Annotated in this window: 56 protein-coding genes and 1 riboswitch (1 of these 57 running past the window's edge); of the genes, 21 read left to right on the top strand and 35 right to left on the bottom strand. The window is 65.5% G+C overall.

Features of this window, described 5'->3' with window-relative positions; all coding sequences use genetic code 11:
* Positions 1–61 precede the first annotated feature (61 nt).
* A riboswitch (TPP riboswitch) is annotated at positions 62–163 on the bottom strand.
* 229 nt (positions 164–392) lie between these two features.
* Together K6G35_RS00815 and K6G35_RS00810 are read left to right on the top strand one after the other, a co-directional pair.
* Complete coding sequence (locus K6G35_RS00815; protein WP_186425538.1) at positions 393–2,078, top strand: acyl-CoA dehydrogenase family protein; 1,686 nt, start codon at positions 393–395, stop codon at positions 2,076–2,078.
* A gap of 185 nt (positions 2,079–2,263) precedes the next feature.
* The gene (locus K6G35_RS00810; protein WP_008642626.1) at positions 2,264–3,805 is read left to right on the top strand and encodes a methyl-accepting chemotaxis protein; all 1,542 of its coding nucleotides are present in this window, start codon (positions 2,264–2,266) and stop codon (positions 3,803–3,805) included.
* Between the two features lie 51 nt (positions 3,806–3,856).
* On the opposite strand, the gene K6G35_RS00805 is transcribed toward K6G35_RS00810, so the two are convergent.
* The gene (locus K6G35_RS00805; protein ID WP_035881269.1) at positions 3,857–5,539 is read right to left on the bottom strand and encodes a GMC family oxidoreductase; all 1,683 of its coding nucleotides are present in this window, start codon (positions 5,537–5,539) and stop codon (positions 3,857–3,859) included.
* Positions 5,540–5,800: 261 nt separating this feature from the next.
* Here K6G35_RS00805 and K6G35_RS00800 point away from each other — a divergent pair, with 261 nt between their 5' ends.
* Positions 5,801–7,204, top strand: a complete 1,404-nt coding sequence (locus K6G35_RS00800; RefSeq protein WP_008648552.1) for a coniferyl aldehyde dehydrogenase — start codon at positions 5,801–5,803, stop codon at positions 7,202–7,204.
* 45 nt (positions 7,205–7,249) lie between these two features.
* On the opposite strand, the gene kdoO is transcribed toward K6G35_RS00800, so the two are convergent.
* Both kdoO and metK read right to left on the bottom strand, forming a co-directional pair.
* Entirely contained in the window at positions 7,250–8,143 is an 894-nt protein-coding gene (gene kdoO / locus K6G35_RS00795) for a Kdo hydroxylase KdoO (protein ID WP_035881267.1), read from the bottom strand.
* Between the two features lie 142 nt (positions 8,144–8,285).
* Positions 8,286–9,449: a methionine adenosyltransferase gene (gene metK, locus K6G35_RS00790; RefSeq protein ID WP_008648556.1), complete on the bottom strand. Its 1,164-nt coding sequence runs from the start codon at positions 9,447–9,449 to the stop codon at positions 8,286–8,288.
* Between the two features lie 259 nt (positions 9,450–9,708).
* Here metK and K6G35_RS00785 point away from each other — a divergent pair, with 259 nt between their 5' ends.
* From K6G35_RS00785 to K6G35_RS00770, 4 genes are read left to right on the top strand one after another with little or no spacing between them, the layout of a single operon-like run.
* Positions 9,709–10,629: a lysophospholipid acyltransferase family protein gene (locus K6G35_RS00785; RefSeq protein WP_495675995.1), complete on the top strand. Its 921-nt coding sequence runs from the start codon at positions 9,709–9,711 to the stop codon at positions 10,627–10,629.
* Positions 10,626–11,519, top strand: a complete 894-nt coding sequence (locus K6G35_RS00780) for a lipid A biosynthesis lauroyl acyltransferase (protein WP_008648559.1) — start codon at positions 10,626–10,628, stop codon at positions 11,517–11,519. The genes K6G35_RS00785 and K6G35_RS00780 overlap by 4 nt, the downstream gene beginning before the upstream one ends.
* A 14-nt stretch (positions 11,520–11,533) precedes the next feature.
* Positions 11,534–12,400, top strand: a complete 867-nt coding sequence (gene dapF, locus K6G35_RS00775; RefSeq protein WP_035881265.1) for a diaminopimelate epimerase — start codon at positions 11,534–11,536, stop codon at positions 12,398–12,400.
* 55 nt (positions 12,401–12,455) lie between these two features.
* The gene (locus tag K6G35_RS00770; RefSeq protein WP_008647196.1) at positions 12,456–13,265 is read left to right on the top strand and encodes a polyphosphate kinase 2 family protein; all 810 of its coding nucleotides are present in this window, start codon (positions 12,456–12,458) and stop codon (positions 13,263–13,265) included.
* A 9-nt stretch (positions 13,266–13,274) separates the two neighbouring features.
* Here K6G35_RS00770 and K6G35_RS00765 read toward each other — a convergent pair whose 3' ends face one another.
* Both K6G35_RS00765 and pyrE read right to left on the bottom strand, forming a co-directional pair.
* Entirely contained in the window at positions 13,275–14,603 is a 1,329-nt protein-coding gene (locus K6G35_RS00765) for a DUF3734 domain-containing protein (RefSeq protein ID WP_008647199.1), read from the bottom strand.
* 47 nt (positions 14,604–14,650) lie between these two features.
* The gene (pyrE, locus tag K6G35_RS00760; protein WP_008647201.1) at positions 14,651–15,328 is read right to left on the bottom strand and encodes an orotate phosphoribosyltransferase; all 678 of its coding nucleotides are present in this window, start codon (positions 15,326–15,328) and stop codon (positions 14,651–14,653) included.
* A 30-nt stretch (positions 15,329–15,358) separates the two neighbouring features.
* Here pyrE and K6G35_RS00755 point away from each other — a divergent pair, with 30 nt between their 5' ends.
* Positions 15,359–16,135, top strand: coding sequence for an exodeoxyribonuclease III (locus K6G35_RS00755; protein WP_495675994.1), 777 nt, complete (start codon positions 15,359–15,361; stop codon positions 16,133–16,135).
* Positions 16,136–16,360: 225 nt separating this feature from the next.
* Positions 16,361–17,308 (top strand): N-acetyl-gamma-glutamyl-phosphate reductase, encoded by a 948-nt coding sequence (gene argC, locus K6G35_RS00750; protein ID WP_035881262.1) that lies wholly within the window; start codon positions 16,361–16,363, stop codon positions 17,306–17,308.
* A 73-nt stretch (positions 17,309–17,381) separates the two neighbouring features.
* On the opposite strand, the gene K6G35_RS00745 is transcribed toward argC, so the two are convergent.
* The gene (locus tag K6G35_RS00745) at positions 17,382–18,347 is read right to left on the bottom strand and encodes a M48 family metallopeptidase (protein WP_495675993.1); all 966 of its coding nucleotides are present in this window, start codon (positions 18,345–18,347) and stop codon (positions 17,382–17,384) included.
* A gap of 107 nt (positions 18,348–18,454) precedes the next feature.
* Here K6G35_RS00745 and K6G35_RS00740 point away from each other — a divergent pair, with 107 nt between their 5' ends.
* Entirely contained in the window at positions 18,455–19,735 is a 1,281-nt protein-coding gene (locus tag K6G35_RS00740) for a muropeptide transporter (protein ID WP_035881260.1), read from the top strand.
* A 1-nt stretch (position 19,736) separates the two neighbouring features.
* Here K6G35_RS00740 and K6G35_RS00735 read toward each other — a convergent pair whose 3' ends face one another.
* The 6 genes from K6G35_RS00735 to argB all read right to left on the bottom strand — a co-directional run bounded on the left by K6G35_RS00735 (position 19,737) and on the right by argB (position 25,332).
* Positions 19,737–20,555: an acyl-CoA thioesterase gene (locus K6G35_RS00735; RefSeq protein WP_011515059.1), complete on the bottom strand. Its 819-nt coding sequence runs from the start codon at positions 20,553–20,555 to the stop codon at positions 19,737–19,739.
* Between the two features lie 92 nt (positions 20,556–20,647).
* Complete coding sequence (gene metW / locus K6G35_RS00730) at positions 20,648–21,259, bottom strand: methionine biosynthesis protein MetW (protein WP_008647215.1); 612 nt, start codon at positions 21,257–21,259, stop codon at positions 20,648–20,650.
* A complete protein-coding gene (metX, locus tag K6G35_RS00725) occupies positions 21,256–22,428 on the bottom strand; it encodes a homoserine O-succinyltransferase MetX (RefSeq protein ID WP_008647216.1) in 1,173 nt (390 codons plus the stop codon). Before metX ends, metW begins: the two co-directional genes overlap by 4 nt.
* 270 nt (positions 22,429–22,698) lie before the next feature.
* Positions 22,699–23,349, bottom strand: a complete 651-nt coding sequence (gene slmA, locus K6G35_RS00720; protein ID WP_008647217.1) for a nucleoid occlusion factor SlmA — start codon at positions 23,347–23,349, stop codon at positions 22,699–22,701.
* Positions 23,346–24,350, bottom strand: a complete 1,005-nt coding sequence (locus K6G35_RS00715) for a pyrimidine 5'-nucleotidase (RefSeq protein WP_008647219.1) — start codon at positions 24,348–24,350, stop codon at positions 23,346–23,348. Before K6G35_RS00715 ends, slmA begins: the two co-directional genes overlap by 4 nt.
* 64 nt (positions 24,351–24,414) lie before the next feature.
* Positions 24,415–25,332 (bottom strand): acetylglutamate kinase, encoded by a 918-nt coding sequence (argB, locus tag K6G35_RS00710; RefSeq protein WP_008647220.1) that lies wholly within the window; start codon positions 25,330–25,332, stop codon positions 24,415–24,417.
* Positions 25,333–25,541: 209 nt separating this feature from the next.
* Here argB and K6G35_RS00705 point away from each other — a divergent pair, with 209 nt between their 5' ends.
* Positions 25,542–25,772, top strand: coding sequence for a cysteine-rich CWC family protein (locus K6G35_RS00705; protein WP_495675992.1), 231 nt, complete (start codon positions 25,542–25,544; stop codon positions 25,770–25,772).
* Between the two features lie 54 nt (positions 25,773–25,826).
* A complete protein-coding gene (locus tag K6G35_RS00700) occupies positions 25,827–26,762 on the top strand; it encodes a LysR substrate-binding domain-containing protein (RefSeq protein ID WP_008647224.1) in 936 nt (311 codons plus the stop codon).
* Between the two features lie 83 nt (positions 26,763–26,845).
* Here K6G35_RS00700 and K6G35_RS00695 read toward each other — a convergent pair whose 3' ends face one another.
* A complete protein-coding gene (locus K6G35_RS00695) occupies positions 26,846–27,334 on the bottom strand; it encodes a copper chaperone PCu(A)C (RefSeq protein ID WP_008647229.1) in 489 nt (162 codons plus the stop codon).
* 181 nt (positions 27,335–27,515) lie between these two features.
* On the opposite strand from K6G35_RS00695, the gene K6G35_RS00690 reads away from it, so the two are divergent.
* Together K6G35_RS00690 and K6G35_RS00685 are read left to right on the top strand one after the other, a co-directional pair.
* A complete protein-coding gene (locus tag K6G35_RS00690; protein ID WP_495675991.1) occupies positions 27,516–28,895 on the top strand; it encodes an ATP-binding protein in 1,380 nt (459 codons plus the stop codon).
* Positions 28,895–29,488 (top strand): response regulator transcription factor, encoded by a 594-nt coding sequence (locus K6G35_RS00685; RefSeq protein ID WP_008642829.1) that lies wholly within the window; start codon positions 28,895–28,897, stop codon positions 29,486–29,488. Before K6G35_RS00690 ends, K6G35_RS00685 begins: the two co-directional genes overlap by 1 nt.
* A 41-nt stretch (positions 29,489–29,529) precedes the next feature.
* Here K6G35_RS00685 and K6G35_RS00680 read toward each other — a convergent pair whose 3' ends face one another.
* Positions 29,530–29,895 carry a hypothetical protein gene (locus K6G35_RS00680; protein ID WP_035881257.1) on the bottom strand — a complete coding sequence of 122 codons (366 nt, stop codon included), beginning with the start codon at positions 29,893–29,895 and terminating at the stop codon, positions 29,530–29,532.
* A 247-nt stretch (positions 29,896–30,142) separates the two neighbouring features.
* Here K6G35_RS00680 and K6G35_RS00675 point away from each other — a divergent pair, with 247 nt between their 5' ends.
* Positions 30,143–30,670 carry a YcnI family copper-binding membrane protein gene (locus K6G35_RS00675; protein WP_495675990.1) on the top strand — a complete coding sequence of 176 codons (528 nt, stop codon included), beginning with the start codon at positions 30,143–30,145 and terminating at the stop codon, positions 30,668–30,670.
* A gap of 77 nt (positions 30,671–30,747) precedes the next feature.
* Here the strand turns inward: K6G35_RS00675 and hslU are convergent, their stop codons facing one another.
* The 4 genes from hslU to K6G35_RS00655 all read right to left on the bottom strand — a co-directional run bounded on the left by hslU (position 30,748) and on the right by K6G35_RS00655 (position 34,967).
* Positions 30,748–32,079, bottom strand: a complete 1,332-nt coding sequence (gene hslU / locus K6G35_RS00670; protein ID WP_029306786.1) for an ATP-dependent protease ATPase subunit HslU — start codon at positions 32,077–32,079, stop codon at positions 30,748–30,750.
* Positions 32,080–32,097: 18 nt separating this feature from the next.
* Positions 32,098–32,634 (bottom strand): ATP-dependent protease subunit HslV, encoded by a 537-nt coding sequence (hslV, locus tag K6G35_RS00665; protein WP_008642837.1) that lies wholly within the window; start codon positions 32,632–32,634, stop codon positions 32,098–32,100.
* Positions 32,635–32,829: 195 nt separating this feature from the next.
* Entirely contained in the window at positions 32,830–33,816 is a 987-nt protein-coding gene (locus K6G35_RS00660; protein ID WP_008642839.1) for a tripartite tricarboxylate transporter substrate-binding protein, read from the bottom strand.
* Between the two features lie 251 nt (positions 33,817–34,067).
* Positions 34,068–34,967, bottom strand: a complete 900-nt coding sequence (locus tag K6G35_RS00655) for an alpha/beta fold hydrolase (RefSeq protein ID WP_495675989.1) — start codon at positions 34,965–34,967, stop codon at positions 34,068–34,070.
* A 132-nt stretch (positions 34,968–35,099) separates the two neighbouring features.
* On the opposite strand from K6G35_RS00655, the gene K6G35_RS00650 reads away from it, so the two are divergent.
* The 6 genes from K6G35_RS00650 (at position 35,100) to K6G35_RS00625 (ending at position 41,780) form a co-directional block, all read left to right on the top strand.
* A complete protein-coding gene (locus K6G35_RS00650) occupies positions 35,100–35,609 on the top strand; it encodes a Fur family transcriptional regulator (RefSeq protein ID WP_011515046.1) in 510 nt (169 codons plus the stop codon).
* Positions 35,610–35,659: 50 nt separating this feature from the next.
* Complete coding sequence (locus K6G35_RS00645) at positions 35,660–36,751, top strand: CobW family GTP-binding protein (protein ID WP_495675988.1); 1,092 nt, start codon at positions 35,660–35,662, stop codon at positions 36,749–36,751.
* 588 nt (positions 36,752–37,339) lie between these two features.
* Complete coding sequence (gene dksA, locus K6G35_RS00640) at positions 37,340–37,759, top strand: RNA polymerase-binding protein DksA (protein WP_008642844.1); 420 nt, start codon at positions 37,340–37,342, stop codon at positions 37,757–37,759.
* A gap of 192 nt (positions 37,760–37,951) precedes the next feature.
* Positions 37,952–39,127: a GTP-binding protein gene (locus tag K6G35_RS00635; RefSeq protein WP_008642845.1), complete on the top strand. Its 1,176-nt coding sequence runs from the start codon at positions 37,952–37,954 to the stop codon at positions 39,125–39,127.
* On the top strand, positions 39,066–39,515 hold the full coding sequence (locus K6G35_RS00630) for a hypothetical protein (protein ID WP_495675987.1): 450 nt from the start codon (positions 39,066–39,068) through the stop codon (positions 39,513–39,515). The genes K6G35_RS00635 and K6G35_RS00630 overlap by 62 nt, the downstream gene beginning before the upstream one ends.
* 114 nt (positions 39,516–39,629) lie before the next feature.
* The gene (locus K6G35_RS00625) at positions 39,630–41,780 is read left to right on the top strand and encodes a TonB-dependent receptor (RefSeq protein WP_008642848.1); all 2,151 of its coding nucleotides are present in this window, start codon (positions 39,630–39,632) and stop codon (positions 41,778–41,780) included.
* A gap of 54 nt (positions 41,781–41,834) precedes the next feature.
* Here the strand turns inward: K6G35_RS00625 and K6G35_RS00620 are convergent, their stop codons facing one another.
* From K6G35_RS00620 to K6G35_RS00540, 17 genes are all read right to left on the bottom strand, one after another.
* Complete coding sequence (locus tag K6G35_RS00620) at positions 41,835–42,386, bottom strand: GNAT family N-acetyltransferase (protein ID WP_286880057.1); 552 nt, start codon at positions 42,384–42,386, stop codon at positions 41,835–41,837.
* A 2-nt stretch (positions 42,387–42,388) separates the two neighbouring features.
* Positions 42,389–43,318 carry an MBL fold metallo-hydrolase gene (locus tag K6G35_RS00615; protein WP_495675986.1) on the bottom strand — a complete coding sequence of 310 codons (930 nt, stop codon included), beginning with the start codon at positions 43,316–43,318 and terminating at the stop codon, positions 42,389–42,391.
* Positions 43,315–43,569 carry a DUF1289 domain-containing protein gene (locus K6G35_RS00610; protein ID WP_008642854.1) on the bottom strand — a complete coding sequence of 85 codons (255 nt, stop codon included), beginning with the start codon at positions 43,567–43,569 and terminating at the stop codon, positions 43,315–43,317. The genes K6G35_RS00615 and K6G35_RS00610 overlap by 4 nt, the downstream gene beginning before the upstream one ends.
* Positions 43,566–44,063 (bottom strand): YbaK/EbsC family protein, encoded by a 498-nt coding sequence (locus tag K6G35_RS00605; RefSeq protein ID WP_008642855.1) that lies wholly within the window; start codon positions 44,061–44,063, stop codon positions 43,566–43,568. Before K6G35_RS00605 ends, K6G35_RS00610 begins: the two co-directional genes overlap by 4 nt.
* Positions 44,064–44,097: 34 nt before the next feature.
* Entirely contained in the window at positions 44,098–45,039 is a 942-nt protein-coding gene (locus K6G35_RS00600) for a 2-hydroxyacid dehydrogenase (protein ID WP_495675985.1), read from the bottom strand.
* 149 nt (positions 45,040–45,188) lie between these two features.
* Positions 45,189–46,226: a biotin synthase BioB gene (gene bioB / locus K6G35_RS00595; RefSeq protein ID WP_008642857.1), complete on the bottom strand. Its 1,038-nt coding sequence runs from the start codon at positions 46,224–46,226 to the stop codon at positions 45,189–45,191.
* A gap of 40 nt (positions 46,227–46,266) precedes the next feature.
* Positions 46,267–47,022, bottom strand: a complete 756-nt coding sequence (gene bioD, locus K6G35_RS00590; protein WP_008642859.1) for a dethiobiotin synthase — start codon at positions 47,020–47,022, stop codon at positions 46,267–46,269.
* Positions 47,019–48,239 carry an 8-amino-7-oxononanoate synthase gene (bioF, locus tag K6G35_RS00585; RefSeq protein WP_495675984.1) on the bottom strand — a complete coding sequence of 407 codons (1,221 nt, stop codon included), beginning with the start codon at positions 48,237–48,239 and terminating at the stop codon, positions 47,019–47,021. Before bioF ends, bioD begins: the two co-directional genes overlap by 4 nt.
* Complete coding sequence (bioA, locus tag K6G35_RS00580; protein WP_008642863.1) at positions 48,229–49,635, bottom strand: adenosylmethionine--8-amino-7-oxononanoate transaminase; 1,407 nt, start codon at positions 49,633–49,635, stop codon at positions 48,229–48,231. The genes bioF and bioA overlap by 11 nt, the downstream gene beginning before the upstream one ends.
* A 279-nt stretch (positions 49,636–49,914) precedes the next feature.
* A complete protein-coding gene (locus K6G35_RS00575; protein WP_186425523.1) occupies positions 49,915–50,703 on the bottom strand; it encodes an enoyl-CoA hydratase/isomerase family protein in 789 nt (262 codons plus the stop codon).
* A 60-nt stretch (positions 50,704–50,763) separates the two neighbouring features.
* Positions 50,764–51,693: a dienelactone hydrolase family protein gene (locus tag K6G35_RS00570; protein WP_495675983.1), complete on the bottom strand. Its 930-nt coding sequence runs from the start codon at positions 51,691–51,693 to the stop codon at positions 50,764–50,766.
* A gap of 60 nt (positions 51,694–51,753) precedes the next feature.
* Positions 51,754–52,179, bottom strand: coding sequence for a YchJ family protein (locus K6G35_RS00565; RefSeq protein WP_495675982.1), 426 nt, complete (start codon positions 52,177–52,179; stop codon positions 51,754–51,756).
* Complete coding sequence (locus K6G35_RS00560; protein ID WP_008642870.1) at positions 52,176–52,859, bottom strand: HAD family hydrolase; 684 nt, start codon at positions 52,857–52,859, stop codon at positions 52,176–52,178. Before K6G35_RS00560 ends, K6G35_RS00565 begins: the two co-directional genes overlap by 4 nt.
* The gene (locus K6G35_RS00555; RefSeq protein WP_008642872.1) at positions 52,856–53,515 is read right to left on the bottom strand and encodes a 2-hydroxychromene-2-carboxylate isomerase; all 660 of its coding nucleotides are present in this window, start codon (positions 53,513–53,515) and stop codon (positions 52,856–52,858) included. The genes K6G35_RS00560 and K6G35_RS00555 overlap by 4 nt, the downstream gene beginning before the upstream one ends.
* 77 nt (positions 53,516–53,592) lie before the next feature.
* Positions 53,593–54,723, bottom strand: a complete 1,131-nt coding sequence (locus K6G35_RS00550) for an acyl-CoA dehydrogenase family protein (RefSeq protein ID WP_011515028.1) — start codon at positions 54,721–54,723, stop codon at positions 53,593–53,595.
* 16 nt (positions 54,724–54,739) lie between these two features.
* Positions 54,740–55,420, bottom strand: coding sequence for an SDR family oxidoreductase (locus K6G35_RS00545; protein ID WP_186425521.1), 681 nt, complete (start codon positions 55,418–55,420; stop codon positions 54,740–54,742).
* Positions 55,421–55,469: 49 nt separating this feature from the next.
* Positions 55,470–55,939, bottom strand: the final stretch of a protein-coding gene (locus K6G35_RS00540; RefSeq protein ID WP_008642878.1) for an acetyl-CoA C-acetyltransferase. 715 nt of this gene lie beyond the right edge of the window; 470 of the gene's 1,185 nt are visible here — the last part of the coding sequence; the start codon falls outside the window, past its right edge; it ends in the stop codon at positions 55,470–55,472.

Raw genomic sequence — 55,939 nt, 5'->3', positions numbered from 1 at the left:
TGGCCAGCGGCGGTGTCCCGTTTGTGCGGATCAAAGTGGAAATCCGCGGGACTAGAGCAATTCGGTTCTATTTGAAACTTCCCACGCCGGTACTAGCCGGATCGGGTTCGAAGGGACTCTCTCAGCCGCCCGGCCCATCCGAACGGCACCCCTGTTTCATCCAACGGGGTGAATTTAAGCACAAGCCCCTGCCTGACGCCAGCCAAAGATCGGTTGCATCTGTCATGCGTCACAGTATCGGAATCGACATGTTGCGGTGCACGATAACGGCGGATGCAAGCAGGCTGACGGGTCTTGTGGCGGGATTCGGCAGTGTTGCGCGCGCCGTTGTTGCCGTACCATGAACCGCATCAGGCCGCCCCCTCGATCGAACTCCGCACGCAGGAGATGCCATGGACGCCACATCCTTTCCCGATGCCGGCAGTGCGCAAACCCATACGGTGTTCAACCAGGTGCCCGATCTGGCGCACTACAACCTGTTCGAGTCGGACCCCGGCCTGCGTGCCGCGCTGGATCGCCTGGGCGGCGCGTGGCACGCCGATACGCTCGCCGCATTCGGCGCGCGGCTGGGCGATCCGGAGGTGCAGGCATGGGCCGCGGACGCCAACCGATTCATCCCCGAGCTGCACACGCACAGCCGCACTGGCGAGCGGATCGACCAGGTGGAATTCCACCCATCGTGGCACAACCTGCTGACGCTGCTGCGCAGCCAGCAACTCCAGGCCCTGCCCTTCGCCCAGCCACGCCCCGGCGTCTGGGCCGCGCGCACGGTGGGCTACTTCCTGCAGGCCCAGGTTGAATCCGGCTCGCTGTGTCCCACCACGATGACGCTCGCAAGTATTCCGGTCCTGCGCAAGGAACCCGCGTTGTTCCGCGATCTCGAACCGCGCCTCTACGCTACCGAACACGATGCGCGCGACCTGCCGTGGCGCGACAAGACCGCCGTGATGATCGGCATGGGCATGACCGAGAAACAGGGTGGCTCTGACGTGCGCGCCAACACCACGGTGGCGCTGCCCGTGCGCGGCGACGGCCGGGGCGCCGAATACGCGCTGACGGGCCACAAGTGGTTTTTCTCGGCGCCGATGTGCGACGCGCATCTGGTGGTCGCCCGCATGGGCGCGGCCGACGGGCCACTATCGTGCTTCTTCGTGCCACGCTTCCGCGACGACGGCAGCAAGAATCCAGTCCAGATCCAGCGGCTCAAGGACAAGCTCGGCAACCGCTCCAACTCGAGCAGCGAAGTCGAGTTCCGCGGCACCACCGGCATCCTGATCGGCGAGGAAGGCCGGGGCATCCCCACGATCATCGAGATGGCCACCAACACGCGGCTCGACTGCGTGATCGGCAGCGCGGCGCTGCTGCGGGCCGGTCTGGTGCAGGCGCTCCACCATGCGCGGCACCGCATGGCGTTCGGCAGGCTGCTGGCGGACCAGCCGCTGATGCGCAACGTGCTGGCCGACCTGACGCTCGAATCCGAGGCCGCCACACTGATGATGATGGCGCTGGCTCATGCCTTCGAACATGCCGACGACGATCCGCTGGCCGCCGCCTGGAAGCGCGTGATGACCCCGGCGGCCAAATTCTGGATCTGCAAGCGCGCGCTGGAGGCCACCGGGGAGACGATGGAGGTCTGGGGCGGCAACGGCTACGTGGAGGACGGCCCGATGGCGCGGCTGTATCGCGAAGCGCCGGTCAACTCGATCTGGGAAGGCTCGGGCAACATCATGTGCCTGGATGTCCTGCGCGCGCTCCAGCGCGATCCTGGCGATGGCGCGCGCATCCTGCAGGATCTGGCGCGGCTGTCGAATGGTGACGCCGCCGTGCGCGCGGAGCTGGCGTCGCTGCAGGCGATGCTGCGAGAGCCCGCTGAACAGCTCGAAACCAGCGCGCGACGTTTTGCGCAAGGACTGGTGCTGACGGCACAGGCGGCGCTGATGATCGCGCACGGCAATGCCGAATCGGCGGCGCTATTCGTTGCAAGCCGGCTTGGCCGCCAGCACGGCCGCGTGTTCGGCACGCTCGACGCCGACTCCAGCACGCTGGCACGCATCGCGGCACGCGCCTGGCCCGCCTGAGGCCACCGAAAAGCAACGACAGTCCGTGCGGAGAGATCGCACGAAAGTTGATGTGCCGCAATTCACTCATCTTCATGGGGAAGCGTGCACTCCGTAAACGTTGAGGTGACGGGCAGTCGGCCCGCTGCGAAATCCAAGTCACCCAACGGACGACGCATGCCTTGCGGCGTGCGTCGAATAGCCCCATGACTATCAGCAAACGTCTGTTACTTACGCTCTCCATTGCACTGCTCGCGCTGCTCTTTGTCGGCATCGGCGGCATCTGGCAAATGAACGAATCGGAGAAACGCCTCGAGTACTTCAACGACAACACGCTAGGCAGCGTGCATGACCTGAATACCGTCGCCGAATCGGTCGCCGCAATGCGTATCGAGTTGTATCGCCACGGCCTCAGCGAGGATGCCAAGGGTCTGGCCGAGATCGAGCAACAATTCGACGAAGCCAGCAAGCGCTTTGACAGGATGATCGACAAGTACGCGCACGATAACGTCTCGGACGAGACGGACCGCACAATGCTTGCGGCCGATCGCGCCGCGGTCAAACACTATCGCGACCAGATCCCGGCTTTCTTCGAGCGCTCCCGTACCGGCGACTATGCCGGCGCGAAGCAGATGCTGACGGCCGGCGAACTGTTCAAGGCCTCCCTGGCGCTGCGTAAGGCGGTGGCCGAGCACCTTGAATACAACACCAAGCAGGGCGGGATCGCCGTGGACAACAACAAGGCCCAACATGCACGGTCTGTCAGCATTTCCCTGAGCGTGATCGTCATTACCCTCGCCCTCACGGCGATCATGGCGCTGATGCTGTTCCGGCGGATCCGAGGCAGCCTGGCGCAGATCCAGGGCTCGCTCGAGTACGTCAGCCGAACACTCGACCTCGATCATCGTGCCGTCGTGGACAGGCTCGACGAAATCGGCCTGACCGCGCAATCCTTCAACACGCTGATCGAGCGCGTGGCGAATATGTTGCGCGACGTACGTCGATCGACCGATTCGGTCGGTGTCGCGGCCGCGCAGATTGCCGCCGGGAACACCGACCTGTCCTCACGCACGGAACAACAGGCGGCCTCGCTCGAGGAGACCGCCTCGAGCATGGAGCAATTGAGCACGACTGTCCGCCAGAACGCCGACAACGCCCAGCAGGCATCGTCGCTGGCCAGCAACGCCGCGCAGGTGGCCGATGAAGGCAACCAGGCGGTCAACCAGATGGTGGAGACGATGGGCGCGATCAGCACCAGTTCCGGGCGCATCGCCGAGATCACGAACATGATCGAAGGCATTGCGTTCCAGACCAACATCCTCGCGCTCAATGCCGCCGTGGAGGCAGCGCGCGCCGGAGAACAGGGCCGCGGTTTCGCCGTGGTGGCGGGCGAAGTGCGCAGCCTGGCGCAACGGTCTTCCAGCGCTGCCAAGGAAATCAAGGATCTGATCGAAGCCTCGGCGGAAACCGTGCGTGCCGGCTCCGAGCAGGCGCATGACGTGGGCAGTACGATGACCGAAATCCAGCAAGCCGTGAAACGTGTATCGGACATCATCACGGAGATCTCGGCGGCCTCGCAGGAGCAAAGCACTGGCATCGAGCAGGTGGGACACGCAGTGGGCCAGATGGACCAGGTTACGCAGCAGAACGCGGCGCTGGTCGAAGAAGCCGCCGCCGCCGCGCAGTCGCTGGACGAGCAAGCCAGCAAGCTGCGCGAGATGGTAGGCCAGTTCAGGATGAGCGTCTGAGTACGCCGTCTGCAGTGGTCACCCGGCACGCCGCCAACGCGGCGGCGTGCGTCAATCGGCCACCACGGTTTCGAGAATCCGCAACGTCACATGCGGCGCGTAGCGAATCAGGTCGTGGGCGCGCTCGCCGATCATGATTGCCGGCGCGTTTGTGTCACCGCCGATCAGCGTCGGCATGATCGAAGCATCCACCACCCGCAGGCCCTCGATGCCGCGCACGCGCAGTTGAGGGTCCACTACCGCCAGCGGGTCCATGCCCATGCGACAGGTGCCTACCGGCTGACAGGCCGATTGCGCGTGCGCGCGAATCCAGGCCCGTGCAGCTTCGTCATTGCCGCCGTCGTCACGCAGTTGGCTCAGCCGCAGATCCTGCCCGCCGAATGCCGCAAGCGGCGCCTGCGCCAGGATACGTCGCGCGATACGCAACCCGTCGAGCAGGGCATCCATGTCCTGCGGATCCGACAGATAATGCGGATCGATCAGCGGCGCCTTGCGCGGGTCCGGCGACGCCAGCCGCACCGCGCCACGGCTGCGCGGGCGCAGCACGCTGGCATGGCACGCGTAGCCGTGCCCCAGGCGCAGGCGGCGCGTCTCGTCGTCGACGAGCCCCACCACGAAACTCAATTGCAGGTCGGGCTCGGCCAGCCCGGCGCGGCTGCGCACGAAGGCGCCTGCTTCGGCCAAGTTCGATGTCAGCATGCCCGATCGCTCGCGCCGATAGCGCAGGCTTTCGCCAATCAGCCGGAAGGCGCTGCCCAGCGAGATGCCGAACAGTTCGGACGCACGCACGCGTCGTTGCACCGAGACATCCACGTGATCCTGCAGATTGGCGCCAACGCCTGGCAGGTCGTGGACCACGGGAACGCCAAGCTCGCGCAGATGCATCATCGGCCCCACGCCGGAGGCCATCAGTAATTGCGGAGACCCGAACGCGCCTGCAGCAAGGATCACCTCCCGACGCGCGCGGATTTCCAGTTCCTTGCCGTCGCGCCACGCAACGACACCCACCGCGCGCCTGCGTTCGAACAGCACGCGCAGCACGTGCGCCCCCGTCAGCACGTGCAGGTGGCTGCGTCCGCCGTTGCTGGTCCGGTTGCGGGCATTGCCGCCGTGCAGATAGGCGCGCGCGGCATTCCATCGCTCGCCGTTGTGCTGGGTCACCTGATACCAGCCCACGCCTTCCTGCTCATCGCCGTTGAAGTCGCCGTTGCGCACGATGCCGGCACGCTGTGCTGCGTCGATGAAATGGTGCGCGAACGGGTTCGGCGAACGCAGGTCACTGACGTGCAGCGGCCCGGTGCCACCGTGAAGCGGATCGTCGTCCTCGCCGGCCAGACGCGCGTTGCACTCGGCGCGGCGGAAATACGGCAGCACGTCGACCCACGACCAGCCGTCGCAGCCGGCATCGGCCCAGGCGTCGTAGTCGGCCGGGCGGCCGCGCGTGTAGATCATGGTGGAGATCAAGGATGAGCCGCCGAGGCCGCGTCCACCCGGCAGGCTGACTCGCCTGCCGTCCAGCCCTTCCTGCGGGACGGTTCGGTATCCGACATTGCGCGAGCCGGCCCGTGGCAGGAACGCAGCGCCCGCGGCGGGTGTGCGTACCAGCACATGGTGATCGTGGCCGCCTGCCTCGAGCAGCGCGATACTGTCGTTGCCACTGTCGGCCAGCCGCCCGGCCAGCGCGCAGCCGGCCGAGCCGGCGCCCACGACGAGATAGTCAAAGGTCGCTTCCATCTGTCTCCTCGCGTGTCGGTGTCCGTACTGCCAGTCCCCAGCGGACGCGTGTCGCGAAAATCCAGTGTAGGCGCTGGCGCGGGGAGCCGTGAAGCGCGGCGATGCCACTTCGCCCAACCCGGCCGCCGCGCGGCGTTTGGTAGTCACCCTCCATTGCGATAACCGCGCGACTGGCTTATGGTGGCCGATGGTCAATCGTCAATGGCCTGCGGGCTGCCGCCCCGCCCCGGAACCAAACCGTGTCCCAGAAGGAGACCGCCAATGAGAGAAGTGCCCGCCATGTCGTCCTTGTTTGATGCAATGCGCGCAGCCTCGCGGCACGACCAGACACCGCCATGGGATGTGCGGGCCGACCGGCTGCGCCGCTTGCGCAGGCTCGTGCAGGCCAATCACGAAGCCATCTCCGCAGCCATCAGCGCGGACTTCACCAATCGTCCGCGGCAGGAGACCGCGCTGCTGGAAATCTTCCCGAGCGTGGCCGGGATCGATGACGCATTGCGGCACGGCAAGCGCTGGATGCGTGTGCGCCGCGCCAGCACCGGCCTCTGGTTCAAGCCTGGCCGCTCGCGCCTGATGCCGCAGCCGCTTGGCGTGGTCGGCATCGTGGTGCCGTGGAACTACCCGCTGTACCTGACCATCGGACCGCTGACAGGCGCGCTGGCGGCCGGCAATCGCGCGATGGTCAAGCTGTCGGAGTACACGCCACGCTTCTCCGCATTGTTCGCGCAACTGGTGCAGGCGGCCTTCGCACCCGACGAGGTGGCCGTGATCAACGGCGACGCCGACGTGGCTGCCGCCTTCAGCACCCTGCCATTCGACCACCTCCTGTTCACGGGCTCGACCAACGTCGGCCACCATGTGATGCGGGCCGCTGCGGCGAACCTCACGCCGGTCACGCTGGAACTGGGCGGCAAGTCACCCGCGATCATCGGGCCGCATGCCGATTTCGAGCGGGCCGTGGAGCGGATCCTGGTGGGCAAGCTGCTGAACGCGGGCCAGACCTGCATCGCGCCCGACTACGTGCTGGTGCAAGCCGACCAACGCGACCGCTTCGCCGAGACGGCTCGCCGCTGCGTCAGCCGGCTTTATCCCGATATCGCGCGCAACCCCGACTACACCAGCATCATCAGCCCGCGTCACTTCGACCGGCTGGAGTCGATGATCGCCGCCGCCACCGCGGCGGGGGCGCAGGCAGTGCCGCTGACCGATGCTACGCCGGACGCCGCCGCGCGCCGCCTGCCGCCGGTGCTGCTGACGGATGTGCCGGACAACGTGATGGCGATGCAGGAGGAAATCTTCGGGCCGGTACTGCCCGTGGTGACGTATCGCAGCATCGAGGACGCGATCGGCTTCGTGAACGCGCGCCCGCGCCCACTGGCGCTTTATGTGTTCGACAAGTCGGGGGATGTGGTGGACCGTGTGATGCGCCAGACCGTGGCCGGCGGCGTGACCGTCAACGACACGCTATTCCATATCGCCCAGGACGACCTGCCATTTGGCGGCGTCGGCCCGAGCGGCATGGGCGTCTATCACGGCAAGGCCGGCTTCGAGACGTTCTCGAAGCTCAAGCCGATCTTCCATCAGGCCGGCCTCAATGGCGCCGGACTGCTCAAGCCGCCCTACGGCAAGCGGTTCGAGTCGATGTTGAAGCTGCTGCTGCGCTGACAACGCCCGGCTCCCGCGCTACGGGAACGGGCGTATTTCCCACCTTCAAGCCGCCAGCATCGGCTTGCCCAGCATCTTCGACAACACAGCCTCGGGCGAGTGCGTGCGGTCACCAATGGCGGCGGGGTCCAGGTAGATGGTCTGTTCCATCATGGCCTTGCCGCGCATGGCCGCATGGAGAAGCTGGTCGCTGAACACGATCCAGGTCGAACCCGGCGGGAACTGGAATTCCTGTTGCGGCACCGACTTCTGGTAGTCGAGATCGGCCTTGGCCAGATCATGCAGCTGCAGCATGCGATGGTCGTACTCGCTGCGCGCGCGCTTGGTGATGTGCAGGGTCTTCATCAGCCAGGATTGGCCGGGCCACATCCCGTGGGTCTTCGGCACGAAGTGGCCCGCGAAATCTGCGAATGGCTCGCCCACGCGCCAGACGCGCGGTGCCTCCGGATCGATGTTGTGGAACACGCGCAGCAGGCGCTTGCCAAGCAGCGGATTCGAAGGGAACGCATCGACGTGCAGGCGCGTATCGTCCTTGCGCCAGCTCACCGGGCGTCCGGCGATCTCGCTCGGCCGCAGCGAGGTACCCGCGCGCGTCATGTGCGGCCCGTACTCGGGGAACAGCGCGTGGATCAGCGACTCGGTCGATTCGGCGTACCGGCGGATCAGGTTGTAGAGATCGGTCAGGTCCTGCTGGGTACCCGCCGCGCCGCGCACGGCGCCTTCGTTGGCACGCAGGTTGATGTTCTTCGACTTGCCATCCGAGTAGCGGCTATCGAGAAAACGCTCTTCTCCCGGCGCAAAGCGGAAATGCAGGTTCGGGAAATACAGCACGGCGCCTTGTTCCAGTTCACGGCGCAGCGTCGCCTGCGTCTCCGGCGAGACTTCGGGCGACCAGTCGGTGTAGGGCTGAGTACGGATCAGATCCAGAGACATAGCCATTCCATTAAGTTCGGTTTGGACCGGATTTTACCCCTACTGTGCCCGAGGTCTTGTGCAACAAGATCAACAAAAAACCCCGCGCGCTCCCGAAGGACCGGCGGGGTCTTGATCCGGCAGAACGCCCGGACGCAGCAGCAGGCGCTTACAGGCCGGCGGCAGCGCGCAGAATCGCGGCCTTGTCCGTGGCTTCCCACGAGAACTCCGGCTCCTCGCGGCCGAAGTGGCCGTAGGCGGCAGTCTTCTCGTAGATCGGACGCAGCAGGTCCAGCATCTGGACGATGCCCTTCGGACGCAGGTCGAAATGCTCCTGAACCAGCGCGGCGATCTTCTCGTCGGAGATCTTGCCGGTGCCTTCGGTGTACACGGTCACGTTGATCGGGCGGGCCACGCCGATCGCGTAGCTGACCTGCACCTGGCACTGGCGCGCCAGGCCGGCGGCCACGACGTTCTTGGCCACGTAGCGGGCGGCGTAGGCGGCCGAACGGTCCACCTTCGACGGATCCTTGCCCGAGAACGCACCGCCACCGTGCGGCGAAGCGCCACCGTAGGTATCGACGATGATCTTGCGGCCGGTGAGGCCGCAATCGCCTTGCGGGCCACCGATCACGAAACGGCCGGTCGGGTTCACCAGGTACTTGGTTTCCTTGAGCATCTCGGCCGGCAGCACCGGCTTGATGATCTCTTCGATCACGGCTTCACGGATCTGGGCCTGCGAGATGTCCGGCGCATGCTGGGTCGACAGCACCACGGTATCCACGCTGTGCGGACGGCCATCCACGTAGCGCACGGTCACCTGCGACTTGGCGTCGGGACGCAGCCAGGGCAGGCGGCCGTCACGGCGCAGCAGCGACTGGCGCTCCACCAGGCGGTGCGAGTAGTAAATCGGGAACGGCATCAGTTCCGGCGTTTCGTCGCAGGCATAGCCGAACATCAGGCCCTGGTCGCCAGCGCCCTGGTTCAGGTAGTCGTCCGACGCGCGGTCGACGCCCTGGGCGATATCGGGCGATTGCTTGTCGTAGGCCACCAGCACGGCGCAGCCCTTGTAGTCGATGCCGTACTCGGTGTTGTCGTAACCGATGCGCTTGATGGTTTCGCGCGCGACCTGGATGTAGTCGACGTTGGCAGTCGTGGTGATTTCACCCGCCAGCACGACAAGTCCCGTATTGCAAAGCGTCTCGGCCGCCACGCGGGCGTACTTGTCCTGGGCAAGGATCGCGTCCAGGACAGCATCCGAAATCTGGTCGGCTACTTTATCGGGATGGCCTTCGGAGACAGATTCCGAAGTAAAGAGGAAATCGTTCGACACGATCTGGTTTCTCCAAGTTGGCTATTGCGTGCCAGCCTCGGGAAACGATGCGGCGACGCTTTAGCGGTATTTTCAAGCCCCTCGGGTAGAGCGGCATCGCCCCGCAAGTTGTCAGTTAACTCGGCGATGCACGCTATTATACGCGCCTGCCGGCCTCGCTGCAGCGTGCCATGTTGGGTATGCCACAGGCGGCGGCCGACGCGAACCCGATACTGTTATTCTCGGCCGGCACGCTGCCGAATTTAGCCCTGACGGCGTCATGACATTTATTTTCTGGCTGATTTCCCGCTTACCACTGCGCGCGCTCCACGCGATCGGCGGCGCCCTGGGACTGCTGGCGGCACGGCTGCCAGGCCGCTACGGACGCAGACTGGAGGAGAACTTCCGCCACGCCTATCCGGATGCATCCGACGCCATGCTGGCGGAAGCCGCGCGCCACTCGGGCCGGCTGATCATGGAAATGCCGTACTTCTGGAGCCGCAAGTCCATCACGGTCCGCACGGACAACTTCGACGATCATCTCTGGCCGGAACTGGCGCGCCTGGAGGCGGCCGGCAACGGTGTGATCGTCCTGACGCCGCATCTGGGCTGCTTCGAGGTGCTGCCCCAGTCGTACGCGCGCCTGCGCCGCGTCACCGCGATGTTCAAGCCGCCGCACCAGGCATGGTTGCGCGAGTTCGTCGAACAGATGCGCAGCCGGCCCAACATGGCGATGGCCCCGGCCAATCCACGCGGCGTGCGGATGCTGGTCAAGGCCCTGAAGCGCGGCGAAGCGGTCGGCATCCTGCCGGATCAGGTGCCAAGCGGCGGCGAGGGCACCTGGGCACCGTTCTTCGGCAAGCCAGCCTATTCGATGACGCTGGTGCACCGGCTGCAGCAATTGACGAAGGCCCCGGTGGTGATGGTCTATGCCGAACGCCTGCTGAAGGGCGCGGGCTATCGCGGCCACCTGCGCATCCTGAGCGATGGCGGGATGCTGCCCGAAGATCCCGCTGCGGCGTCGGCCGTGATCAATGCGGCTATCGAAGACTTGATCACTATCGACCCGACCCAGTACCTGTGGGGGTATAACCGCTACAAGTGTCCAACCGGCGCGGAATTGCCGCCGGACACAATCGCCACCACACAGGCCACTACACGTGCCACTACACAGGCCACAACCAACAACAACATTCAATGAGCCGGATCTTCACGTGGCTCGGCATCGGTCTGCTGACGGTGCTGGGCAAACTCCCCTACCCGTTCGTGGCCCGCTTCGGCGAGGCGCTGGGCAGCATTCTGTTCATGATCCCAAACCCGCGCCGCGAAGTGGTGCGGGCCAACCTTCGGCTGTGCTTCCCGGACAAGACCGATGCGGAAATCGAGGCGATGTCGCGCGAGACCTACCGCAAGGTCTTCCGCAGCTTTGCCGAGGGCGGCATCTTCTGGACCTGCAACGAGAAAAAGATGCGCCAGCTGGTGCAGATCAACGACCAGGGCGACCTGCCCTCGCTCGACGGCTCGCCCCATATCCTGGTGACACTGCACCTGTCCGGCCTGGAAGCCGGCGCGATTCGCCTGACGATGCACCTGCGCGACACCGTGGGCCGATCGGGCGCCTCGCTCTACACGGTGCAGAAGAACGCGCTGTTCGATGATTTCCTGAAGGTCGCGCGCGGCCGCTTCGGCGCCAACATGATTTCGCGCAACGACAGCGTGCGCAACATCCTCCGCGTGCTGAAGAAAGGCGAGGCCCTGCAGCTGATCTCCGACATGGACTTCGGCGAGCGCGACTCCGAGTTCGTGCCGTTCTTCGGCGTGGAGGCGCTGACCCTGACATCGGTCTCCCGGCTGGCCCGGCTTGCGGGCGCCAAGGTCGTACCCATCTACACCGAGCAGTTGCCGGACTACAAGGGGTATGTCCTGCACATCCTGCCGCCTTGGGACGACTATCCCGGCGAAAGCGTCACCGACGACACACGGCGCATGAACGCGTTCTTCGAGGACGCCATCCGTCCGCGCGTGCCCGACTACTACTGGGTGCATAAACGCTTCAAGCACCGCCCGCCCGGCGAACCTGACATCTACTGATTACAATTCCGGACATGAAACTCCAGTTCACCAAGATGCACGGCGCCGGCAACGATTTCATCGTGCTGGACGGCATTCACCAGAAGCTCGATCTGACCGACGCGCAATGGCGCGCGCTGGCAAATCGCCATTTCGGCATCGGCGCCGACCAGATTCTGATCGTTGAAAAATCCTCGCGCGACGATGTGGATTTCCGCTACCGGATCGTCAATGCGGACGGCGGCGAAGTCGAACACTGCGGCAACGGCGCCCGTTGCTTCGTCCGCTTCGTCACGGACCGTGGCATGACCGACAAGCAGTCGGTTCGCGTGGAAGTCATGAACGGCGTCATCACGCTGAAGCTGCAGGACGACGGTCAGGTGACGGTGGACATGGGCGAGCCCGAACTCACGCCCGCCCGCGTGCCATTCATCGCCGACGGCCTGCCGACACGCGCCGAAGCCCAGGACACGCTCTACGGCCTCGAAGTCAACGGCCGCATCGAGTGGATCTCAGCCGTGTCGATGGGCAATCCGCACGCGGTGCAGATCGTGGACGACGTGGAGACATTCCCGGTGCTTCAGGACGGCCCGGTCATCGAGCACCACAAGTCGTTCCCGAACCGGGTCAATGCCGGATTCATGCAGATCGTCGACCGCAACACGGTGCGGCTGCGCGTGTTCGAACGCGGCGCGGGCGAAACGCTGGCATGCGGCACGGGCGCCTGCGCGGCCGTGGTGGCCGGCATCCGCCGCGGCTTGCTGGACTCTCCGGTCAGGGTGCACACCCACGGCGGCGACCTGACCATCGCGTGGCAGGGCGCAGGCCAGCCCGTGCAGATGACGGGCCCCGCGACGACCGTGTTCGAAGGCACTATTGACCTCTCGACGCTGCCTGCCTGACCATTGAGGCTCGCAGACACGCGGGGCCGGCCCGGTCCCGTCTTCGGGAGCACCAATGAAGCTGGACGATTTCTGCATCACCTCAGGCAAGGGGTTCAAGCTTGCCGCCTTCGACCCGGAGAGCAAGCCGTTCTCCCTGGGGGAAAAAGACGCTGACGTTGCGCATGTTGCCGACCTGTCGGCACGACTCGATGCGGAGCAGGACGTTTTCTACGCCGAGCACCGCCGCAAGCTGCTGTTCATCCTGCAGGGCATGGACACCAGCGGCAAGGACGGCACCGTGCGCTCCGTCTTCCGGAATTTCGACCCATTAGGCGTGCGTGTCGCCAGCTTCAAGGCCCCTACGGCGGAGGAACTGGCGCGCGACTATCTGTGGCGTGTGCACCTGCAGGTACCGCGCCAGGGCGAGATCGCCATCTTCAACCGTAGCCACTATGAAGACGTGCTGATCACGCGCGTGCATGACTGGATCGACGACGAAGAGTGCGAGCGTCGCTTCCGCCAGATCCGCGCGTTCGAGGAGATGTTGACGGAGACCGGGACGACGATCGTCAAATGCTTCCTGCACATTTCGAAAGCCGAGCAGAAGCGGCGACTCGAAGACCGCATCGCCGATCCGCAGAAGCACTGGAAGTTCGACATGCAGGACCTGGCCGAGCGCAAATACTGGAAGGAGTACCAGCAGCGCTACGAGGCCGCGATCGCCGCCACGGCCACGCCGGCGTGTCCCTGGTACATCGTGCCCGCGGACTCGAAAAGCCACCGCAACCTGATGGTCGCGGAGATCCTTGCGGACGTGTTCCGCAAACTCAAGCCAAGCTATCCACCGCCCAAGCCCGAGCTGGCGAAAGTGACCGTGGAATAGGCGACCGGATCAGTCGTTGCCGCCGTTGCCGCGATGCACGTCGTGGGTAACGAACGGGCGGTCCGGCCCCGGCATGGCCAGCCACTTCGGGTGCTTGAGCGTTTCGCGAATGTCCTCGAGGCCGCTGGCCCAATGCTCGTGCATCGTCAGCACGCCGAACTGGTAATCCTTCGCGCTGCCCTCGAACGACTTGTCACGATAGATCAGTTGAATCACGTTGCGCCGTGCGTCGCAGGCATGGTCCGCCGCCCGCTGATACCAGGGGTCGTTGCGCTTTGACTGTGGCACCAGCGCCAGTACTTCGCCAAGCATCCGGCGATAGTTCTGCTGCTCGCGCATGTAGTCGGTGATGGCCCGCGTGCGGCTGGAATACTGGATGTCTTTCTGGCGCTCGACCACGTCCTGCAGATTGTGCGGCAGCCCGCCACGGGCGCTCCACAGGTCCACCTGGAAAATCAGCGCATCGCGTCGCGGCTGGGCGGTCAGCACCTCTTGCAGGGGTGTGTTCGATACGAGCCCGCCGTCCCAGTAGTACTCGCCATCGATCTCGATCGCCGGGAATCCCGGCGGCAGCGCGCCCGACGCCATGAAATGCTCGGGACGCAGCGTGGTGCGCGTGTTGTCGAAGTAGGCGAAGTTGCCCGTGTGGACGTTGACGGCGCCCACCGACACGCGCATCCCCTTCGGATGATTGATCCGGTCGAAATCGGCGAACCGCTCGAGCGTGGATTTCAAAGGCGCGGTGTCGTAGTAGCTGACCCGCGTAGGGTCTTCGAAATGCGCCCAGAGGTCGGTCACCGCGCGCGGCGAGAAGAAGCCGCGTTGCCCCTCCACGATCGCACGCGCGGCGTTGAAGCTGTCGAACCAGATTCGCATCGGCTCGGGCCACGTCGGCGCGGAGTCGCTGAGCATCTCCAGCGGCAGCCCGGGCAACCACGGCTGGGCACAGATGTATTCCCAGAACGCACGCAGTTGCGCCACGCGCGTCTCGGGAGGATTGCCGGCGATGACGGCGGCGTTGAGCGCGCCGATCGAGATACCCGCGACCCAGTTGGGATGGATGCCCCCTTCGGCCAGCCCCTGGTAGACACCGGCCTGATAGGAACCAAGCGCGCCACCGCCCTGCAGCACCAGCGCGCGGATCGCATAGGCCTCATGCGGCGGCCCGTCCCCGGGCTCGACCGGCTGGCCGCAATGCTCGCTGAGCGCCGAGCCGCGCCCACTGGCGCCGCGTTTCGCCCGCTCCGGTGTGGCCTGTGACGATGAATCCTGCGGCGGACCACCCTGTTCGCCGATTTCCCTTTGGATCGCTTCCTTGTTTCGCCGCTTGACCGCCACGCCATGCTCCCAAAAAGAAACGGCCCCATCCGGGGCCGTGTTCGTTGTCAGACGCCGTACTTCTGACGATAGGCTGCCACAGCCTCCCGGGAGTTCCCGAGTGACGGGTCTTTCGACGCATCCAGATACGCCAGCAGGTCCTTGAGCGTGGCAATCGCGATCACCGGAATGCCGTATTCGCGCTGCACATCCTGCACCGCCGAATGCGTGCCGATGTTGTCGGCCGTGCCGCTCTTTTCCATGCGGTCCAGCGCGATCAGCACGGCGGCAGGCTCGGCGCCCGCGGCGCGAATCAGCTGCATCGACTCGCGCACCGAGGTACCGGCGGAGATCACGTCGTCGATGATCACGACCTTGCCCTGGAGCTTGGCGCCGACCAGCGTGCCGCCTTCGCCATGGTCCTTCGCTTCCTTGCGGTTGTAGGAGAAGCCGACGTCACGTCCCATGCCGGCCAGCGCCACCGCCGTGGCGGAGGCCAGGGTGATGCCCTTGTAGGCCGGCCCGAACAGCACGTCGAACTGCACGCCCGATTCCAGCAGGGTCTTCGCGTAGAATTGCGCCACCTGGCCCAGCATCGCGCCCTGGTTGAACAGACCGGCGTTGAAGAAGTACGGCGACTTGCGGCCAGCCTTGGTCACGAACTCGCCGAAGGACAGCACGCCTGCGTCCAGTGCAAAGCGGATGAAGGACTGGCTGAGGTCGTCCGGCGTCGTCTGCTGCGTCATCTTTTCTCTCTGAATTCAAAATTTCCCGAGATGTTACGGATTATCAGCGCCAACCTCAACGGCATCCGCTCCGCCTCCAAGAAGGGCTTCTTCGAGTGGATGGGCAAGCAGGAAGCGGACATGGTCTGCGTTCAGGAACTCAAGGCCCAGGAAGCCGACATGACCGAGGCGTTCCTGGCGCCACACGGCTATCACGGCTACTTCCACTATGCCGAGAAAAAGGGCTACAGCGGCGTGGGCCTCTATACCCGCCACAAGCCGGAGCGCGTGATTATCGGCTTCGGCAATGAGGAGTTCGATGCCGAGGGCCGCTACGTGGAAGTGCAGTATCCGCACCTCGCCGTGATCTCGGTCTACGTGCCTTCCGGCTCAAGCTCCGAGGAGCGCCAGCTGGCCAAGTTCCGCTTTATGGAAGCCTTCCTGCCGCACCTGCTGGAACTGAAAGCCAGCGGCCGCGAGATCGTGCTGTGCGGTGACGTGAACATCGCCCACAAGGAAATCGACATCAAGAACTGGAAGGGCAACCTGAAGAACTCCGGTTTCCTGCCCGAAGAGCGCGCCTGGATCGGAGAACTGTTCGACAACCACGGCTATGTCGACGTATTCCGCCAGCTCGACCCGCGCCCCGAACAGTACACATGGTGGAGCAACCGCGGTCAGGCGTACGCGAAGAACGTGGGGTGGCGCATCGATTACCACCTGACCACGCCGAAAATCGCGGCTACCGCCAAGGCTACGTCGATCTACAAGGACGAGAAGTTCAGCGACCACGCCCCGCTGTCGATCGATTACGATTTTCCGTTGTGATGTGCGCATCCCCCGGCGCAACGCCGGGGGTGCCGTCCGCCTTCAGATGGCGCGCATCTCGTCGAGCAGGTTCGGGTGACGGTCCCGCAGCTTCAGCCGCCTGATCGGATGGCAGCGGCCGCCACTCTCGCGTAAACCCTGCACCGGACACCCAACCTCGTTACAATGCTGGTTCTCCGCCCCCAAGGACGCGAGACTTTTCGCATTTTTCAGAGTGAGTCCGCCATGGTTTTCAAAGTGTTCGTCGATGGTCAGGAAGGCACTACCGGTCTCCGGCTGCTTGACTATCTCTCGGGTCGCACCGATGTGGAACTGCTGCGCATTGCCGATGACAAGCGCAAGGACCCGCAGGAGCGAGCACGATTCCTGAACGCCTCGGACGTCTCTTTCCTGTGCCTGCCGGACATGGCCTCGCGCGAGGCCGTGTCGCTGGTGACCAACCCCAACACCTGCGTGATAGACGCCAGCACGGCGTTCCGCACGGCTGACAACTGGGCCTACGGCCTGCCGGAACTGACCCGTGGCCAGCGCGAGAAGGTGCGCGGCAGCAAGCGCATCGCCGTGCCAGGCTGCCACGCCAGCGCGTTCGTGCTGGCCGTGCGTCCGCTGGTGGAAGCCGGCCTGATGCCTGCCGACTATCCGGCTTCGGCGTTCTCGCTGACCGGTTACAGCGGCGGCGGCAAGTCGATGATCGCGGAGTTCGAAGCCGGCGGAAATCCGAAGCTGATGAGCCCGCGCCCGTACGCGCTGGGTCTGGCGCACAAGCACCTGCCGGAAATGCGTGTGCAGACCGGCCTGTCGCAGGCGCCGATCTTCAACCCGATCGTCGGCAACTTCCTGAAGGGTCTGGCCGTGACGGTGCCGGTGTATCCGGGGCTGCTGTCGCGCAAGGCCGATGCGCAAGCCATCCTCGACATCTACCGCAAGCACTACGAAGGCGAGCAGTTCGTGCGCGTCCATCCGTTCAACAGCGACGCCAATCTGGACAACGGCTTCTTCGACGTCCAGGCGAACAACGACACCAACCGCGTGGACCTGTTTGTCTTCGGCAACGAAGACCGCCTGAACCTGGTGGCGCGCCTGGACAACCTCGGCAAGGGCGCGGCCGGTGCGGCCGTGCAATGCATGAACGTCCATATCGGCGCCGACGAAGCCACGGGGCTCGTTGCCTGACGTCTCGCCCGCTTCAAAAGAAAAACCGGCTCGACCTGAGCCGGTTTTTTTTCGCCCGTCCGGGCCACCGTCCCTACTTTTTCAGCGGATGCTGGAGATCCTCGTCGCCCGCGTCGACCGGTGCGTCGTGCAGGTCAGCCATATTGGCCTTGTAAGGCGGCAGCTTCTCCATCGGCATGTTCATGGCCTTGGCATAGAGCGGCAGCACTTCATTCATATGCGCCTGAAGCACGGCGATCCGGCTGCGGCCGGACGGATGGGTCGAGGTGAACTCGTCGCCGGCCTTGAGCACTGCGCCCATCTTCTGCCAGAGCGTGATGGCCGCGCGGGGGTCATACCCGGCGCGCGCGGCGATATCCATGCCGATCAGGTCGGCTTCGGTCTCTTCCTGGCGCGAAAAGCGCAGCGACAGCATCTTGGCATTGGAGCCGATATCCATATTGCCGAGGTTGCCGAAGCCGGTCAGCTGCGACACCACGTTCGCGCCCAGGTTCGAGATCTCGGCCTGCGCCGCGCGCTGGCGGGCGTGTTCTTCCAATGCGTGCGAGATCTCGTGGCCCATGACCATGGCCACTTCGTCGTCGGTCAGATTGAGCTCATCAAGCAGGCCGGAATAGACGGCCATCTTGCCGCCAGGCATGCAGAAGGCGTTGACTTGCTTGGACCGGATCAGGTTGATTTCCCAGGCCCAGCGCCCGGCGCGCGGATTCCAGAGCACGGTCTGCGGCAGCAGCCGGATGCCGATCTCGCGCAGGCGCTTCACCTGCGGATCGTCTTCGTCGACCAGCGTGTGCTTGGCGATCGCTTCCTGCTTGACCTGTTCGTACTCGCGCGCCGCCTGCTGGTCGATCACCTCCATCGGCACGATTTCCCGCACTTTCGAATAGCGGCGATCGACCCGCACGCCATCTTCGGGCGCGGAAACCACGGCAACTCCCTGCGCCCGCGCGGGAAGCGGATGCGCGACGCCCAGCGCGGCAGCCAGTACGACGGCTGCGGCCACGGCCTGCTGGCGCAACCGGCACGATGTGTCGGACACGTTCGGGTTCAAGGCAGGGCTCGCTGGGTAGAAAGTTTCGACTTGTTCGGGGGCGCGGAATTGGTGATGCAATAATACACAGCCAGCCGCGCGCCGTCCTCGCCATCATGACTTTTCAAGACTATCTCGACATCTTCCGCAATCGCCGCATCGGGGCCATGCTGACGCTCGGTTTTGCCTCCGGACTCCCCCTGGCGCTGACCTCGGGCACGCTGCAGGCGTGGATGACGGTCGAAGGGCTGGACATCAAGACGATCGGCTTTTTCTCGCTGGTCGGCCAGGCCTATATCTTCAAGTTCCTCTGGGCCCCTCTGATGGACCGCTTCACGCCGCCGCTACTGGGCCGTCGGCGCGGTTGGCTGCTGGTCACGCAGCTCGGGCTGGTAGGCAGCATCGCGGCGATGGCGTTTTGTCCGCCCCACGAGGCACTGTGGGCGCTGGCCGCGCTGGCCACACTGGTCGCCTTTCTGTCGGCTTCGCAGGACATCGTGTTCGATGCCTACAGCACCGACGTGCTGCGCCCGACCGAGCGCGGCGCCGGCGCGGCAGTCAAGGTGCTCGGCTACCGGCTGGCGATGCTGGTGTCGGGAGGGCTGGCGCTCTATCTGGCCGATCGCGTGCTGGGGTGGTCACACATGTACCTGCTGATGGCGGCGCTGATGAGCGTTGGGCTGGTCACGCTGATCTGGGCGCCGGAGCCGGACGTCCCGGCGCGCGCGCCGCGCTCGCTGGAAGAAGCGGTGGTCGGACCGCTGCGCGATTTCTTTGGCCGCCAGGGCGCGTGGTGGCTCCTGCTGCTGATCGTGCTGTACAAGCTCGGTGACGCCTTCGCGGGCAGCCTGTCGACCACGTTCCTGATTCGCGGCCTGGGCTTCGATCCGGGAGAGGTCGGCATCGTCAACAAGACGCTGGGGCTAGCCGCGACGATCATCGGCGCGCTGTTCGGCGGTTCGCTGATGGTGCGCCTCGGCCTGTACCGTTCGCTGATGCTGTTCGGCATCCTGCAGGGCGTGTCGAATCTGGGCTACTGGATCCTGTCCGTCACGCCACCACACCTGTGGACAATGGGTGCGACGATCGCCGTCGAAAACCTCTGCGGCGGCATGGGCACCGCGGCCTTCGTGGCGCTGCTGATGACGCTGTGCAACCGGTCATTCTCGGCCACCCAGTACGCGCTGCTATCTGCGCTGGCGTCGATCGGGCGCGTCTACGTGGGGCCGACCTCCGGCTACATGGTCGAAGCCTGGGGATGGGCGCCGTTCTACCTCGGCACCGTCATCGCGGCCGTGCCCGGCGTTGCGCTGCTCTGGGCCATGCGCAACACCGTCCACCGCTATGAAGCGCAGGCGCGGGAACCGGCCGAACCTGCGGTACCGCGCCCGGCGTAACTTATTCCTTGTAGTAGACGATCTGGTGCGAGGTGGCGAGCAACTCGCCGCTCGCGCTCCAGATCTCCGCGCTCTGGTCGAAAAAGCCCTGGCGGAACACGCGCGCCTGCGCGCAGCCCAGCACATGGCTGTCGCCAACTGCCGCCAGCGTGGCGGCATCGGCGTGGAAATATGTGGTCAGGGATACCGTGCCCGCCGGCACGAAGCCCGCGCGCTTGAGGAAGATGCGCGGATAGAACGCATCGCACCATGCCGCCATCGACGCATAGTCGGGCGTGCGTGCCGGTTCGTCCCGAATCCAGAACTGGGACAGGCTGTCGGGGTTCTCGGTCCCGGGGGCCGTGGTCGGCTTGGCGCCGCGCACTGCCCGAATGTCATAGCTGCCCAGCCACTTCACCGGCGCGAAACCGCTCATGACCGGCAGCGATTCGGCGGCGGGCACCTGCGGCATCACGGCCTCGCCCGAATTCCAGGTTTGGCGACGCACGGCAAACACGGCGCTGCCGGTGGTCGTCACCTCGCCGTTCTGGCGCAGTTCCAGATGCCAGTGCTGGGTCGAGCGATTGGTGCGCGACGGCCGCGCCTCGACCTCGAAGTCACCTTCCCCAATCGGCCCCGCAAAGTTGACGGTGAGCGCGATCGGGTCGCCCAGGCGCTCCGGATGCACCAGGGCGGCCTGCAGCATCACGGCCGCGGTGGCGCCGCCGAACGGGCCGATCATGTTCCAGTAAGCCTGGCTGGTATGGCCCACATAGCGATGTTCGCCAGCGGGTTCGAGCTTCAGTGCTTGATCGAGTGGATGCAGGGGCGCTTGCGTCATGGCAGGAAATAGTACGATCGTTCGGTAACTCGCGTACGGTATGCCTGCTAGAGGCTTGCGTCAAGCTATCGACTCGCCAGACCGATACCCCATCAGACCGCGCAGACCCGGTACACCGCCAGGCTGCCGCGCCAGTTGACGCCCCAGTTCACCGTCACACCCTCGTGCATCACCACGCGATCGAGCACGCGCAAGCCCACCTTGGGCGCCAGCGCCTCGAAATCGCTGATCGTCAGCACACGCACGTTCGGCGTGTTGTACCACTGGTACGGCAGCGACTCGGACACCGGCATCCGGCCACGAAACACCGACAGCCGGTGCGGCCAGTAGCCGAAGTTCGGGAACGAGACGATGCACTCGCGGCCCACGCGCAGGGTGTCGCGCAGCACCTGGGCCGTGTTGTGGATGGTCTGCAGCGTCTGCGACAGGATCACCGTGTCAAAGCTCTGGTCCTCGAACAGCGCCAGCCCCCCTTCCAGGTTCTGCTGGATGACATGCACACCCTTCTGAGCGCAGGCCAGCACCTCTTCATCGCGGATCTCGATGCCGTAGGCCTGAACGTCCAGTTCGTCCTGCAGCACGCGCAGCAGGCTGCCGTCGCCGCAGCCGGCGTCGAGCACAGTGGAGTTCGGTTCGATCCAGCGCGCGATAGCGCGGAAGTCCGGACGCAGCGCGAGGATATTCGGATTGGAAGCCGCGTTCATGCGCCGATCTCCTCTGCGATGCGGTCGTAGTAGGCGCGCATCAGGTTGTGATAGCGGGCGTCGTCGAGCAGGAAGGCGTCGTGGCCGTGCGGCGCGTCGATCTCCGCGTACGACACCGGTCGCTTGTTGTCGAGCAGCGCCTTGACGATCTCGCGGCTGCGGTTCGGCGCGAAGCGCCAGTCCGTGGTGAAGCTGACCACCAGGAAACCGGCCTGCGTCTGCGCCATGGCGCGCGTCAGGTCGCCGCCGTGGGCCAGCGCCGGATCGAAGTAGTCGAGCGCGCGCGTGATCAGCAGGTAGGTATTCGCGTCGAAGTACTCGGCGAACTTGTCGCCCTGGTAACGCAGGTAGCTTTCCACCTGGAACTCGACGTCAAACGAGAAGCGGATGTCCTCGGCCTTCAGCGAGCGGCCAAACTTCTCGGCCATGTCCTCGTCGGACAGATAGGTGATATGGCCGATCATCCGCGCCACGCGCAGGCCGCGCTTCGGCTTGACGTTGTGCGCGTAGTAGTTGCCGCCGTGGAAATCCGGGTCCGACAGGATGGAACTGCGCGCGACCTCGTTGAACGCGATGTTCTGCGCGGACAGCTTCGGCGTGGAAGCCACCACGATACAGTGGCGCAGCCGCTCCGGATACATCAGGCTCCAGGCCAGCGCCTGCATGCCGCCAAGGCTGCCGCCCATCACGGCGGCGAACTGCTGAATGCCGAATATGTCAGCCACGCGCGCCTGCGCGTTGACCCAGTCTTCCACCGTCACCACCGGGAACAACGCACCATACGGCGCCCCGGTCGACGGATTGGTGCTCATCGGTCCGGTCGATCCGAAGCACGAACCGAGGTTGTTCACGCCGATCACGAAGAAGCGGTTGGTGTCGAGCGGCTTGCCGGGGCCCACCATGTTGTCCCACCAGCCGATATCGCGCGGATTGTCCGCGGCAATGCCGGCGACGTGGTGCGAGGCGTTGAGCGCGTGACAGACCAGCACGGCATTGGTCCGCGCGGCGTTCAGCGTGCCGTAGGTTTCGACCATCAGGTCGTAGTCGGCGATCTGGCTGCCGTTGCGGAGCTGCAGCGGCTCCGAAAAATGCATGCGCTGGGGCGTAACGACACCGACGGAATCGGTTGGCACGTCGAGCACACCAGCGGGAGGAGCGACATCGGTCATGAGCGGGGCCCGCGATTGAGGCAGGCATAAAAAAACCCGACTGGCAGTGCGTGTGATGCTTCGCAGCCAAGTCGGGCGTTCGCGGTGTCCCGCGTGCCGGTGCCATGCATGAATCTTCCGCGAGGCACCGACCCAACCTCTTTAGCCGCATTTATATTGGCAACCGGAAGACTTCTCTTCCCATCGCCGCGCGCCCGCAAGCCAGTCATCAAATCGGCGCGACCCGCACATTATAGTGCAAACCGTTTTTTGTGCCTGCTCCTGTTCGGATCAGCCCAGCAGGATGCGCAGTTGCGCGTCGATATGCTCGGTCGGCGCCTTGCGGAAACCGCTCTTCACAAAACGGTGCCAGTGCCCCTGCACGGCCGCCGTGATCAGCGCCACGCGCAACGGAACATCGGCATCGGGCGGAAACGCCGCCTGACTGACGGCCACCTTCAGACACTGACGCAGCGACGCCTCGATGCGGTCGATCATCTGGTTGATGCGCTCCTGCAAGCGCTCGTGTTCGCCGACGAGTGCCTCGCCAGTCAGCACGCGCGTCATGCCGGGGTTCTTCTCGGCGAACGACAGCAGCATGCGCACGATCGCCTGCGCCTGGCGCAGCCCATGCTCTTCCTGCGTGGTGATCTGATTGATCAGGCCGAAGACGGTCTGCTCGATGAAGCCAATCAGGCCTTCGAACATCTGCGCCTTGCTGGCGAAGTGCCGGTACAGCGCGGCCTCGGATACCGAGAGCTTCGCAGCCAGCGCCGCGGTGGTGATCTTTTCCCCGCGCGGATGTTCGAGCATCCCTGCCAGTGTCTGGAGGATCTGGATACGGCGTTCACCCGGGCGCGGACGCTTGCGCGCGGGCGCCGCTTCCGGCGAGTGGCCAGCGGGCGTGTCCGCCTCTGCCTGGCTTGAAATGGTTTGAGTCATGACCCGGTTCTCCACATTCGTCGTAGGAGTTGATGCATCGATTGTACTTTTATGTCCACATAGCCGGGCCGATTCGTCACGCGTGCCCGCACACGCGGCAAATGATCGGGCTGCGATTGTGGCGTGGTTGCCGCACGGGTGGGGTCCTGGCTCTCGGCCGCCACCAGCGTCACCGACCGTTCCTGCGCCAGATGCGCCACGCGCTGGCGGTCTTCGGCGGCCAGGGTCGAGCGCGTGACCGCGTCACGCGCCGCGCCGGGCACGCTGGCATCCTGAGCCGGCACCACCACGTGCGGCCGTGACGGCGCGATCGTGCGCAGATAGCCGGTCACCCAGGCCCTGCGGATACCCAAACCCGCATAGTGCTTGAGGTGCGACAGCGTATCTTCCACCAGCACCGCCCGGTGCGGCGCCACGCCGATCTGCGCCAGCAAGCGCAGCAGCATGCGGCGGTCCGGCTTCGGACGCAGATGTCCGTGTACCCACATGTCCTCGATGGCCACGACCCGCTCGAAGCATCGATCGATGCCGGCGATCGCCATCACGCAGCGCGCGTAGTTGCTCGGTGCGTTCGTGACCAGGATCTTCCGTCCCGGCAACTGGCGCAGCGCGGCCACCAGACCTCGTCGCACGCGCACCATGTCCGCCAGCTCGGGGAAATCATGCGCGGCGCGCAGGAAGTCCGCCGGATCGACCTGATGGTGGCGGACCATGCCGAGCAGCGTGGCGCCGTAGCGCTGCCAGTAGTCGACGCGCACCCGGCTGGCCGTAGCGTCATCGCAGCCGAGCACACGCGCCACGTAGGCCGTCATCAGTCGGTTGATCGCCGGAAAGATGGCGTGCGAGGCATCGTGCAGCGTGTTGTCGAGATCGAACAGCCAGACGGTGTCGCCAGACGTGTTGCCGGCCGCGCCGCGGACCAGATGACGCCGCGGCCGGTGGGTAGAAAGCAGGCGAGCGCGTTCTAAGCCGCGACGCTGAGTGGGCTGACGAATGAACACGCGGGTAACTGGAGATGGAGGAAGAGGCGGGAACCCGCACGCGGCGGATTCCCGTACGACGCGCTCAGTGCGAGCGGATCATCGTGCCGAAGGCCTGTTCGGTCAGGATTTCGAGCAGCAGCGAGTGTTCGATGCGGCCATCGATGATGTGCACCGAGTGCACACCGCTCTTGGCCGCGTCGAGCGCCGACGAGATCTTCGGCAGCATGCCGCCCGAGATCGTACCGTCGGCGAACAGTTCCTCGATCTCGCGCGCGGACAGGTCGGTCAGCAGGTTGCCCTTCTTGTCCATCACGCCCGGGATGTTCGTCATCATGACGAGCTTCTCGGCCTTGAGGATCTCGGCCATCTTGCCAGCCACCACATCGGCGTTGATGTTGTAGGCCTGGCCATCGTCGGAGAAACCGATCGGCGAGATCACGGGGATGAAGGCATCGTCCTGCAGCGCCTTCACCACGGCCGGGTTGATCGCCTCGATATCGCCCACGTAGCCGATGTCGATGAAGGTGCCCGGGTTCTCGCGGTCCGGCATTTGCAGACGCTTGGCGCGGATCAGGCCGCCGTCCTTGCCGGTCAGGCCCACGGCCTGGCCGCCGTACTGGTTGATCAGCATGACGATGTCCTGCTGGACTTCGCCGCCGAGCACCCATTCGACCACTTCCATCGTCTCTTCGTCCGTCACGCGCATCCCCTGGATGAACGTGCCGACCTTGCCGACCTTCTTGAGCGCCTCGTCGATCTGCGGGCCACCGCCGTGCACGACCACCGGGTTCATGCCGACGAGCTTCAGCAGGATCACGTCGCGCGCGAATCCGTGCTTGAGTTTCTCTTCCGTCATCGCGTTGCCACCGTACTTGACCACGATGGTCTTGCCGTGGAACTTCCGGATATAAGGCAGCGCCTCGGCAAGGATTTCAGCCTTGAGGGAGGGAGCGATGGCCGCAACCGACTTGGTCGCAGGCTCAGGATTGTCAGCGTTCATGGCTTTGGACATTCCGTGTGATGTGGAGCAGGTATCATGACTAATCGTCCGCCGGACAGGCAAAGGACGCGCGAGGCCGGCGTTGCGGCAATAGCCGTCTGGGAAGCAGCGCGTCACAGGGATCCCCCCGGGTGCGCTATCCGGCCACGGCAGGCGCCGATTTTACAAGAAACCCGCGACCACATTGCAATCCGGATGAGTGGCATACGATGACCGATCCGTCGACAATCCAGACAGGCCAGTTGCGCCCGGTCGAACATTGCAGCCGTTGCGGCACCGCGTTCGTCTGTGGCTACGTGGCCGGGCTGCCCGAATGCTGGTGCGCCAGCCTGCCGCTGCTGCCGTCGCGCAAGATCGTGGCGGGCCAGCATTGCCTGTGTCCGACCTGCCTTCGGCAGCGGCAGGACGACGTCCCCCAGGACGCCGTTGCTCCAGATTGAATTTTTAGAGCAGCGAATGCCCAAACACCCCAAGTTCGGTTTAACATTCGCGGCATGAATAGCCTTCGTGGAATCGACCTCAACCTTCTGGTGGTGCTGGAAGCGCTGCTGGCGGAACGCCATATTTCGCGCGCCGCACTGCGCCTGCAGCTCAGTCAGCCCGCCGTGAGCCACTCGCTGGCGCGGCTGCGCCAGTTGCTCGACGATCCCTTGCTGGTACGCGGCCAGGGCGGCCTGGTGCTGACCGCGCGCGCCCACGAACTGGCCGCACCGCTGGCCGAGGCGCTCGCGCAGGTCCGCATCCTGCTGGGGCCCGGAGGCTTTCAGCCCGCCACGGCCCGGCGCACATTCAAGCTGGCGATGTCCGACTATGGTTCGCTGGTGGTGTTGCCGCGCCTGCTGCGCACGGTGCGCAAGGCCGCGCCCAATATCGACCTCACCGTCACGCAGGGCAGCCTGGAAACGATGACCGCCCAGGTGGCGGATGGCCAGATCGATCTGGCATTCGGCGCCTTCGCGTTCGAGCCGGAAGGCGTGCGCACCGCCGTGCTGTTTGACGACGATTTTGCATGTGCCGTGGACGCCGCAACGGTACGCGACACGGGCCGGCTAGATCACGTGGCCTATCTGGCGCGCTCGCACGTGCTGGTGACCGCAGCCACCGAGCGCGGGGACGCCATCGACGCGGCCGTGACCCGACTGGGCGGGCGACGCAAGATCGCCTGCACCGTGCCGCACTGGAGCGTGGCGCCCGGCCTGATCCTTGGCACCAACATGGTCCTCACCACCGCGCGCCGCTCGCTCGAAGCGCTGGCAGACGATCGTCTGGCGATCTTCGAGGCGCCGTTCACGATCCCCGGCTTCGCGTTCTGCATGATCTGGCCGGCGAAGGCCGACGCGGACCCGGGACTGACCTGGCTGCGCGAACGAGTACTGCAAGCCGTCGCGCCGGAAGCGGAAAGCTCGGACGCGATCAGCCTGCGCGGCTGACCGCCCTGTCCGATGACCCCTGATGGGGTCCGGTGCCGACGCTCAACGTAGCCGGATCAGCGCCGAAAATCCGTGCATCAGTATCAGTGCTTGTGATCGCCGTGGCCACCACCCTGCGCGGAGGCGGTCATGTCGCGAACCTGCGCGTTCACCTGCTGCTCGATCACCTTGCCGTTCTGCTCGAACTTCAGCGTGATGGGCACCGTGTCGCCCGCCTTGAGCTGCTGCTTCAGGCCCATCAGCATCACGTGATAGCCGCCCGGCTTCAGTTGCACGTCCTGCATCTTCGGCAGATCCAGCGAGGGGATCTGGCGCATCCGCATAACGTTGTTTTCCATCTTCATTTCATGCAGCTCGGCGGTGCCCACCGGCGACGACACGCCGACCAGCTTGGCGTCCTGATGCGCGTGCAGCGTCATGAACGCGCCAGATGCGGTCTGCGCCGGCACGGTGCCGCGCACCCAGGCGTCGCTGACGTCGACTTGCGCCATGGCCTGGGCGCTGGCCAGCAGACCGGCCAGGGCGAGGGTTGCGATCGATGCGGCGCGGGCCGCGCGGAACTTGGCTTGCATAGGGAACATCTCCACGATTCAGCACGAATTAGGTGTCGAGGGCGGTCATTAGATCACGCGGCATCCCGCGTGTCTTGTCGCGATCTGAACCTCGCAGTCTGGCAGCGCCGCCCGCCGTTCAGAATGCGGCACTGTGTCGCACGTTGCAAGCGCCGATCCGCGGCATTGCTACACTCGCGCCATGCATCCCCCGATCGCCATGTCCACCCTACCGCCCTCCGTCGCCCCGCCCATCGGCACGGCGCCGCAGCGTCACAGCCTGGTGAGCCTGCGCCGCCTTAGCTGGCTGCGCTGGGCGCTGCTGGCCGGCCAGGCCATGCTGCTGGTGTCATGCGAGTCGCTGGCCGGCATCGCCCTGCCCTACAAGCCGCTGCTGTTCCTGTTCGCCGTCCAGACCGTGTTCAACGTGTTCACCGTGGCGCGCCTGCACTGGCACACACGCCACGGCACGGTGCCGTCGGACGCCGAGCTGATGGTGCAGATGATGGTCGACCTGACCGCGCTGTCGGCCATCTTGTTCTACACAGGCGGCGCGACCAATCCATTCGTGTCGTTCTACCTGCCCGGACTGGCGATTGCCTCGGCCATCCTGCCGTGGCGGCTGGTGGTGACGCTCGCGGCGTACGCGCTGGCCTGCTATTCGATGCTGCTGCTCGAGTACATACCGCTCGATCTGCACAACCCCGACAACGCGGTGAACTATCACCTGGCCGGGATGTGGCTCAACTTTGTGGCCAGTGCGGTGATGATCGCGTTCTTCGTGGCGCGGCTGTCCAACGCGCTGCGCCAGCGCGACGCGCAACTGAACGAGGCACGCGAGCTGCTGCTGCGCGAGGCGCGCGTGGAGGCGCTCAACGACCAGGCCGCCGCCGTGGCGCACGAGATCGGCACCCCTCTGGCCACGCTGGCCGTGATCGCCGGGGAACTGCGTGCCGATGCCGAGAACACGAATCGCAGCGACACACCGGTGGCCGACTACCAGGCCGACCTCCGCACGATGGAGCAGCAGCTCGAACTCTGCCGTTCGATCCTGGCCCGGCTGCGCGCCGACCATGAAACACTGGCACCGCAGCGGATCGATGCGTGGCTGGCGCCGTTCGTCGAACGCTGGCAACTGCGTCATCCGCAGGCAAGCCTGCAGGCCAGTGCCGCGCCCGATGCGGCCGCGCAGGCCGTGGACACGGCACGCATCAGCCAGATCCTGACGATCGCGCTCGACAATGCCGCGCGCAGCCAGCAGGCCGCCGGGCACGACCATCGCCAGGGGCCGCCGCTGCAGCTGGACATCGCGCGCGAGGCGGATGCGCTGGTGTACCGCGTCACCGATCACGGCCACGGGCTTCCGCCGGGGCTACGCGCAAGGCTGGGCGAATCGCCGGTGGCCAGCGCCCACGGTGGCCAGGGCATCGGCCTGTACCTCGCGCAGAGCGCCGCGCGCCAGCTCGGTGGCCAGATCTCCTGGCATGACAATCCGGCGGGGGGCACGGTGCTCGAACTTCGCCTTCCACTCACGGCCGCATCCGAACGCGCGATCGCCGCACAACCCGACTTCCAACCGTGATGACCGACGTCACCGCCTCCAACGACGCCATGCCCTTCCTCGTCATCGACGACGACGAAGTATTTTCCGGCACCCTGGCCCGCGCCCTCACGCGCCGCGGCTATGCGGTGCAGGTCGCCCACAACGGCGCCGAAGCGCTGGCCCTGGCCGGCAGGACGCCATTCGCCTACGTCACGCTGGATCTGCATCTGGGACCGCCGCCGGAGTCGGGCGGCACGTCAGCGTCGGAATCGGGATTGCATCTGGTGGCGCCGCTGCGCGCGGCGTTGCCCGATGCGCGCATCCTGGTGCTGACCGGCTACGCAAGCATCGCCACGGCCGTGGCCGCGGTCAAACAAGGGGCTGACGAGTATCTGGCCAAGCCGGCCAATGTCGACTCGATCCTGACCGCGCTGATGGCGGGTGTTTCCGAGGATGCGGCCGAGGCCGCGCTGGAGGAACCGGTGCCGCTATCGGTGGCACGGCTCGAATGGGAGCATATTCAACGTGTGCTCACCGAGCATGGGGGCAATATCTCGGCCACGGCGCGCGCGCTGAACATGCATCGGCGCACCTTGCAGCGCAAGCTGGGCAAGCGGCCGGTTTCACGCTGAATCCGGCCGGCTCGCGCCAGCCGCGCAGCCATCGCACTGGCTTACAGGCGCAACTGGACGTAGTCCCAACCAAGATCGTCGGCATCCGTCGACGCAGACGCATCGGCAATGCGCACGGCATCGGTCGCATGGCGATCGGCCAGCGTCACCATCGCGCCGGACGCCATCGCCAGGGCCGCCACCGCGGCCTGGCCTTCGTGCATGGCGCGACGTTCGGGCTGATCGGCGTGGGCCGAATCTGTCACCGGCAATGCGGCGACACCCTGCTGCGCCATCGTCGGACGGACACACAGGAACAACGTTGCCGCGGTAATGCCGGCCATGACGCCAACAGTGGCCATCGCCACTCGGCGCTTGCGCACCTGGTTGCGATGGAAAAAGGGGGTTCGCGAAATGTTCTGCGACATGGGCAGACTCCCAGGACCATCAAGATGCGCAAGGGTCTCATTTCCCGATAGGACCGCGCCAGTGTGCTTACCAATGCTTACCAACCTTACCGGCGTGAGCAGAGGCAATACATCGCGCTGACATCAACGCCCAGCCGAGGACGTGAACGCCCTCACGCCATGCGCTGCGTCACCAGGTCGCACGGTGCGAACGCGCTTTGGCGCTAGACTGGCGCGCTATCACGGCTCGCCATTCCGACCTTTCCCCATGAACATCCGCACCCTGCTGGCATCGTTGCTTATCATTGCCGCCCCCATGGCTTCGGCCCATATCGTTTTCGAGCAGAAGCAGGCGCCCGCGGGCAGCTACTACAAGGGCACGCTGCTGGTCGGCCATGGCTGCAACGGCAGCGCGACGCGCGCGGTAACGGTGACGATCCCAGATGGCGTGCAGGGCGTGCATCCGCAACCGAAGCCGGGCTGGCAACTCGAGATCAAACGGGCGAAGCTCGCCAAGGCCTATACCTCGCACGGCAAGACCATCGACGAGGACGTGCATACGATCCGGTGGTTTGGCAACACGCTCGCCGACGAACACTTCGACGAGTTCCGCATGCTGATGAAGCTGCCCGAACAGGGCGGCAAGCTCTACTTCCCGGTGCTGCAGGAATGCGAGAGCGGCAAGTCCGAATGGACACAGATTCCCGCCGATGGGCAGACCACCCGGGACCTGAAGACCCCGGCAGCGGAGCTTGAGGTGTTGCCAGCTGCCGGCGGCCACGCGCACTCGCACTGAGCAACCGGGCGTCCGACGCCACCCCAAGCGAAAAGAGCCGGTCACCCGGCTCTTTTACTTTCAGGCTTCGGCCCGCGTTACAGCACGTAGCGCGACAGATCCTCGTTGCCCGCCAGGTCACCCAGGCGCGCATCGACGTATGCCGCATCGACTGTCACGGTTTCCCCCGACGACTTCGTTGCGTGGAACGACAGGTCCTCGAGCAGGCGCTCCATCACTGTGTACAGACGACGCGCGCCGATGTTCTCGACCTTCTCGTTGACCGAGAACGCGATCTCGGCCAGGCGGCGGATGCCATCCGGCGAGAACTGCAGTTCCACTTCCTCGGTCTTCAGCAACGCCTGGTACTGCTTGGTCAGGCTGGCATCGGTCTGCGTGAGGATGGCCTCGAAGTCCTGCACCGACAGCGATTCCAGTTCCACGCGGATCGGGAAGCGACCCTGCAGTTCCGGAATCAGGTCACTCGGCTTCGACAGATGGAACGCGCCGGACGCGATGAACAGGATGTGGTCGGTCTTGATCATCCCGTACTTCGTGTTCACCGTGGTGCCTTCGACCAGCGGCAGCAGGTCTCGCTGCACGCCCTGGCGCGACACTTCGCCGCCGCCCACTTCGCTGCGGCTGGCGATCTTGTCGATCTCGTCCAGGAACACGATGCCGTTCTGTTCGACGTTGGCGATGGCCTTGTGCTTGAGCTCTTCTTCATTGACGAGCTTGGCGGCCTCTTCATCGATCAGCAGCTTGAACGCGTCCTTGACCTTCATCTTGCGGCGCGCCTTCTTGCCCTGGCCCAGACCCGCGAACATCGAGCGGATCTGCTCGGTCATGTCTTCCATGCCCGGGGGACCCATGATGTCCATGTTCGGCATCCCGGCGGAGACCTCGAGCTCGATGTCCTTCTCGTCGAGCTCGCCCTCGCGCAGCTTCTTGCGGAAGACCTGGCGCGTGTTCGAGTCCTTCTCCTCGTGCTGGGCAAAGCCGATGTCGCGCGGCGGCGGCAGCAGCACGTCCAGCAGGCGGTCCTCGGCGGCGTCCTCGGCCTTGGTGCGCACCTTCTTCATTTCCGATTCGCGCGTCTGCTTGACGGCCATTTCGGCCAGGTCACGCACGATCGTGTCCACGTCGCGGCCGACGTAGCCGACTTCAGTGAACTTGGTTGCCTCGATCTTGATGAACGGCGCATCGGCCAGCTTGGCCAGACGGCGCGCGATTTCGGTCTTGCCGACGCCAGTCGGCCCGATCATCAGGATGTTCTTCGGCGTGATTTCCTGGCGCAGCGGCTCTGCCACCTGCTGGCGGCGCCAGCGGTTGCGCAGCGCCACGGCCACGGCCTTCTTGGCCTTGTTCTGGCCGATGATGTGCTTGTCGAGTTCGGAAACGATTTCCGACGGGGTCATGGTGTGCGACATGGGAATCCGTTCAGCGCGTCAGTCGAGGGTTTCGATAACGAAATTGGTGTTCGTGTAGATGCAGAGCTCGCCCGCGATGGTCAGGGCCTTCTCGACCACGTCCTTCGGCGGCAGCTCCGTGTTCTCCACGAGTGCCTTGGCCGCGGACTGCGCGTAGGCGCCACCCGAGCCGATCGCGGCGATGCCGCCTTCGGGGTCGAGCACATCACCGTTGCCAGTGATGACCAGCGTGGTGTCCTTGTCTGCCGTGATCAGCATGGCTTCGAGGCGGCGCAGCGCGCGATCCGAGCGCCAGTCCTTGGCGAGATCCACCGCGGCGCGGGTCAGGTTGCCCTGGTACTTCTCGAGCTTGGCTTCGAAGCGGTCGAGCAGTGAGAAAGCATCGGCCGTGCTGCCGGCAAACCCGACCAGCACCTTGCCGTTGTAGATGCGGCGTACCTTGCGCGCGGTGCCCTTCATCACGATATTGCCCAGCGTGACCTGGCCGTCACCGCCCAGTGCGACCTGATTGCCGCGGCGGACGCTGACGATGGTGGTGCCGTGATACTGTTCCATGGTGCCTTCCGTGATAGGTGTCAGCCGCGTAGGTGGCGTCGGCTCAGCCGCTTTCAAGAGCCCGGCGCCGATACGGTTCTCCAATATAGGAAATCGCCCGTTTTCCCGCCGCCATCCCTATCTGCGGACGGGACGGACAATAAAAAAGGCCACGCGATACGCGTGGCCTTTGCGGCACGGAGCAGCGATTGCCGATCAGTCCGCGTAGACACCCGCCTTCTTGATCACCGGCGTCCACTTGTTGATTTCCGACGCCAGGAACGGGCGCAGCGAATCCGGCGTGGCGCGCTGGGCCGGCACGGCCTCGGCACCGAGTTCAGCCATCTTGGCGCGGAAGTTCGGGTCGGCCACCGACTTCTGCAGCGCGGCCGACAGCTTGTCGATCACCGGCTTCGGCGTGCCCTTCGGTGCGTACATCGCGTGCCAGATCTTCACCTCCACACCCGGCAGGCCCTGCTCGGCGGCGGTCGGGATGTCCTTGAACGCTTCGACGCGACGCGGCTGCATTGCCGCGTACGGCTTGAGCGCGCCCGCCTTGAGCTGGCCGGCGATGTTGGTGGTCTGGTCGCACATCAGGTTCACCTGGCCGCCGAGGATGTCGGTCAGTGCCGGAGCAGTACCCTTGTACGGCACGGTGGTCAGTTCGGTCTGGATTGCGCTCTGGAACAGCAGGCCGCACAGGTGCGAGGCCGAGCCGATACCGGCGTTGGCCAGCGACAGCTTGCTGGAATTGGCCTTGATGTACGGCACCAGTTCCTTGAAGCTGGCCGGCGGCAGTTGCTTGTTACCCACCAGCACCATCGGCACGTCGGCGATCTCGCCGACCATCTCGAAGTCCTTGAGCGGATCGAAGCCCAGGTTGCGGTACAGCGCCGGGGCGGTGGACATGCCGATGTGGTGAATCAGGATCGTGTAGCCGTCACCCTTGGACTGAGCCACCTTCTTCGCGCCGATCGTGCCGCCAGCGCCACCCAGGTTTTCGATCACGATCGTGGTGCCCAGGTGCTTGGACATCACCATCGTCAGTTCACGCGCGACCTTGTCGGTCGGGCCGCCAGCAGCAAACGGCACTACCGCCTGCACAGGCTTGCCGGCCGGATATTCCTCCGCCTGCGCTCCCGAGAAAACGCCCACGCCGGCAACAGCCAGCACGGCCGCGAATTTCAATGCAACTCGTTTCATATACGTCTCTCCTGATTCCCTCTATACCCCGTACCAACGCCGCGTATGCCGCCGGGCAGGCCAGTCTTCATGGCACGCCCGAACGTGGCGATCCGGGTGGAATCGCCACGATGACCATCGGCATCTATCTATGTAAGTGGTGATAAGCGGCAGCGAACCCCGCCGACAGGCGGAGCCGGAGGTGGATGTTAGCAACCCCGGACAATTGCGAGGTATAGGGGCTAACCCGTGAGAATGTGACCCACTATCATCTAGCGGAAGAATTCGAGCATTTCCTCAAGTAGCGGCTCGGACACCTCTTCCGGAACATAGTGGCCACACGGCAACGTCGCGCCGCTGACTGCGTCGCCCAGGGCCTGCCAGAGCGCCAGCGGCTCGAAGCAGCGCGCCACCACGCCGTGTTCGCCCCATAGCACGCGTACGGGCATGGCCAGCTTGCGCCCGGCCTCGCGGTCGGCGCGGTCGTGGTCCAGATCGATGGTAGCGGCGGCGCGATAGTCCTCGCACATCGCATGGACGCGCGCCGGGTCCTGCATCGCGGCGACATACGCAGCCATCGCATCGGGGGCGAATGGGCTCGGGCCGGCGTGGCGCAAGCCCAGCAGCTTGTCGATGAAGAACGCGGGCTCGGCGTTGATCAAGGTTTCCGGAAACGGCGCCGGCTGAATCAGGAAGAACCAGTGCCAGTAGGCGGCGGCAAAGGCCATGCTGGTGGCCTCGTACATCGCCAGCGTCGGCGCGATATCGAGCAGCATCGCGCGGCTGACCGCCTCGGGGTGGTCGATGCAGAGCCGATGCGCCACGCGCGCGCCACGGTCGTGGGCGCACAGCGCGAAACGGGAAAAACCGAGCTGGCGCATGACCTCTACCTGGTCCCGCGCCATCTCGCGCTTGCTGTAGGCCTCGTGCCCAGGGCTGGCCGGTGGCGCGCTGCTGCTGCCATATCCGCGCAGGTCGGTGGCAATCACCGTGAAGCGGTCGGCCAGCGCCGGGGCCACCTTGTGCCAGATCAGGTGGCTTTGCGGAAACCCGTGCAGCAACAGCAGCGGCGGGCCGGAACCGCCACGCACGCCAGCGATCTCCACCTCGTCCACCTTCAGCCGGAACCACTCGAAATTGGGAAACAGCAACGCACTGGCATCGTTCTGCATGACTTTGTCTCCGGGCCTCTTTTCTGGCGCTTTGTGCCGATCATAGGCGGAATCCCGGCGCACCGCCGTCACGAAGACCCTGCTGGTGCAACTGAATTGCATCGGGTAGGGGCCTATGGTTAAATCCTTCGCATGACACGCACCACCCCACATGCGGCTGCGTCCGATGACGCAGTCATGCCCGGAGATCCGCTGGCCACGGCGCAATTGCGTCTGCGCCAGCTTGGCGCACGTGTGACGCAACCGCGCCTGGCAATTCTGGCCTGCCTGATCGAAGCACCCGAGCCACTCACCCATCAGGCCGTGATCGATCACCTGCCGGCCGAAGGCGACGTGGACCGCGTGACCGTGTACCGCGTGCTGGACTGGCTGGTGGACCAGGGCCTGGCACAGAAACGCGCCGGCAACGACCGCGTGTTCCGCTTCTCGCTTGTGGAGCACGAAGCGGCGCGCGCCGAAGTCCATCGACAGCACAGCCACTTTCACTGCACACGCTGCGATCGCACGTTCTGCCTGGAGTCTGCCGGAAAATCCGTGGCCCCCCGGGTACCCAACGGATTTGCGGTCGAACACGTGGAACTGACGGTCAACGGCATCTGCGCCGAATGCGGCCGATCGCACGGCGACGCATCCGCGCACTGACACACCCAGACACCTTTAGACGGCGAGCCCTTTTCTCGGAGTACAACAACATGTCCAAACTGATTCCGGTCACGATCCTTACCGGCTTCCTCGGCAGCGGCAAGACCACGCTGCTCAAGCGTATCCTCAACGAGCAGCACGGCATGAAGATCGCCGTGATCGAAAACGAGTTCGGCGAAGAAAACATCGACAACGAGATCCTGGTGCAGGACGGCCGCGAGCAGATCGTGCAGATGAGCAACGGCTGCATTTGCTGCACGATCCGCGGCGATCTGGTGCAGGCGCTTTCCGATCTGGTCACCCAGCGCGATGAGGGCAAGATCGCGTTCGATCGCGTGGTGATCGAAACCACGGGCGTGGCCAATCCGGGCCCGGTGGCGCAGACGTTCTTCATGGACGAGGAAATCGCCTCGCGCTACCTGCTGGACGCCGTGATCACGCTGGTCGATGCCAAGCACGCCAACCTGCAGCTCGACAAGCAGGAAGAAGCACAGCGCCAGGTGGGCTTTGCCGACGCGATCTTCATCACCAAGGCCGACCTGGTGAGCGAAGCCGAGGTGGCGGATCTGCGTCATCGCCTGCTGCACATGAACCCGCGCGCGCCGATCAACGCCGCGCACTTCGGCGAAGCGCCGATCGACCTGATCTTCGACCTGCGCGGCTTCAACCTGAACGAAAAGCTCGAGATCGACCCCGATTTCCTGCGCGCCGACGAGCACGAACATGACCATGACCACGAGCACGGCGAACACTGCGGCGCCGATTGCGGTCACGACCACGGCCGTGAACATGGCCACGATCATGGGCACGGCCACGCGCACGACCACCACCACCATCACCACCACACCGACCGGATCGCGTCGTTCGTCTTCCGCAGCGACAAGCCGTTCCATTACGGCAAGCTCGAGGAATTCCTGTCAGGCATCCTGTCCGTGTATGGCGAGAAGCTGCTGCGCTACAAGGGCGTGCTCTATATGGAAGGCGTGGACCGCAAGGTGGTGTTCCAGGGCGTGCACCAGCTCATGGGCAGCGATATCGGCGCCAAGTGGGAAGATGAACAACCGTGCACGAAGATGGTCTTCATTGGCGTGGACCTGCCACGTGACGCAATTCTGAAGGGACTGACGGCCTGCCTCGCCTGACTTTGCGTTTAGTGCATCATCAGACACTTGCGTAAATCCGGCCCGATAATCCCTCCCGAAAGGGGGTACAGGGAAAACTCGTGGCTTTTGTCCGGTTTTCTCCCATATCTACCGGAAAGTTGTTCAAGTACAATAGGCCGGATTTGATACGGACGGCGCACGTTTTGGCCGCATCCGTATCCGCAGGGCGGCAGTCGTCGTCAGCATGAGGCGGGGCCGCCAGCAGGCGCGGTCGTGGGCTTTGTGCGGAGACCGCCCTCCGCCTGGGGTCGCCTCGACAATGCGCCGTCACTCTTCGACGCGTAGAGAGGTGTCCCCATGACAGCCGCAACAAAGACGAAGGAAAGCCGCAGCAAGACTGGTAGCGCTGCGGTGGAGACGCGCAAGGCAGCGCCTGCAAAGGCGACGCCAGCTCCTCGCGGCAGTACGGCGGCGCACGCCGATGCGGGCGAGGCCAAGGGAGGCACGCGAAGCAGCAAGACTGCAGCCAGCCAGAGTGAAACAGCCGCCCCGCGCAAGCGGACGGCCACTGCACCCGAGCGGACGACGACGCCGCCGGTCGCATCAACAAGAGAATCAGCAGGGACCATGAGCAGCAACAAACTTCTGACTGAAGCTGAAATCCTGAAGATGAGCGACAAGGATTACATGAACGAGGCGCAACTCGCCTTCTTCAAAAATCGCCTTGAGCAGCTTCGCGACGAAATCCTCAAGAATGCGGACCAGACGACGGAACACCTGCGCGAAACGGTCATCGTGCCGGATCCGGCCGACCGCGCGACGATCGAGGAAGAACACGCCCTGGAACTGCGCACGCGCGACCGCGAGCGCAAGCTGCTGAAGAAGGTCGAGCAATCGCTGCAGCGCATCGAATCCGGCGACTATGGCTGGTGCGAGGAAACAGGCGAGCCGATCGGCGTGCCGCGCCTGCTGGCCCGTCCGACCGCCACGCTGTCGCTGGAAGCGCAACAGCGCCGCGAACTGCGCCAGAAGCTGTTCGGGGACTGATTCGATCCTTCGAGAGGCGGAAAACTCGGCGGCCCGGTGATCCGGGCCGCTTTTTCTTTTCCGGAGTCGTATTTGCCTTGATGGTGTAACGATTGCGACACTACCATTGCAGAATGATTTCAGAATGACCGCCTGTCCCCGGGACAGGCTTTCTGCTACAGTCGCAACTTTGTTGCATCAACATCGATCATCATGGCCGTTCGTCTGCCCGTCACCGTGCTGTCCGGTTTTACCGGCGCCGGCAAGACCACCGTGCTGCGCCACCTGGAAGCCCAGGCCGGCGCGCGCGTGGCCGTGGTCGACAGCCATGGCGACCTGCTTGCCGAAGTCGAACGGCTGGCCCAGACCGGCCAGTACGACCATGTGGTGATCGAAGCCGGCGCCACCGATGAACCGCTGGGCCTGGCCGAGGGCTTCGCCTTCGAGGACGAGCACGGCGAGACCACCAGCGTGGCGCACCTCGACACGCTGGTCACGGTGATCGACGCCAGCCGCTTCCTGCAGGACTACCACGACGCCGACTTCCTGTCGGCCCGCGGGCTGGCCGCGCACGATGACGACGACCGCACGGTCGTCGACGTGCTGATCGACCAGGTCGAGGTATGCGACGTCCTCGTCGTCAACAAGATCGACCTCGTCGATGCCGGCCAGCTTGGGCGCCTGCACGTGATGCTCCATGCGCTCAATCCGCGCGCCGACATCGTCGATGCGAGCCACGGCCAGGTGCCCGCCGCGCGCGTGCTGGGCACCGGACGCTTCGACATCGACGCCACACCCAACGCCGCCGGCTGGCAAGCCGCGCTGCAGGGCGATACGGTGCCCGATGCCGCCGGCGTGTCGACGCTGGTCTACCGCCGGCGCCGCCCGTTTCACCCGCAGCGTTTCGCGGACCTGATCCATACCGAATGGATGCGCGAGCATGGCGACGTGCTGCGTTCGAAAGGCCTGTTCTGGCTCGCCAGCCGCATGGACATCGCCGGCGACTGGAGCCAGGCAGGCGGCGTGTGCCGTCCCGGCGCCGCCGGTGCATGGTGGGCAGCGATCGACGCCGAGGAGTGGCCGCCCGAAGGTCCGGCACGCGCCGCCATCGAGGCCGACCTGATCGAGGACGGCCTGCCCGCAGAGTACGGCGACCGTCGCCAGGAACTGGTGCTGATCGGCCTGGATCTCGACGCGCACGCGCTGGAAGCGCAACTCGATGCGTGCCTGCTGACCGACGACGAAATGGCCGCCGGCCCCGAGGCGTGGGCGGCCTACCCCGATCCGTTCCCCGACTGGGGTAACGCGTTCGATGACGACCACGACCATGATCACGGCCACGACCACGATCATGGCGACGGGCCGTGCGATTGCGGACATGCGCACTGAGTCCTGCACCCTCTCTCGCTTGCGCGCGCGCGGCCCGAGCCTCTGGGCCGTGCTGTGGCTGGTCGCGTGCCTGCTGCTCGCCCAGCACGCGGGTCTGGTCCACCGCGTGTTGCATGGTGGCCTGCCCAATGCCTCGCAGCCGGCGCTGACGGTGGCGGCCGACGATGCAACGCACACCGAACCGTTTTCCCTGAAGCTCGGCCTTCACTCCTGCGTGCTGTTCGACGGCGCAACCGTGGCCGACATTCACGTCGGCAGCTTCCATCTGCCGCTGCTCGCCTTCGGCAAGCCGGTCAAGCCAGCCAACCTGGCCTGGCGCTGGCCGGACCTGCCGTCCGCGCAACCATTCCGCTCGCGCGCCCCACCGGCCGCATTCGCTTTCGCCTGATTGGCCGGGGGCGCGGTATCTTGCCGCGCGCTCGCGCCTGCCTCACGGCGCGGTGCCGGGCATCTCGCCCGCGCAGCACCGCGCACGCATGAACGAAAACGAAAATCGCGAGCCATGTTCTCGAACAACACCCGTATTCCGGCGGTGCGTCGCACCCCGCTGGCGGCGCTTGCCGCCCTGATCGTCACTTCCGGCGTTGCCTCGCACGCGATGGCCCAGGACAACGCTGCTGCTGCAGCGCCGGCCGCGCCGCAAACGCAACCGCAAACGCTGAAGGAAGTGGTGGTCACGGCCAATCCGCTCGGCAGCGACCTGAACGAGATGGTCGCGCCCGTCTCCACGCTCGGTGGCGACGCGCTGACCGTGCGCCAGACCAGCACGCTTGGCGAGACGCTGAACGGCATGCCCGGCGTCACCTCCACCTACTTCGGTCCGAACGCGAGCCGTCCTTCCATCCGCGGCCTCGATGGCGACCGCATCAAGTTGCTGCAGAGCGGCGGCTCCACGCTCGACGCATCGTCGCTGTCCTATGACCACGCGGTGCCGATCGACCCGCTGGTTGCCGAGAAAGTGGAAGTGGTGCGCGGCCCCGCGGCGCTGATGTACGGCGGCAATGCACTGGGCGGCGTGGTCAATGTGATCGACAACCGCATCCCGCGCGACCCCGTCACCGGGGTATCCGGCGCGGCCGATGTCAGTGGCACGATCGGTGGTGACAAGGGGCGCAACGCCAGCGGCCTGCTGGAAGCGGGCAATGGCACTTTCGCCGTGCACGCCGACGCCTTTGTCCGCCAGACCAGCGACCTGCGCATTCCCGGATTCGCGCGCAGCGCCAACCTGCGTGCCACACAGCCGCTGCCCGCAGGAGAGAGCGAGGCCTACGGCACGCTGCCGAATACGAGCTCCCATCAGGAAGGCGGCTCGATGGGCGGCTCCTACACCTGGGCGGACGGTTTCCTCGGCGCCAACTACTCGACCTACCGCAACGATTACGGCACCCCGGCCGAGGCCGACGCCCGCATCAAGATGCGACAGGACCGCATCGGCCTGGCGGGCGAGGCGCGCAATCTGGCCGGCAATACCAACGGCATCATCGAATCGGTGAAGGGCAGCTTCAACTACACCGACTACGAACACCGCGAACTCGAAAACGGCGTGACCGGCACGACGTTCAAGAACCGTGGCTGGGATACGCGCATCGAGGCCACGCACGGCAAGATCGGGAACATGAGCGGCGTGATCGGCACGCAGTTCGGCCATTCCGATTTCTCGGCGCTGGGGGAGGAAGCCTTCGTCCCGAGCACCACCACCGACAACGCCGCGCTCTTCGTCTTCGAGGAACTGCCGCTGATTTCGTCGGGTGATCTCAAGCTCAACCTTGGCGGCCGCATCGACCACAGCAGTGTCAAGGCCAGCGCCAACGGCAACGATCGCTTCACCGACGACAACCGCAGCTTCAACGCGGGCAGCGCGTCGGCCGGGCTGCTGTACAAGCTCAATCCGATCTGGACCGTCACGTCGAACCTGTCGTACACCGAGCGCGCGCCAACGTTCTACGAGCTGTACGCCAACGGCCCGCACCTGGCCACCAACGCCTACGAAATCGGCGACCCGAATGCGAACAAGGAACGCGCCACGTCGATCGACCTCGGCATGCGCTTCAAGCAAGGGGATCATAGCGGCAGCGTGTCGGGCTACTACAGCCGCTTCCAGAACTACCTTGCGCTGCTGAACACGGGCACGTTCCGCGATGCCGAAGGCAATGTGGTGACGGCCGGCAGCGACGGCGCGCTGCCTGTCCTGCAATACGCGGGCGTGCCGGCCACGCTGTATGGCTTCGAGGCGGAAGGCAAGACGCGCCTGCTGCAGAAGATGCTGACCACCGGCGACACCCTCGACTTCGAGGCCCGCGCCGACTACGTGCATGGCGAAAACCGCAACAACGGCGAGCCGCTGCCGCGACTGGCACCGCTGCGCCTGGGTGGATCGCTGGTCTATGCGGCCGGCCCGTGGGGCGCACGCATCAATGTGGACTGGAACGCGCGCCAGACCCGCGTGCCGACCGGCGACACGCCGACCGACGCATACACGATGCTGGGCGTATCGCTGACATACAAGCTCAAGGTGTCGGGTACCCAGACGCTGTTCTACCTCCGCGGCGACAACCTGACCAATACGGAAGCCCGCAGCGCCACGTCGATCCTGCGCGACATCGCGCCGCTGCCGGGTCGCAGCGTCAAGATCGGAATGCGGACGATGTTCTGACGATCTGGAAACGCCCCTCTCCCGCGCACGGGGGAGGGGCGCGCATAACGACGGCTATCGGCCGAAATCAAATGACTCGGGCACGAGCGAATACACGGCGGCCGCCACGGGCCGGCCGCCCAGGATCAGGCGGTTGCGGGCGATGCATTCGAACGCTGCACCGATCTTCTCGGCGACGCCGCGGCTTGCGAGGTTGGTCTCGGCTGCCACGATCTCGATCCGCGTGAGGCCCAGCGCGTGGAATCCGTGGCAAGCCATCATCGTTGCCGCGCCCGACGCCAGGCCCTGCCGCTGATGGCTCTGGCGAATCCAGTAACCGAGATTGCCAAGGTTGTCCTCGCGACGGATCTGGTTGATGGCCACGCCACCGTACAGCGTGCGCCCGTCGGCCGAGAACACGCCGACGTCATACGCGGTGCCCTCGTCCATGCACGTCGCGCAGCGCGCGAACCACTCCTGCGCATCGAGCGTGTTGTAGTCCGGGTGGGCCCATGGCATCCACGCGCCCACGGTGCCCATCGACTCCCGCACGGCGGCAACGAACGGGTCCACGTCGCTGGCGCGGAACGGTCGCAACAGGAAGTCCTTGCCCCGCAGCGGCTGCATTCTCAGTCCTGGTTGCGGACCTGATCGCCTTCGGTCGTCAGCGCACCCGCCTTGGCCAGCGCGCGCAACGTCTGGTCGAACACATCCTCGATGGATTGCGCCGCCATGAAGCGCGCGTGAATGCGCTGCATCAGCGGTGTGTCGCGCATCCATGCGAACAGCGCCTCGCGCGAAACCGTCTGCAGTTCCAGCAGCTTGAATTTCACAAGCACGCGCACGGCGTGGATGGCATTGCGCGCGCCGTCGGCTTGCAGGTAGTCGAGCCGGCTTCTGGCGTGCGAGATGGCGCCTTTCGCATCGTCAAACGGCCGCCCGTGTCCGGGGATCACGATGCGCGCATCAAGCGCCGCGATGCGGTCGAGCACGGCGGCCTGCTCGACGAAGCCGCTTTCGCCATCGAGCTCCGGAAAGATCACGCCGAAGCCGCGTTCCCAGAGCGCATCGCCTGAAATCAGAATGCCGTGCGACGGCGCGAACAGCATCACCGCGTGTGGATCATGGCCCGGAGCAGCCACCACGTCCCAATCGATTCCGCCGAGCCGCAGACGGCCCCCATCCTGCAGCACGGCATCGAAGCCGAAGCGTGCGCACTGCTGACCCGTGGCATCGAACGACAGCGCGACATGGTCCCAGGACGCGACCGCCGCGGCCTCCGCCGCCGGAATCGCCGTGCGGGGCTGCCAGCGTGCCTGCAATGCCGCGTTACCGCCGCAATGGTCGGAGTGCAGATGCGTATTGATGATATGAGTCAGCGGCCGGCCATCGAGCGCCGCCGCCACGAGCGCCTCGGTCTGCGCTGCGTGTGTGACGTAGCCCGTATCGACGAGCGCCGACTCCCGGGCGGCATCGTCAATGAACAGAATGTTGTTTGCCGATAGCCAGCCGCGCTCGAACACGCGCATCGTCGATGGCAGCAACGGAGGCGTGTTCATGCTTCGCTCCCCGCGGCGCACAGACGCGGCACGCGCGCGGGCAGCAGGGCCCAGATGCGGCGGCGTTCCTCGTCATCGGCCTTCGACCAACCCGCGATCTCCGGAATCGTGCGGAGGCAGCCTTCGCAATAGCCGCTGGCCGCGTCCATCTTGCAGACGTTGCGGCAGGGCGACGGCACCGGCGCGACGATCTGTGCCGCGGCAGCGCCACGCACCAGATCGGCCAGCAGACGGCGTTGCGCGGCGGTCATGCCGAAGTCACCTGGGCCACGTCCGCGACTTCCGCTCCGGTCATCGCCTGAAGCTGTTGCGGCGTCAGGTTGAAGACCGCATGCGGATGTCCCGCGGCTGCCCACACGCTGTCGTACTGGAACAGGTCCTGATCGAGCAACATCACGGGTGCGACGGCGTGCCCGATCGGGCAGACACCGCCAATCGCGTAGCCGGTCTTCTCGCGCACGAACTTGGCGTCGGCCTTGCCCAGCGCGCCCACGCGTGCCGCCACCTTGGCCTCGTCGACGCGGTTGCTGCCGCTGGCGATCACCAGCACCGGCACATCGTCTTCCACGCGGCGGAAGATGATGGACTTCGCGATCTCGGCCACGGTGCAGCCCAGACCGGCGGCCGCTTCCGCCGAGGTCTTGCCGGTGGCCGGCAGCATTACCACGGGGCGGTCGTGGCCGATGCCGACCAACAGATCGGCCACGCGTTGCGCGGCATCGGGAAGCGTGGGGCTCTCGCTCATGGATCGTGTCTCCTTTGTCTGGGCGCGTCGCGGTCTAGTAGCCGCGCTGCAGGTCCACCACGCCGGCGATCGGCTTGCCCGACTCAAGCAGGCGAATCTTGCCGGCGATCTGCGCAATGCTGTCCTCGCGCAGCGTCAGCGCCGAGATATGCGGTGTGATCGTGATGCGCGGCTCCTGCCAGTATGGATGATCGGCAGGCAGCGGCTCTGTGCGGAACACGTCAAGCGTGGCACCCGCGATCTGTCCTTCACGCACGGCGGCGAGCAGATCCTCTTCCACGAGGTGCTGGCCACGCGCCACATTGATCAGGTAGGCGCCGTGCGCCAGGCGATGCAGCAGGCCCGTGTCGATAATGTCCTGGGTCTCGGGCGTCAGCGGCAACACGTTGACCAGCACGCACAAGCCATCAAGGAAGACGGCCTGCCCGTCTTCACCGTGGAACGATTGCACGCCGTCCACCGCCTTCGGCGAGCGGCTCCATCCGCGCACCGGGAAGCCGAAGCCAGCCAGCGTGCGGGCGATATGGGCACCGAGCGTGCCAACGCCCATCACGCCGATCGTGAAATCGGCACGACGATGCGGTTTCTGGAATTTCCACGTGCCGGCGCGTTCCTGCGCGTCGTACACATCGAGCCGGCGGAAGTAACGCAGCGCGGCGGCCGTGACGTACTCGGCCATCTGGGCCGCCATGCCGGCGTCATCGAGCCGGACGATCGGCACGCCGGCCGGCAGGGCGTCGGGATGCTGGGCATTCAGCTTCAGGATGCCGTCCACACCGGCGCCGAGATTGAAGATGGCCTTGAGATCGGTACGGCCGCTCAGCATTTCCACCGGCGGACGCCACACCACTGCGTAGTCCACGGACTGGCCCTGGCTGTCTTCCCAGGTCACGCACTGCGCTTCCGGCAGTACTTCGGCAAAACCATCGATCCACGGGGCATAGCGGCCATCCGGCACGTACAGCTGCAACTTCATCTCGACTCCAGTTTTCTTTTTGGGGGATGGGATGAAGTATTTTGGCAGAGGTCGCGGGTCAGCGGTTGGATTGCGGAAGCGCGTTCCGCATGGCGGATCGATGGGAGACACCTGTTTCCCACGTTGTGGGAAACAGGTGCCAGGACGGCTTACCCCGCGTAGCCTTCGGCGCGGATATCCAGACGCGCCAGCAGCGCACGGTCACGGTCAGCCTGGGGATTGCCGGTGGTCAGCAGCTTCTCGCCGTAGAAGATCGAGTTCGCGCCCGCCATAAAGCACAGTGCCTGCAGCGCCTCATCCATGGCCTCGCGACCGGCGGACAGGCGCACCATCGCGCGCGGCATCGTGATACGGGCCACCGCGATCGTGCGGACAAACTCGAACGGGTCCAGCGCCTCGGTACCCGCCAGCGGCGTGCCTTCCACCTGCACCAGGTTGTTGATGGGCACCGACTCCGGGTACGGGTCCATATTGGCCAGTTGTGCGATCAGGCCGGCACGCGCCTCACGGGCTTCGCCCATGCCAACGATGCCGCCACAGCAGACGTTGATGCCGGCTTCGCGCACATGGCCGATGGTGTCCAGGCGATCCTGGTACGTACGCGTGGTGATGATCTTGCCGTAGAACTCGGGCGAGGTATCGAGGTTGTGGTTGTAGTAGTCGAGGCCAGCGTCCTTCAGACGCTGCGCCTGTTCGGCCTTGAGCATCCCCAGCGTCACGCAGGTTTCCAGGCCCATCGCCTTGACCTCGCGCACCATGTCGATCACGGGCTCAAGGTGGCGTTCCTTCGGCTCGCGCCATGCCGCGCCCATGCAGAAGCGCGTGGCGCCGTTGGCCTTGGCCGCCTTGGCGGCGTCGAGCACGGCTTCCAGGTCCATCAACTTCTCGGCCTTCACGCCCGCATCGTGGTGGGCGCTCTGCGGGCAGTAGCCGCAGTCCTCCTCGCAACCACCGGTCTTGATCGACAGCAGCGTGGAAAGCTGCACGGTGTTGGCATCGAAGTGCTCGCGATGCACTTGCTGGGCGCGGAACAGCAGGTCGTTGAACGGCAGTGCGAACAGTGCGGCGACATCGTCGACACGCCATGCATCGCCCTCCTTCGGCGCGGCGGCCGCGATATTGCGGGCCGACTGGCGCAGGGCTTCGGCGGAAATGGTGGCGACGGTCTGGTTGGCTTGTTGCGTCATGATCGGTATGGGGTTCGGTAGTGGATTCGGCTTGGCCACTTCACGCGCGAGGCGTCGCGGCACTGTGATGGGGAACAACGGATGGCGCGGCCGATAGCAGCGGCGCGAGGTCGAGGTACTGGGCTGCCACGGCGGGCGCGACCTGCCACGGCAGTTCGCCCAGCAGCGGTACTTCGAGCGCATCCTGCAGCGTGACGATGTTCTCGCTCGGCAGCAGCATGTCGGGGTCGATACGGTTGGCGATCCAGCCTGCCAGCCTGAGACCGCGCGCGCGAATCGCTTCGGCGGTCACCATGGCGTGACTGAGGCAACCCAGGCGGATGCCGACCACCATGATCACCGGCAGGTCGAGCATCACGGCCAGGTCCGCCGTGTTCCAGCGCGCGGCGCCCATGTCGAGCGGCACGATGAAGCCGCCCACACCTTCGACCACCACGGCCTCGGCGTGCTGGCGCAACGACTCGAATGCATCGCGGATCGGCTCGGGCGTAATGCGCGCGCCTTCCAGCGCGGCGGCCAGGTGCGGCGATACCGGCGTGCGAAAGAAGAACGGGCACATCTCTTCCTGCGGCACGATCACCGAGCCGGCCGCGCGAAGCTGATCGACGTCGTCGTTCTGCCACTGGTCGTCGAGCCATTCTCCGCCCGCGGCGATGGGCTTCATGCCCACCGTGCTGTAACCCGCGCCATGCAGCGCGTGCAGCAGCGTGGCGGTCGCATGCGTCTTGCCCACGCCAGTATCGGTACCGGTGATAAAGCAGGCGAAGCGTTCTGGCCGGTCGGCGACGCCGGTCATGCGGCCTCCTTGTGCAGTTGAGGCACGGCGCGCGCGATGGCCTCCAGCAGCCGCGTCACGTCGGCTGCCGAATGCGATGCCGACAGCGTGATGCGCAGCCGCGCGGTACCGGCAGGCACCGTCGGCGGGCGAATCGCCCCAACGCGAATGCCTTCGGCTTCGAGCGCGGCCGACAGCGCCAGCGCGGCGGCATTGTCGCCAACGATCAGCGGCTGGATAGCGGTCTCGCTCTCACCGAGCGACCACCCCGCCTGGGCGGCCAGCACCGCGAGCCCCACGCGCAGTTGCGCGATCAGCCCGGCCAGATGCGCCCGGCGGGAGCGGCCCTCCTCGCCGGCGATGATTTCCAGGCTCGTCAGCAACGCGTGGGCCACCGCTGGCGGTGCTGCCGTGGTGTAGATGTACGGGCGCGCCGTGTTGATCAGGTGTTCGACGATCGTCTCATGCGCGGCGACGAACGCGCCCGCCACGCCAGCGGCCTTGCCGAGCGTGCCAATGTAGATCAGCCGCTCCGAACGCAGGCCCAGGTGTTCGAACACGCCATGGCCGTTCTCGCCGAGGACGCCAAAGCCGTGCGCGTCGTCGACGATGATCCATGCATCATGGCGTTCGGCGACTTCCAGCAGCGCCGCCAGCGGCGCGATATCGCCATCCATGCTGAAGACGCTATCGGTCACGATCAGCTTCAAGGCAGTCGTGCTGGCCGTCAGCAGCGCGTCAAGCGCCCCGGTATCACCATGTGGGTAGCGCTGGACATCGGCACGCGCCAGACGCGCGCCGTCGATCAGCGAGGCATGGTTGAGCGATTCGCAGAGCAGCGTCGCACCAGCCGCGCCGAGCGACGTCAGCACCGCCAGGTTCGCCATGTAGCCGGTGCAGAAATACAGCGCCTGCGCCTGCGGGATGTAAGGCACCAGCCAGCGCGCCAGTTCGCGCTCGAGCTGCGCATGCGCCAGCGAATGCCCGCTGACCAGGTGCGATGCCCCGCTGCCCGCACCGTAGCGATGCGCGCCTTCGGCCAGCGCGTGCGCGATCGAGCCGTGATTGGCCAGGCCCAGGTAGTCGTTGCTGCAGAACGTGAGCAGCGGCGTGGGTGTGGCGTCGATCCCGCCCACCGACTGGTGCGGCGCGCAGGCCGTGTGAGCAATGCGGCGACGGCGCGTCAGCGACTGGGCATCGCGTTCCGCGGCCGCGCGTTTCAGGTGATCAAGCAACATGGCGTGCCTCCTCCGCCGGATCGAGCACTGCCTGCAGCGTGTCCAGCAATTGTTCACCGAGCCAGTTGGCCAGCCCGGCATCGAAAACATACGGCGGCATCACGTAGAGCGTGTGCCCGATCGGGCGCGCCAGCACGCCGCGTTCGCGCGCGGCCAGATGGAAGCGTCCGGCAAAGTTCGCCCCCGCTGCCTGCGGGTCGATGTCGGCGGCCCAGATCATGCCGCGCTGGCGCACATGGCTGACGCGCGGGTCGGCGGCAATACCGGCCATCGCCGTGCCAAGCCATTGCGCGCGCTCGCGGTTGCTGGCGAGCACGTCTTCGGATTCGAACAGGTCCAGCGTGGCCAGCGCGGCCCGGCAGGCCAGCGGATTGCCCGTGTACGAATGCGAATGCAGGAAGCTGCGCGCGATATCGTCGGCCACGAACGCACGCTGGATCTCGGGACGCGACAGCACCAGCGACAGCGGCAGGTAGCCGCCGGTAATGCCCTTCGACAGACACAGGAAATCCGGCCAGGCATGCGCGGGCACGGCGTCGCCGCCGCGTGCCTGCTCCCAGGCGAAGAACGTGCCGGTGCGGCCACAGCCCACGGCGATCTCGTCGGCGATCAGGTGCACGCGATAGCGATCGCACAACGCGCGCGCGCCTTCGAGATATGACGGGTCGTACATCGCCATGCCAGCCGCGCCCTGCACCAGCGGCTCGACGATCAGCGCCGCGATCTGGCCGGCACGCTCGCGCAGCAGTGCTTCGAGTTCAGCCAGCGCCCGGGTGGCCACATCGGCGGCGGATTCACCGCGCGCGGCCTGGCGTGCATCGGGAGACATCACCACGTGGGCGCGGCGCGTCAGCGGATCGTAGGCATCGCGGAAGATCTCCACGTCGGTCACGGCCAGTGCGCCCACGGTTTCGCCGTGATAGCCATGGCGCAGACAGACAAACTCGCGCTTGGCCGTGAGGCCGGTGTTGCGCCAGTAGTGGAAGCTCATCTTGAGCGCGATCTCGACGGCAGAGGCGCCATCAGACGCATAGAACGCGTTGCCGAGCGCGCCACCGGTAAGCGCCGTCAGCCGCTCGGCCAGTTCCACGGCCGGTGCGTGCGTGCAGCCGGCCAGCATCACGTGTTCCAGTGTCTGCAGTTGTTCGCCGATGGCGGCGTTGATGGCCGGGTTGGCATGGCCGAACAGATTGACCCACCAGGAGCTGATGGCATCGAAGTAGCGCTTGTCGCCAGCGTCGATCAGCCAGGGCCCTTCGCCACGTGCGATGGCGAGCGGCGGCTCGTTGGCGCTGGCGTCGGGACGCAGGCGCGTGCACGGATGCCACACGGCGCGCTGGCTGCGTGCCGCGAGCGACGTGTCACCGCCTCCGGAATCGAGGACAGGATGTGTCAAAGGGACTCTCCTATGAGTGTCCGCCCGCGCATCACGCACGGCCGGATGTGGGAAGCTCATGGTAGGAAGGTCCCCGCCGGATTGGCAAACCGGCCGCACTCAGCCAGTTGAGTGCAATTTCACAGACGTTGGACGATCTTGTCGCCCGCAGTGCCGTGCACTTCGCCCTGCTACCTGCTACGCGCCGATAACATCGGCTAACGCGCTACAAAAAAAATCTCTCGATGTGGCGGGGCCGCACCCTCCCGCAAGCGCGAGAGGGCTGGCGCCCGATTGCCGTTACTGCGGCTTCCACGCAGGCGCGCGCTTTTCCAGGAACGAACGCACGCCTTCGCGGCCCTCCTCCGACGCGCGGATGACCGCGATCCGGTCCGCGGTATCGGTCAGCAGGTCCTTGTCGATGGCGCGGCCGGCCACGTCCTGCACCAGCCGCTTGCTTTCGCGCACGGCATTCGGGCTGTTGCCGACCAGCGCCGCGGCCAGTTCGGCCACCTTGGCGTCGAGCCCCGCTGCCGGCACCGTGGCATGGACGAAGCCGATGCGCAGCGCTTCCGCCGCATCGAACCGCTCGGCGGTGATGAAGTAGCGGCGCGCGGCCTGTTCGCCCATCGCGCGAATCACATACGGGCTGATCGTCGCGGGCAACAGGCCCAGGCGCGCTTCGGACAGGCAGAAGTTCACGCCCTCGGCCGCTACCGCCACATCGCATGCCGCCACCAGACCCACGCCGCCGGCATAGGTATCACCGTGCACACGCGCGATCACGGGCTTCGGGCAGGACCAGATCGTGTGCAGCATCTGCGCCAGCGTCAGCGCGTCGGCGCGGTTCTCGTCATTCGAGTAACCGGCCATCTTCTTCATCCAGTTCAGGTCCGCGCCGGCACAGAAGGCCGGGCCGTTACCCGCCAGCACGATCGCACGCACGTCGTGCGTATCGCCAAGCGCCCGGAACGCGCCGGTCAGTTCCGCGATGACCGTCTCGTTGAATGCGTTGCGGACGTCGGGCCGATTGAGCGTGACCGTCGCGACGTGACGTTCAGCGGTAACCGTAAGCGTGGTGAATTGCATGTCTCCTCCGAGAAACGGATGTGTAATGGACGGGGCCGAATTCCGTCGAATCCGGCCAACTCAGGATTTCTGGCGCCGGTTGCTGGTCACGCCGCGCGTGACGGGCTCGGACTCCGGCGGCTGCACGTCGAAAGGCAGGCCGTGGTCGCGGAAGAAGGCTTCCACCTCTGGCAGCCATACGGCGATGCCCGCGCTGTCGCTGAAAAGCTGGTGCGAATCGCCATCGAACTCGCCGACGTCGACAAAGCGCGTGTCCTTTGCCGCGCCGCTCACGTTGGCCTTGTAGCTGTTGAACATCCGCTCCGGCAACGGCCACGGCCAGAAGCGGTCGTTGTCGCCATAGATCCAGAGCGACGGATAGCGCGCGCCGCGGCCGTAGTCGCCGAACACATCGACCAGGTTGTTTTCCCATCCGCTGCAGCTTTCATTGCGCAGCCCGCCGGCGAAGTTGATCACGCCGACCACGCCCGGATAGCCGATCGTGGACAGCGCCATGGTCGACAGGCCGCCAAACGACTGGCCAATGACGACGATGCGCGTCGGGTCCACGTAGGGCTGCTCCACGAGGTAATCGAGCGCGGCAATCACATCCTCGGCCTGCACCATGCCGTTCGCGCCGACATCGCAGCTTCCGCCGACGTACTTGCCGCCAGACTTCGAAAAGCCTTGCCGCATCGGCAGCGCCACCACGAAACCGCGCCGCACGAATTCGGCGGTCTGCGCGGCAAAGCGCGCGCGCCGCTGAAACGCCGGTTTGCCCGGCGTCTTGCCGTGGTTGATCACCACGAGCGGCCGGCGTCCTTCGCCGGGTGGCCGGAAGATCGTCGTTTCCAGATCCACCGTGTCCTCCGCGCCGACCTTCGGCACCATCACGACCTGCTCGATCGTATGCGCGGGCAGAGCCACCTGAGCGATGGCCGTCGCGCACCAGATCAGGCCAGCGAGCGCGGCTGCGATGCCGCAGATGGAGGAGACGACGCGAGACTTCACAACCAACCTTCTTCAGAAAACGTTACTGGCGCAATTCGCCAGGATGCATTGCAGCGCCGGTCAAGCCGGTTCGTGCAGGTCACCATCCACGTAGAGCCAGCGCGACGCTTCGCCCGGCTCACGCGACTCGAATACAAAACGGCTCAGCTCATGCAGCCGGTGCGCGCGGCCACCCACCTTGTAGCGTGCGACGAACTCGACTGTGGCATGCGTGGCGTCCTGCTGCGCGTGGGACTTCACGGTCAGCCCGAGCCAGTTCGTGCCGGGATCGGCCGAGAGGTCCTGCGGGCAGGTCGACGCGTGCCACGTCTGCCGCAGCCAGCTCACGTCACCCAGCACATAGGCGCTGTAACGCGACCGCATCAGCGCCTCCGCCGTGGGTGGCGATGCCTCGCCGCGATGGAAGCGGCCGCAGCACGTGTCGTAGGCGCCGTTGCCGCAGGGGCACGGTGCCGGGCCTGCGCCGGCCCGACGCTTGTTCGTCATCCGATCAGCCCCGGCAACTGGCGCATGTCAGTGAAGATCGTCGTCACGCCGACCGCGCGCAAGGCGTCGGCGTTGGTGCTCGCGGCGTAGCCAAACACCGTCATGCCGGCAGCGACGCCCGCCGTGGCGCCGGTGGGACTGTCCTCGATCACCGCGCAGCGCGACGGATCGACGCCCATTGTGCGCGCGGCCAGCAGGTACACATCGGGCGCGGGCTTGCTGTGCTCCACCTCGGTGGCCGAGAAGATGTGCTCGCGCGCGGCATCGTCGGTGAACAGTTCCACCAGCTTCGTGTGGTTCAACTGCAGCTTGACCTTGATGCGGTCGGCGCCGGACGCCACGCACACCGGCAGGCCACGTGCCTTGATGGCTTCGATCGCCTGACGGACGTGCGGCACGGCTTCCAGTTCCTCGATGAGCGCCGCGTCGCGACGCACGAACCACTCGGACAGGAAATTCCTGGGCAATGGCTTGCCCAGGCGCGCCTCGATATTGCCAAGCTCGTCACGCACCGCGCGTCCGAGGAACCACTTCATGGATTCCTCGAGCGTGATCTCGATGCCAATCTCGTTCAGCACGCGATTGAGCACGCGATGCACGATCGGTTCGCTATCGACGAGCACGCCGTCACAATCGAAAATCACGCAATCGAAGCGTGCGGCCTGGTTTGCTGCGGTCATGCGGGTTTCTTTTCCTTGTTGAGTTCGTTACCGCCGACGGCGCGCAGTTCGGTCTGCCGCCGGCTCTTCAGATAGGCCTCGACCTGGTCGAAGCGGTCGAAGCCCCAGAACGGTTCGCCGTCGACGATCACGAACGGCGAGCCGAACACGCCCTTGGCCATCGCCACGTCGATCTCGGCCTTGAGCTGGTCCTTGATCTGGTAGTTGTTGGCGCCTTCGTTCATGGCGATCGGGTCGACGCCGAGCGGCTCGGCCAGCTTCGCCAGTTCGGCGGGTTCGGCAATGTTGATGTCGTCGACAAACAGCGCGCGATACACGGCCTTGGCAAACGCCGTGGCCACATCCGCACCGTGGTTGTTCTGCAGCCATAGCATCGCGCGCGCTGCATGTTGCGTCGGCAGTGGGAAATGCGTGGGCCGCTTGTAGTCGATATGGTTGAATTCCGAGGTCCGCTCGAAATCACGCCAGCAGTAATCACCCTTGAGCGGAATGCTGGGAAGCGGCGACGAGCCGGTTGTCTTGAACACCACGCCGAGCAGGATCGGATGCCAGATCACATAGCGGCCGTACTTCTGGGCAATATCGTCGATGCGCGTGCTGGCGAAGTAGCCATAGGGCGAGGAGAAATCGAAGTAGAAGTCGATGGGGGCGGTCATCGCAAAGGCTCCGGTTCACAGACAACGGTTGAGGAAAGTGCGGATATTCGTGTTCGTATTCGTATTCGAGATGCCTGTCAGCCAAGCGCGCGGGCGATCAGGATCTTCTGGATATCGCTGGTCCCTTCATAGATCTGACATACGCGCACATCGCGATAGATGCGCTCGACGGGGAAATCGGTCACGTAGCCGTAGCCGCCGAACACCTGGATGGCATCCGAGCATACCCGCTCCGCCATCTCGCTGGCGAACAGCTTGGCCATGGCCGCTTCCTTCAGGCAGGGCCGGCCGGCATCCTTGAGCGATGCGGCATGCCACACCATCTGGCGCGCCACATCGATCTGCGTCGCCATATCGGCAAGCCGGAACTGCACGGCCTGGTGCTGGAATAGCGGCTGCCCGAAGCTCTCGCGCTCCTTGGCGTAGGCCAGCGCCGCCTCGAATGCCGCGCGCGCCATGCCGATGCTTTGCGACGCGATACCGATGCGACCGCCTTCGAGACCGGAGAGCGCCATCTTGTAGCCCGCGCCCTCCTCGCCAAGCATGTTCGCGGCCGGAATCCGGCAGTTCTCGAACACGATCTGCGCGGTGTCGGAAGAATGCTGGCCCAGCTTTTCCTCCAGACGCGCGACGATATAGCCGGGGGTTGACGTCGGCACCAGGAACGCGCTGATGCCGCGCTTGCCCGCGGCCTTGTCGGTCACGGCCATCACGATCGCCACGTCGGCATGCTTGCCACTGGTGATGAACTGCTTCACACCGTTGAGCACGTAGTGGTCGCCATCGCGCGTGGCCGTGGTGCGCAGCGCCGATGCGTCGGAACCGACGTGCGGCTCGGTCAGGCAGAACGCGCCGAGCATGTCACCTTGCGCCAGCGGCACCAGCCACTGCTGCTTCTGCGCATCGCTGGCGAAGGCCATCAACATGCTGCACACCGGGCAGTTGTTGACGCTGATGACGGTGGAGGTGCCGCCATCTCCGGCCGCGATCTCTTCCAGGATCAGCGCGAGCGACAGATAGTCGAGCCCGGCGCCGCCAAGGGCTTCGGGCACGGCCACGCCGTAGGCACCCAGACGCGCCAGCTCCTTGTGCACGTCCTTCGGGAACGTCTTGTCGCGATCCCATCGGGCGGCCTGCGGTGCGATGACATCCTGCGCGAACTGCCGCACGGCGTCACGGATCATTTCCTGTTCAGGTGTCAGCAGCATGTTGTTACCGGGTCTCTTACCAGGGAATCGACGTACCGTCGTAGTTGTGGAAGCTGCCGTTATCGTGACGCGCTACGCCGGCCAGCACGCGGCGCATACCCGTCACGCTCTGCTGCGGCGTGAGGTCGGCCTTCGCGCCACCCATGTCGGTCTGCACCCAGCCCGGATGCAGTGCCACGCAGATCGCATGGCGCGCATCGAGCGAAACGGACTTCAGCGCGGCGTTCACCGATGCCTTGCTCACGCGATAGAGCCAGCTACGGTTGCTGTCCATCGCGCCGATGCTGCCCATGCGCGACGACAGCACTGCCAGCACGCCACCGCGGCCGTGATTGCCGGATTCGACGAACGGCAGCAGCACCGGCAGCGCCATCATCGGACCGAGCACGTTGGTGTGCATCACCGCGTCGAACTCCTCGCGAGTCACCGGCTCCGCCGTTTCCGAGCGCGGGCCGATCACGCCGGCGTTGTAGATCGCCACGTCCAGCGTCTCGCCATCGAGCTTCCAGGCGAGCCCCGCCACGGCGGCCGCGTCGGTCAGGTCGAGCTTGTGCGCTTCCGCGCCGAGCGCCGTGAGCGCAGCAACGCCCTCGTCGCTACGCGCGGCGGCGATGACGCGCCATCCATCAGCGCGGTACTGCCGGACAAATTCGAGACCCAGGCCGCGCGAGGCGCCGAGGACGAGAACGGTGGGCATGGTCAGCCTCCTGTGGATGGTTGCGAGTGCGTCGGGAAAGTCAGTAACGTCAGTAGAGTTCGATGCCGACCGCCGTGGCTTCGCCGCCGCCGATGCAGAGGCTGGCCACGCCGCGCTTGCCGCCGGTCTTGCGCAACGCGCCGATCAGCGTGGTCATGATACGTGCGCCGGAAGCGCCGATCGGATGGCCCAGCGCACATGCGCCGCCGTGGATGTTGACCTTGTCGCGCGGAATGTCGAGATCGTGCATCGCGGCCATCGGCACCACGGCAAAGGCCTCGTTGATTTCGAACAGATCGACGCTGCCGGTGGTCCAGTCGAGCTTGCGATACAGCTTGGCGATGGCCTCCACCGGCGCGGTGGTGAACCAGCCCGGCGCCTGCGCGTGGGACGTATGACCGAGCATTCGGGCGATTGGCTGCAACCCGAGCGATTTCGCGGTGGATTCGCGCATCATCACCAGCGCCGAGGCGCCGTCATTGATCGACGACGACGACGCGGCGGTGATCGTGCCGTCCT

The organism is Cupriavidus sp. HY129, from assembly GCF_059492215.1.
The sequence above is the reverse complement of the archived record's forward strand: the minus strand, read 5'-3'. Positions and strand labels throughout refer to the sequence as shown.

Bases quoted from the DNA above. Each gene is read 5' to 3' on its own strand.
- K6G35_RS00815 (WP_186425538.1), top strand. From the start codon at position 393: ATGGACGCCACATCCTTTCCCGATGCCGGCAGTGCGCAAACCCATACG.
- hslU (WP_029306786.1), bottom strand. From the start codon at position 32,079: ATGTCGCACACCATGACCCCGTCGGAAATCGTTTCCGAACTCGACAAG.
- K6G35_RS00700 (WP_008647224.1), top strand. From the start codon at position 25,827: ATGAATAGCCTTCGTGGAATCGACCTCAACCTTCTGGTGGTGCTGGAA.
- kdoO (WP_035881267.1), bottom strand. From the start codon at position 8,143: ATGGCTATGTCTCTGGATCTGATCCGTACTCAGCCCTACACCGACTGG.
- metW (WP_008647215.1), bottom strand. From the start codon at position 21,259: ATGAACGCGGCTTCCAATCCGAATATCCTCGCGCTGCGTCCGGACTTC.
- K6G35_RS00605 (WP_008642855.1), bottom strand. From the start codon at position 44,063: ATGAGCGAGAGCCCCACGCTTCCCGATGCCGCGCAACGCGTGGCCGAT.
- K6G35_RS00560 (WP_008642870.1), bottom strand. From the start codon at position 52,859: ATGACCGCAGCAAACCAGGCCGCACGCTTCGATTGCGTGATTTTCGAT.
- K6G35_RS00735 (WP_011515059.1), bottom strand. From the start codon at position 20,555: ATGACGCAAGCGCCCCTGCATCCACTCGATCAAGCACTGAAGCTCGAA.
- K6G35_RS00660 (WP_008642839.1), bottom strand. From the start codon at position 33,816: ATGAAACGAGTTGCATTGAAATTCGCGGCCGTGCTGGCTGTTGCCGGC.
- K6G35_RS00780 (WP_008648559.1), top strand. From the start codon at position 10,626: ATGAGCCGGATCTTCACGTGGCTCGGCATCGGTCTGCTGACGGTGCTG.
- K6G35_RS00690 (WP_495675991.1), top strand. From the start codon at position 27,516: ATGCATCCCCCGATCGCCATGTCCACCCTACCGCCCTCCGTCGCCCCG.
- K6G35_RS00705 (WP_495675992.1), top strand. From the start codon at position 25,542: ATGACCGATCCGTCGACAATCCAGACAGGCCAGTTGCGCCCGGTCGAA.
- K6G35_RS00645 (WP_495675988.1), top strand. From the start codon at position 35,660: ATGTCCAAACTGATTCCGGTCACGATCCTTACCGGCTTCCTCGGCAGC.
- K6G35_RS00555 (WP_008642872.1), bottom strand. From the start codon at position 53,515: ATGACCGCCCCCATCGACTTCTACTTCGATTTCTCCTCGCCCTATGGC.
- K6G35_RS00785 (WP_495675995.1), top strand. From the start codon at position 9,709: ATGACATTTATTTTCTGGCTGATTTCCCGCTTACCACTGCGCGCGCTC.
- K6G35_RS00650 (WP_011515046.1), top strand. From the start codon at position 35,100: ATGACACGCACCACCCCACATGCGGCTGCGTCCGATGACGCAGTCATG.
- hslV (WP_008642837.1), bottom strand. From the start codon at position 32,634: ATGGAACAGTATCACGGCACCACCATCGTCAGCGTCCGCCGCGGCAAT.
- K6G35_RS00615 (WP_495675986.1), bottom strand. From the start codon at position 43,318: ATGAACACGCCTCCGTTGCTGCCATCGACGATGCGCGTGTTCGAGCGC.
- K6G35_RS00800 (WP_008648552.1), top strand. From the start codon at position 5,801: ATGAGAGAAGTGCCCGCCATGTCGTCCTTGTTTGATGCAATGCGCGCA.
- K6G35_RS00675 (WP_495675990.1), top strand. From the start codon at position 30,143: ATGAACATCCGCACCCTGCTGGCATCGTTGCTTATCATTGCCGCCCCC.
- argB (WP_008647220.1), bottom strand. From the start codon at position 25,332: ATGAACGCTGACAATCCTGAGCCTGCGACCAAGTCGGTTGCGGCCATC.
- K6G35_RS00810 (WP_008642626.1), top strand. From the start codon at position 2,264: ATGACTATCAGCAAACGTCTGTTACTTACGCTCTCCATTGCACTGCTC.
- dksA (WP_008642844.1), top strand. From the start codon at position 37,340: ATGAGCAGCAACAAACTTCTGACTGAAGCTGAAATCCTGAAGATGAGC.
- argC (WP_035881262.1), top strand. From the start codon at position 16,361: ATGGTTTTCAAAGTGTTCGTCGATGGTCAGGAAGGCACTACCGGTCTC.
- K6G35_RS00755 (WP_495675994.1), top strand. From the start codon at position 15,359: ATGTTACGGATTATCAGCGCCAACCTCAACGGCATCCGCTCCGCCTCC.
- K6G35_RS00770 (WP_008647196.1), top strand. From the start codon at position 12,456: ATGAAGCTGGACGATTTCTGCATCACCTCAGGCAAGGGGTTCAAGCTT.
- K6G35_RS00575 (WP_186425523.1), bottom strand. From the start codon at position 50,703: ATGCAATTCACCACGCTTACGGTTACCGCTGAACGTCACGTCGCGACG.
- bioB (WP_008642857.1), bottom strand. From the start codon at position 46,226: ATGACGCAACAAGCCAACCAGACCGTCGCCACCATTTCCGCCGAAGCC.
- bioF (WP_495675984.1), bottom strand. From the start codon at position 48,239: ATGTTGCTTGATCACCTGAAACGCGCGGCCGCGGAACGCGATGCCCAG.
- K6G35_RS00600 (WP_495675985.1), bottom strand. From the start codon at position 45,039: ATGAAGTTGCAGCTGTACGTGCCGGATGGCCGCTATGCCCCGTGGATC.
- K6G35_RS00635 (WP_008642845.1), top strand. From the start codon at position 37,952: ATGGCCGTTCGTCTGCCCGTCACCGTGCTGTCCGGTTTTACCGGCGCC.
- K6G35_RS00695 (WP_008647229.1), bottom strand. From the start codon at position 27,334: ATGCAAGCCAAGTTCCGCGCGGCCCGCGCCGCATCGATCGCAACCCTC.
- bioD (WP_008642859.1), bottom strand. From the start codon at position 47,022: ATGACCGGCGTCGCCGACCGGCCAGAACGCTTCGCCTGCTTTATCACC.
- K6G35_RS00550 (WP_011515028.1), bottom strand. From the start codon at position 54,723: ATGCTGCTGACACCTGAACAGGAAATGATCCGTGACGCCGTGCGGCAG.
- metX (WP_008647216.1), bottom strand. From the start codon at position 22,428: ATGACCGATGTCGCTCCTCCCGCTGGTGTGCTCGACGTGCCAACCGAT.
- slmA (WP_008647217.1), bottom strand. From the start codon at position 23,349: ATGACTCAAACCATTTCAAGCCAGGCAGAGGCGGACACGCCCGCTGGC.
- K6G35_RS00630 (WP_495675987.1), top strand. From the start codon at position 39,066: ATGATCACGGCCACGACCACGATCATGGCGACGGGCCGTGCGATTGCG.
- K6G35_RS00740 (WP_035881260.1), top strand. From the start codon at position 18,455: ATGACTTTTCAAGACTATCTCGACATCTTCCGCAATCGCCGCATCGGG.
- dapF (WP_035881265.1), top strand. From the start codon at position 11,534: ATGAAACTCCAGTTCACCAAGATGCACGGCGCCGGCAACGATTTCATC.
- K6G35_RS00620 (WP_286880057.1), bottom strand. From the start codon at position 42,386: ATGCAGCCGCTGCGGGGCAAGGACTTCCTGTTGCGACCGTTCCGCGCC.
- K6G35_RS00805 (WP_035881269.1), bottom strand. From the start codon at position 5,539: ATGGAAGCGACCTTTGACTATCTCGTCGTGGGCGCCGGCTCGGCCGGC.
- K6G35_RS00685 (WP_008642829.1), top strand. From the start codon at position 28,895: ATGACCGACGTCACCGCCTCCAACGACGCCATGCCCTTCCTCGTCATC.
- K6G35_RS00625 (WP_008642848.1), top strand. From the start codon at position 39,630: ATGTTCTCGAACAACACCCGTATTCCGGCGGTGCGTCGCACCCCGCTG.
- K6G35_RS00610 (WP_008642854.1), bottom strand. From the start codon at position 43,569: ATGACCGCCGCGCAACGCCGTCTGCTGGCCGATCTGGTGCGTGGCGCT.
- K6G35_RS00565 (WP_495675982.1), bottom strand. From the start codon at position 52,179: ATGACGAACAAGCGTCGGGCCGGCGCAGGCCCGGCACCGTGCCCCTGC.
- K6G35_RS00680 (WP_035881257.1), bottom strand. From the start codon at position 29,895: ATGTCGCAGAACATTTCGCGAACCCCCTTTTTCCATCGCAACCAGGTG.
- pyrE (WP_008647201.1), bottom strand. From the start codon at position 15,328: ATGACGCAGCAGACGACGCCGGACGACCTCAGCCAGTCCTTCATCCGC.
- K6G35_RS00655 (WP_495675989.1), bottom strand. From the start codon at position 34,967: ATGCAGAACGATGCCAGTGCGTTGCTGTTTCCCAATTTCGAGTGGTTC.
- K6G35_RS00545 (WP_186425521.1), bottom strand. From the start codon at position 55,420: ATGCCCACCGTTCTCGTCCTCGGCGCCTCGCGCGGCCTGGGTCTCGAA.